Origin of the sequence: Caballeronia choica, from assembly GCF_001544535.1 — a bacterium.
Classification (GTDB): domain Bacteria; phylum Pseudomonadota; class Gammaproteobacteria; order Burkholderiales; family Burkholderiaceae; genus Caballeronia; species Caballeronia choica.
Genome location: NZ_FCON02000022.1, coordinates 1 through 57671, shown reverse-complemented (window position 1 = coordinate 57671; position 57671 = coordinate 1). Strand labels below are relative to the sequence as shown.

48 protein-coding genes and 4 pseudogenes (1 of these 52 running past the window's edge) are annotated in these 57671 nt (G+C 62.8%); 24 read left to right on the top strand and 28 right to left on the bottom strand.

Going from position 1 to position 57671, the window contains the following annotated elements; translation table 11 throughout:
- The 6 genes from AWB68_RS12805 to AWB68_RS12780 all read right to left on the bottom strand — a co-directional run.
- Positions 1-920, bottom strand: the 5' portion of a protein-coding gene (locus AWB68_RS12805) for a porin (RefSeq protein WP_160110006.1). Its footprint begins 154 nt before the window's first position; the window shows 920 of its 1074 coding nt (coding positions 1-920); the start codon lies at positions 918-920; the stop codon falls past the left edge of the window.
- A gap of 225 nt (positions 921-1145) precedes the next feature.
- Positions 1146-2456 carry a branched-chain amino acid ABC transporter permease gene (locus tag AWB68_RS12800; RefSeq protein ID WP_160110005.1) on the bottom strand — a complete coding sequence of 437 codons (1311 nt, stop codon included), beginning with the start codon at positions 2454-2456 and terminating at the stop codon, positions 1146-1148.
- A 33-nt stretch (positions 2457-2489) separates the two neighbouring features.
- Positions 2490-3437: a branched-chain amino acid ABC transporter permease gene (locus tag AWB68_RS12795; RefSeq protein WP_087644716.1), complete on the bottom strand. Its 948-nt coding sequence runs from the start codon at positions 3435-3437 to the stop codon at positions 2490-2492.
- A 46-nt stretch (positions 3438-3483) separates the two neighbouring features.
- Positions 3484-4737 carry a branched-chain amino acid ABC transporter substrate-binding protein gene (locus AWB68_RS12790; RefSeq protein WP_087644715.1) on the bottom strand — a complete coding sequence of 418 codons (1254 nt, stop codon included), beginning with the start codon at positions 4735-4737 and terminating at the stop codon, positions 3484-3486.
- Positions 4738-4796: 59 nt separating this feature from the next.
- The gene (locus tag AWB68_RS12785; RefSeq protein ID WP_087644744.1) at positions 4797-5528 is read right to left on the bottom strand and encodes an ABC transporter ATP-binding protein; all 732 of its coding nucleotides are present in this window, start codon (positions 5526-5528) and stop codon (positions 4797-4799) included.
- A gap of 55 nt (positions 5529-5583) precedes the next feature.
- On the bottom strand, positions 5584-6408 hold the full coding sequence (locus AWB68_RS12780; protein WP_087644714.1) for an ABC transporter ATP-binding protein: 825 nt from the start codon (positions 6406-6408) through the stop codon (positions 5584-5586).
- Between the two features lie 351 nt (positions 6409-6759).
- Here AWB68_RS12780 and AWB68_RS12775 point away from each other — a divergent pair, with 351 nt between their 5' ends.
- The 5 genes from AWB68_RS12775 (at position 6760) to AWB68_RS12755 (ending at position 13439) form a co-directional block, all read left to right on the top strand.
- Entirely contained in the window at positions 6760-7449 is a 690-nt protein-coding gene (locus tag AWB68_RS12775; RefSeq protein WP_160110004.1) for a TetR/AcrR family transcriptional regulator, read from the top strand.
- Positions 7450-7714: 265 nt separating this feature from the next.
- Positions 7715-9802: a 3-hydroxyacyl-CoA dehydrogenase NAD-binding domain-containing protein gene (locus AWB68_RS12770; RefSeq protein ID WP_087644743.1), complete on the top strand. Its 2088-nt coding sequence runs from the start codon at positions 7715-7717 to the stop codon at positions 9800-9802.
- A gap of 30 nt (positions 9803-9832) precedes the next feature.
- Positions 9833-10294, top strand: a complete 462-nt coding sequence (locus AWB68_RS12765; protein ID WP_087644712.1) for a MaoC family dehydratase — start codon at positions 9833-9835, stop codon at positions 10292-10294.
- 75 nt (positions 10295-10369) lie between these two features.
- Positions 10370-11506, top strand: coding sequence for a thiolase family protein (locus AWB68_RS12760; RefSeq protein ID WP_087644711.1), 1137 nt, complete (start codon positions 10370-10372; stop codon positions 11504-11506).
- Between the two features lie 61 nt (positions 11507-11567).
- On the top strand, positions 11568-13439 hold the full coding sequence (locus AWB68_RS12755; protein ID WP_160110003.1) for an AMP-binding protein: 1872 nt from the start codon (positions 11568-11570) through the stop codon (positions 13437-13439).
- Between the two features lie 101 nt (positions 13440-13540).
- Here the strand turns inward: AWB68_RS12755 and AWB68_RS12750 are convergent, their stop codons facing one another.
- From AWB68_RS12750 to AWB68_RS12740, 3 genes are read right to left on the bottom strand one after another with little or no spacing between them, the layout of a single operon-like run.
- A complete protein-coding gene (locus tag AWB68_RS12750) occupies positions 13541-14416 on the bottom strand; it encodes an SDR family oxidoreductase (protein WP_087644742.1) in 876 nt (291 codons plus the stop codon).
- A 41-nt stretch (positions 14417-14457) separates the two neighbouring features.
- Positions 14458-15771: a CaiB/BaiF CoA transferase family protein gene (locus tag AWB68_RS12745; protein ID WP_087644709.1), complete on the bottom strand. Its 1314-nt coding sequence runs from the start codon at positions 15769-15771 to the stop codon at positions 14458-14460.
- 45 nt (positions 15772-15816) lie between these two features.
- Complete coding sequence (locus AWB68_RS12740) at positions 15817-17628, bottom strand: acyl-CoA dehydrogenase C-terminal domain-containing protein (RefSeq protein WP_087644708.1); 1812 nt, start codon at positions 17626-17628, stop codon at positions 15817-15819.
- 196 nt (positions 17629-17824) lie between these two features.
- Here AWB68_RS12740 and AWB68_RS12735 point away from each other — a divergent pair, with 196 nt between their 5' ends.
- The 5 genes and pseudogenes from AWB68_RS12735 (at position 17825) to AWB68_RS12720 (ending at position 22352) form a co-directional block, all read left to right on the top strand.
- Complete coding sequence (locus AWB68_RS12735) at positions 17825-18997, top strand: iron-containing alcohol dehydrogenase (RefSeq protein WP_087644707.1); 1173 nt, start codon at positions 17825-17827, stop codon at positions 18995-18997.
- A gap of 69 nt (positions 18998-19066) precedes the next feature.
- Positions 19067-19984 carry an NmrA family NAD(P)-binding protein gene (locus AWB68_RS12730; protein ID WP_087644706.1) on the top strand — a complete coding sequence of 306 codons (918 nt, stop codon included), beginning with the start codon at positions 19067-19069 and terminating at the stop codon, positions 19982-19984.
- Positions 19985-20096: 112 nt separating this feature from the next.
- Positions 20097-20192 (top strand): annotated as a pseudogene (locus tag AWB68_RS51370) (hypothetical protein); the annotation flags it as partial.
- 156 nt (positions 20193-20348) lie between these two features.
- Positions 20349-21872, top strand: coding sequence for a CoA transferase (locus AWB68_RS12725; protein WP_235028301.1), 1524 nt, complete (start codon positions 20349-20351; stop codon positions 21870-21872).
- Between the two features lie 132 nt (positions 21873-22004).
- Entirely contained in the window at positions 22005-22352 is a 348-nt protein-coding gene (locus AWB68_RS12720) for a hypothetical protein (RefSeq protein ID WP_125482925.1), read from the top strand.
- A gap of 129 nt (positions 22353-22481) precedes the next feature.
- On the opposite strand, the gene AWB68_RS12715 is transcribed toward AWB68_RS12720, so the two are convergent.
- From AWB68_RS12715 to AWB68_RS12690, 7 genes and pseudogenes are all read right to left on the bottom strand, one after another.
- Positions 22482-23273 carry a hypothetical protein gene (locus tag AWB68_RS12715; protein ID WP_125482924.1) on the bottom strand — a complete coding sequence of 264 codons (792 nt, stop codon included), beginning with the start codon at positions 23271-23273 and terminating at the stop codon, positions 22482-22484.
- Positions 23270-24049: a creatininase gene (locus tag AWB68_RS12710; protein ID WP_087644702.1), complete on the bottom strand. Its 780-nt coding sequence runs from the start codon at positions 24047-24049 to the stop codon at positions 23270-23272. Before AWB68_RS12710 ends, AWB68_RS12715 begins: the two co-directional genes overlap by 4 nt.
- A gap of 36 nt (positions 24050-24085) precedes the next feature.
- Positions 24086-24994: an NAD-dependent epimerase/dehydratase family protein gene (locus tag AWB68_RS12705; RefSeq protein WP_087644701.1), complete on the bottom strand. Its 909-nt coding sequence runs from the start codon at positions 24992-24994 to the stop codon at positions 24086-24088.
- Between the two features lie 37 nt (positions 24995-25031).
- Positions 25032-25652: an IclR family transcriptional regulator gene (locus tag AWB68_RS12700; RefSeq protein WP_235028300.1), complete on the bottom strand. Its 621-nt coding sequence runs from the start codon at positions 25650-25652 to the stop codon at positions 25032-25034.
- A 48-nt stretch (positions 25653-25700) separates the two neighbouring features.
- Positions 25701-25904, bottom strand: a pseudogene (locus AWB68_RS51365) (helix-turn-helix domain-containing protein); the annotation flags it as partial.
- Entirely contained in the window at positions 25885-26622 is a 738-nt protein-coding gene (locus tag AWB68_RS12695; protein WP_087644699.1) for an SDR family NAD(P)-dependent oxidoreductase, read from the bottom strand. The gene AWB68_RS12695 and the pseudogene AWB68_RS51365, both read right to left, overlap by 20 nt.
- A gap of 10 nt (positions 26623-26632) precedes the next feature.
- Complete coding sequence (locus tag AWB68_RS12690; RefSeq protein WP_087644698.1) at positions 26633-28024, bottom strand: APC family permease; 1392 nt, start codon at positions 28022-28024, stop codon at positions 26633-26635.
- 219 nt (positions 28025-28243) lie between these two features.
- On the opposite strand from AWB68_RS12690, the gene AWB68_RS12685 reads away from it, so the two are divergent.
- Positions 28244-29020: an IclR family transcriptional regulator gene (locus AWB68_RS12685; RefSeq protein ID WP_160110002.1), complete on the top strand. Its 777-nt coding sequence runs from the start codon at positions 28244-28246 to the stop codon at positions 29018-29020.
- A 156-nt stretch (positions 29021-29176) separates the two neighbouring features.
- Positions 29177-30109 (top strand): polysaccharide deacetylase family protein, encoded by a 933-nt coding sequence (locus AWB68_RS12680; protein ID WP_087644741.1) that lies wholly within the window; start codon positions 29177-29179, stop codon positions 30107-30109.
- 86 nt (positions 30110-30195) lie between these two features.
- On the opposite strand, the gene AWB68_RS12675 is transcribed toward AWB68_RS12680, so the two are convergent.
- From AWB68_RS12675 to AWB68_RS12650, 6 genes are all read right to left on the bottom strand, one after another.
- Complete coding sequence (locus AWB68_RS12675; RefSeq protein ID WP_087644740.1) at positions 30196-32448, bottom strand: xanthine dehydrogenase family protein molybdopterin-binding subunit; 2253 nt, start codon at positions 32446-32448, stop codon at positions 30196-30198.
- 18 nt (positions 32449-32466) lie between these two features.
- Positions 32467-33783, bottom strand: a complete 1317-nt coding sequence (locus AWB68_RS12670; RefSeq protein ID WP_087644696.1) for an MFS transporter — start codon at positions 33781-33783, stop codon at positions 32467-32469.
- Between the two features lie 225 nt (positions 33784-34008).
- On the bottom strand, positions 34009-34653 hold the full coding sequence (locus tag AWB68_RS12665) for an N-carbamoylsarcosine amidohydrolase (RefSeq protein WP_087644695.1): 645 nt from the start codon (positions 34651-34653) through the stop codon (positions 34009-34011).
- A 16-nt stretch (positions 34654-34669) separates the two neighbouring features.
- A complete protein-coding gene (locus tag AWB68_RS12660) occupies positions 34670-35704 on the bottom strand; it encodes a 2,5-dihydroxypyridine 5,6-dioxygenase NicX family protein (protein ID WP_087644694.1) in 1035 nt (344 codons plus the stop codon).
- Between the two features lie 33 nt (positions 35705-35737).
- Positions 35738-36565, bottom strand: a complete 828-nt coding sequence (locus tag AWB68_RS12655) for an alpha/beta fold hydrolase (protein WP_087644693.1) — start codon at positions 36563-36565, stop codon at positions 35738-35740.
- Between the two features lie 29 nt (positions 36566-36594).
- On the bottom strand, positions 36595-37347 hold the full coding sequence (locus AWB68_RS12650; RefSeq protein ID WP_087644692.1) for a maleate cis-trans isomerase family protein: 753 nt from the start codon (positions 37345-37347) through the stop codon (positions 36595-36597).
- Between the two features lie 294 nt (positions 37348-37641).
- On the opposite strand from AWB68_RS12650, the gene AWB68_RS12645 reads away from it, so the two are divergent.
- From AWB68_RS12645 to AWB68_RS12630, 4 genes are all read left to right on the top strand, one after another.
- Positions 37642-38802: an FAD-dependent monooxygenase gene (locus AWB68_RS12645; protein ID WP_087644691.1), complete on the top strand. Its 1161-nt coding sequence runs from the start codon at positions 37642-37644 to the stop codon at positions 38800-38802.
- A gap of 60 nt (positions 38803-38862) precedes the next feature.
- Positions 38863-39381, top strand: a complete 519-nt coding sequence (locus tag AWB68_RS12640; protein ID WP_087644690.1) for a (2Fe-2S)-binding protein — start codon at positions 38863-38865, stop codon at positions 39379-39381.
- A gap of 40 nt (positions 39382-39421) precedes the next feature.
- Positions 39422-42157 carry a cytochrome c gene (locus AWB68_RS12635; RefSeq protein WP_235028299.1) on the top strand — a complete coding sequence of 912 codons (2736 nt, stop codon included), beginning with the start codon at positions 39422-39424 and terminating at the stop codon, positions 42155-42157.
- 75 nt (positions 42158-42232) lie between these two features.
- Entirely contained in the window at positions 42233-42712 is a 480-nt protein-coding gene (locus tag AWB68_RS12630) for a MarR family winged helix-turn-helix transcriptional regulator (RefSeq protein ID WP_087644689.1), read from the top strand.
- Between the two features lie 39 nt (positions 42713-42751).
- Here AWB68_RS12630 and AWB68_RS12625 read toward each other — a convergent pair whose 3' ends face one another.
- The 5 genes from AWB68_RS12625 to AWB68_RS12605 all read right to left on the bottom strand — a co-directional run bounded on the left by AWB68_RS12625 (position 42752) and on the right by AWB68_RS12605 (position 46461).
- Positions 42752-43213, bottom strand: coding sequence for a MarR family winged helix-turn-helix transcriptional regulator (locus AWB68_RS12625; RefSeq protein ID WP_087644688.1), 462 nt, complete (start codon positions 43211-43213; stop codon positions 42752-42754).
- Positions 43214-43439: 226 nt separating this feature from the next.
- Positions 43440-44270: an IclR family transcriptional regulator gene (locus tag AWB68_RS12620; RefSeq protein WP_200828683.1), complete on the bottom strand. Its 831-nt coding sequence runs from the start codon at positions 44268-44270 to the stop codon at positions 43440-43442.
- 66 nt (positions 44271-44336) lie between these two features.
- Positions 44337-45266 carry a DUF6282 family protein gene (locus tag AWB68_RS12615; RefSeq protein WP_087644687.1) on the bottom strand — a complete coding sequence of 310 codons (930 nt, stop codon included), beginning with the start codon at positions 45264-45266 and terminating at the stop codon, positions 44337-44339.
- A 39-nt stretch (positions 45267-45305) separates the two neighbouring features.
- Positions 45306-46064, bottom strand: a complete 759-nt coding sequence (locus tag AWB68_RS12610) for an HpcH/HpaI aldolase family protein (protein ID WP_087644686.1) — start codon at positions 46062-46064, stop codon at positions 45306-45308.
- A gap of 13 nt (positions 46065-46077) precedes the next feature.
- Positions 46078-46461 (bottom strand): cupin domain-containing protein, encoded by a 384-nt coding sequence (locus AWB68_RS12605; RefSeq protein ID WP_087644685.1) that lies wholly within the window; start codon positions 46459-46461, stop codon positions 46078-46080.
- A 328-nt stretch (positions 46462-46789) separates the two neighbouring features.
- Here AWB68_RS12605 and AWB68_RS12600 point away from each other — a divergent pair, with 328 nt between their 5' ends.
- The 6 genes from AWB68_RS12600 (at position 46790) to AWB68_RS12575 (ending at position 55269) form a co-directional block, all read left to right on the top strand.
- Positions 46790-48166 carry an MFS transporter gene (locus tag AWB68_RS12600; RefSeq protein ID WP_087644684.1) on the top strand — a complete coding sequence of 459 codons (1377 nt, stop codon included), beginning with the start codon at positions 46790-46792 and terminating at the stop codon, positions 48164-48166.
- Between the two features lie 54 nt (positions 48167-48220).
- Positions 48221-49252, top strand: coding sequence for a porin (locus AWB68_RS12595; protein WP_087644683.1), 1032 nt, complete (start codon positions 48221-48223; stop codon positions 49250-49252).
- A 770-nt stretch (positions 49253-50022) separates the two neighbouring features.
- Positions 50023-50832, top strand: a complete 810-nt coding sequence (locus AWB68_RS12590) for an acetoacetate decarboxylase family protein (protein WP_087644682.1) — start codon at positions 50023-50025, stop codon at positions 50830-50832.
- A 450-nt stretch (positions 50833-51282) separates the two neighbouring features.
- Entirely contained in the window at positions 51283-51741 is a 459-nt protein-coding gene (locus tag AWB68_RS12585) for a (2Fe-2S)-binding protein (protein WP_087644681.1), read from the top strand.
- A 1-nt stretch (position 51742) separates the two neighbouring features.
- On the top strand, positions 51743-53980 hold the full coding sequence (locus AWB68_RS12580) for a xanthine dehydrogenase family protein molybdopterin-binding subunit (protein WP_087644680.1): 2238 nt from the start codon (positions 51743-51745) through the stop codon (positions 53978-53980).
- An 11-nt stretch (positions 53981-53991) separates the two neighbouring features.
- A complete protein-coding gene (locus AWB68_RS12575) occupies positions 53992-55269 on the top strand; it encodes a c-type cytochrome (protein WP_235028298.1) in 1278 nt (425 codons plus the stop codon).
- A gap of 309 nt (positions 55270-55578) precedes the next feature.
- Here AWB68_RS12575 and AWB68_RS12570 read toward each other — a convergent pair whose 3' ends face one another.
- Positions 55579-56424 carry a class II aldolase/adducin family protein gene (locus tag AWB68_RS12570; protein ID WP_087644678.1) on the bottom strand — a complete coding sequence of 282 codons (846 nt, stop codon included), beginning with the start codon at positions 56422-56424 and terminating at the stop codon, positions 55579-55581.
- Positions 56425-56844: 420 nt separating this feature from the next.
- Between AWB68_RS12570 and AWB68_RS12565 the strand changes: the two are divergent.
- Positions 56845-57231 (top strand): annotated as a pseudogene (locus AWB68_RS12565) (IS6 family transposase); the annotation flags it as partial.
- Positions 57195-57563 (top strand): annotated as a pseudogene (locus AWB68_RS12560) (IS30 family transposase); the annotation flags it as partial. The pseudogenes AWB68_RS12565 and AWB68_RS12560, both read left to right, overlap by 37 nt.
- Between the last annotated feature and the right edge of the window lie 108 nt (positions 57564-57671).

Genomic DNA, 57671 nt, shown 5'->3' with positions numbered 1-57671 from the left:
CTGGCGCCAAGCTTGTACAGGCTGGCATCCCGGTCGTTCGTGACGCGGTCATCCTGGCGGATGTACGAGGCCGTCAGGACCCAGACCGGCGTGGGTGTATAGGCGAATTCAGCCGTGTAAAAGTTGTCGCTGGTGCCGCGTGCCGGATTCTTGAAGTTGGCGAAGTCGAGCAGGAACTTGAATGCGTTCCAGGCGTAGTTGGCGCCTACCGTGTAGGCGCGCGCGGTTGTCGAATCGGTTGCGCCGGTGATGTCGCGTCCGCTGAAGTAGGCCGCGCCACCGGTGAAGCCACCGATCTTGTAGCTTGCCCCCAATGAAATCACGCTCTTCTTCTGGAAGTCACCGGCCGCGCCGCCAAACGAATACATGGCCATGCCCTGAAATCCGGCGATTTCGGGGCTGATGTATTCGACTGAGTTGTCGACCCAGGAATACTGATAGCCTGTGTAGCCGGACAGGTTCTGATAGAGCAGGTTGTTCAGGGAGCCGAAGTTCGAATAGCCTTCGATGTCGAGGCGGCTCTGGATCCGCAGTATCGGCGAACGGTTCTTACCCACGAGGACGCTGCCGAGCGCATCGCTGTCGATGCCCACTGTCGCGCCACGATCGAACAGCACGGTGCCGGCGCTTGCGGGTTGGCCGCCATTGATGAACTGTCCGGTATTGAGGCGAAAGCCGCTTTCGAGTTCGAACAGCGCATGCAGTCCGCCGCCGAGATCCTCGCGCCCGAGGAGACCCCAGCGACTCGTTGCATCGATACCGCTCGCGACCGACCAAGCCGAGCCACCTCCGGCAGCCGCGTGCGTTTTGTAGAGGATGCCGCCGTCGACAATTCCATAAAGCGTCACGGAACTCTGCGCATGCGCGACGGACGATGCGCCCGCCGCCAGAGCCAGGGTTGCGAAGCAAAGGCTTTTCATTGGTGTCTCCAAGAACCGCTGTAGTTGTGGTTTGTCTCCGCTCGCGGATGCGACGAGCAGGCGTGGGAGCGGCGTCTTCGCTCCGTTCGAGAAATCAAAGGGTCGATCTGATAAACTAAGGAATACGAATAGATCGAGATGAAACCGTAACCTCACTGAACCCGATGCCTCTGGGACGGCCATCGAGCTTGATGTCCGTCCCCTGAAAGCGGCGACCTTTCGCCCTTACTGTCGAGCGGCGCGCGGGCTCCAGTAAAGCAGGCCGAGACCGGTTGCGAGCAGCACGGCCGCGCAGATCCACGCCGCCGGGCTGCGCGGGTCCGCCGCGTGAACGCCAGGCACGAAGACGAGCCGCACTGGCGCGCCCATGTTCGCGCCGAGCGACAGGATCATTTCGATCAGCAAGACGAATCCCGCACAAGCAGCGAGCGCGCCGAGCACGGCGGGCAGCGCACACCGGACGACGTAAGACGCGCCGCGTTGCCGATACGCTTTCAGCGCGCCGCGCAACAGATCGGCGAGGCCGACTGTCAGCCCGTAGCGCCAGGAGAGCGTCACCGCGACGAAGAATACGCCGAGGTACAGCGGCCAGGCATCGGTGAGCGTGGACAGGTGCGCGGTCGCGAGCGTGATGAGGACGGCGCCGATCGCCGGCCCGAAGAAGGTCGTGAATCCGCCTACGTAAGCGTGCAACATTCCTGCGGTGCTTTGAGCGAGGCTCAGGGTGTCGATCGTGACGACCTGAAAGCCCAACGCGTAGAGAGCGCCCGCGATGCCGGCGAATCCGGCCGACAACGCCAGTGCAAGTCCGCGAATCATGACCGGGTTGAAGCCGACGAACTCCATGCGCTCTGGATTGTCGCGCGTCGCATTCATCAGACGTCCGAGCGGCGTGAAGGTCAATGCATACATCGCGAGCGCGGCGCACCATGTCCACACGGCGATGAGCAGATACACGTTCACCGGCGATCCGAAGTCGATGCCCCAGCCGGCCGCGCGTGTCGGGTCGAGCCGGATACCTTCGTCGCCGCCCGAGAAGCCGGTCATGATCGTCGCAGCAGAAAAGCCAAGCTGGCCGACCGCGAGCGAGATCATCGCGAAGATCACCTTGCCACTGCGTACCGTGAAGAGCGCGACAAACGCGCCGACGGCGAGCGCCGCGATTCCGCCGACTATGGGCACAAGTACAAGCGGCGCGGCTTCGCCAAAATGGTTCAGGAAGTGTGCGGTCGTGTAAGCGCCGATTCCGAAGTAGAGCGCGTGTCCGAACGACAGCAGGCCAGTGCCGCCGAGCAGCATGTTGTAGGCGAGCGCGAACGTGAGCGCGATGCATATCTGCGTGAGCACCGAAACGCCGAACGTGCCCGGGAAGAGGAAGGGCAGCACGCACGCCACGGCGAGCGCGATGCCCCAGCACAGCGCGCGGCCTCTACGATTCGCGCGCGGAGGAAGATACGCGTCCCAGCTCGACCGTTCGGCTGATGAGGCCTCGCGCTGGGCAGAATTCAGGCGACGCGCGCCCCTGATGGTCGGCATGTCGAAGTCCATATGGATCCTGTCTGGAACCGGTTAATGACGTTGTCCCATCAAGCCGCGTGGCCGGATGGCCAGCACGACGATGACGATGGCAAAAGGAACGAGCGGTGCAAAGCGGCTCAGCGGTTGCGTGAGTGCGTCGCTGCTCGCGATGCCGTGCATCACGGACTCCAACGGGGCGAGGAGGTTGGCCCACGAGATTTGCGTCGATACCGCGAGCGTCTGCAGCACGCCGATCAGGAGCGACGACACGAAAGCGCCCGCCAGCGAGCCGAGCCCGCCGACCACGATGACGATCATCAGGATCGTCCCCAACTGATTGGCCATGCCGGGGTCCGTGCCGATCAGATTGCCCGACAGCGCGCCTGCGAGGCCGGCGAGTGCGGCACCCAGGGCAAAGACCGTCGTGCGCATCCGGGGCAGGTTGTGGCCGAGCGCGTTGACGATCTCGGGATGCGACAGCGAGGCTCGCACGGTCGTTCCGATGCGCGTGCGCCTGAGCAGCAGATACAAGCCGCCAAGCACGACGAGCGTCATCGCGAGCGTGAAAGCGCGGTAGGCGGAGTAGTCGATGCCATACAGCGAGAAGAGTGGAAAGTCGAGTGATCGCGGTACAGCGTACGCCACCGGTTGCTTGCCCCACAGCAGCGTGACGGCTTCGACGAGCACGATCTCGAGACCAAAGGTCAGCACGAGCGGCCCGAGAAGGCCGAAGCGGATCACACGGCGCACGAGCCAGCGCTCAACTATCCCTCCCAGCAACGCACAGCAGAGCGGCGCGGCGACGAGTCCCGACCAGTATCCGAGCCCGAGCAGTTGGGCGAAGGTGTACGCGAAATACGCGCCCAGCATGTAGAACGCGGGGTGGGCAAAGTTCAGGATGCCGAGCATGCTGAAGACGAGCGTCAGTCCGGCTGCCATCAGAAACAGCAGCATTCCGTAGCTGACGCCGTTGAATAAACCCAGGGCCAGAGATTGCATGGCGATCCGTCCTTTCGTTCGTTCTTTCGTGAAGTCCGCTGCGCGCTCAGGCGCCCGGCGGCCGTTTCATGTTGCAGCCGTCGACCGGCTCGCTCACCTGCGTCGCGGGCAAGGTCTTGACGAGCCTGAATCCCCACGGTGTGCCGTCCTGCTTGTATTTCGCGTCGGCGGTGAGCACGGACAGCGTCAGGGGCAACTGGGCCTGATGGTCGGCCGCGCGCATCGTCGCCTGGTAGTCGCCTATCGACACGGTGGTTCTCTCGATCGCCTTGGCGACCGCGAGCGGCTGGGTCGTCTTGGCGTCGCGAATACCGTCGGTCAGGAACAGGTAGCCGCGGTAGATGCGCATGCCTTCGAAGTCGCCGTAGCCGCCTGCGCGTGACTGATCCATCAACCGGTCGATCACCGGATTGTTCATGCTCATGATCGAATCCGAGGCCTGATACACCTTGCCGACGCTTTTTTCGCCGATGCTCGTCACCTGACCGTGTTGCGACGCGTAGGCCGTGTACCACGGCGCATTCAGGCCGATGTCGTTGCCCGCACGAATCAGCCGGCTCAGGTCCGTGCCGATGTTCGCCGTGATGATGGCGTCGGGATTGGTCGCCTTGATCTTTGCGACATACGGCGTGAAGTCCTGCACCCGGTTGGGCGGATGCAGCTCGCTGCCGACGATCTGGATATCGGGTCGGTACTGCTTGAGCTGGCGACGGATCGCAGCGTCCGCGCTTTGGCCCATCGAATAGTCCATGTTGATCAGGTACACGCGCTTGACTTTCGGGTCGAGCGACAGCACGGCCGCTTTCATCTTCATGCCGATGTGGCCGTCGGTGCGGAATTGCCAGAACGAGCAGTACTTGCCGGTCATCGCTTCGTCGAGCCCGGCCCAGTTGATCAGGATGATCTCCTTGCCCGGATTGCGCGCGTTGTACTTTTCGATCGCGTCGAGCAGCGTCATCGTCACGTTGGTGCCGATGCCTTGCATCACGAAATGCACGTCATTGCCCATTGCGCGATCGAGGCAGTTCTTGCCATCCTTCGGGCTGAACTTGTCGTCGCAGAATTCGAGCTCGACCTTCGAGCCGAGGATGCCGCCCGCGTCGTTGTCGCGCTTCACGATGAACTGCAGGTTCTTCGCCGACGATTCCATCGTGGGCGATTGCGGGCCCGACATCGGCTCGATCACCATGATCTTGATCGGTGCCGCCGCGTGCGCCACGCCGATCAATGCGGCCCCGGCGATGGCTAAAAGGCCGGCGCGCAAGCCGTTGCGCGCGGCTGCGCTCAGGTGCTTCATCATCTTCTGCTCCTCACTCACTGATATACAGCGTGCTGGTTGTCGCGATGGCGGGAGTCCGTCTAGACTTCGAGCCACTCCGCCCGTACTGCCTGGTTGTTTTCGAACTCGTCCACGGTGCCGTCGAACACGATCCGGCCATGCCCCATCACGTTGATCCGGTCGCACAGCCCAAGCGCGATAGTCAGCTTCTGCTCGACGAGCAGCACCGCCACGCCGCGCCGCGCGACTTCCTTCAACAACTGCGCAACCTGGTCGACCATCGAGAGGCTCAAGCCTTCCGTGGGTTCGTCGACGAGCAGCAATTCGGGCTGGCCCATCAACGCGCGGCAGATCGTCAGCATCTGCTGTTCGCCGCCGGACAACGCGCCGCCCGCGACGTTCGCGCGCCGCTTCAGGTTCGGAAACAGGTCGAAGAATTCGTCTTCCGTCCATGGTCTCGCGCGGGCGGGCGAGGTTGATGGCGTCTTCCGGCCGCTGGACTGCGGCAAGCCGACGGACAGGTTTTCGCGCACGGTCAGGTCGGGAAAGATCGCGCGATCCTCCGGCACGTAGCCGATTCCGGCGCGGGAGATCTCGTGCGTTTTCGCGCGCTCGAGCGGCACGCCGTTGAGGCTGACGATGCCCTTCGATGGCAGCAGCTTCATCACGGCCTTCAGGAATGTCGAGCGGCCCGAGCCGTTGCGCCCAAGCAGCCCGACGGTTTCGCCTGCATCGACGCGGATGCTCGCGCCTTGCAACACCTCGCTTTGCCCGTAGCCCGCGACGATTCCGGATGCGATGAAAAAGGGCATGCACTGTGTGCACGGCCTGGCATTGGCCTGGTGGATCGGCTGTGTGTTCATCTGTTCAGTGCCTCAGTGACGGCCCGGCGGCTTGAGCGGCGCCCGCAGGCGCGCCGAGATACGCTTCCTGCACTGCGCGGTTCGCGCGTACTTGCGCGGGCGTATCGCACGCGATGATTTCGCCGTACACGAGCACCGAGATCCGGTCGGCCAACTCGAACACCACGTCCATGTCGTGTTCGATGATGACCATCGTGCGCGAGCTGTCGGCCGCGCGCAGCCGCTGGAGCAACTCGATCACCTTGTGCGTTTCGTGCTTGTTCATGCCAGCGGTCGGTTCGTCGAAGAGCAGCACCTTCTGGCCGCCGGCGAGCGCGAGGGCGATCTCGAGCGCACGCTGGTCCGCATAGGAAAGCAGCGCGGCGGGCTCGCTGCGCTTGTCGAGCAGGCCGACCTCGTCGAGCACTTCGAGCGCGCGGATGTCGGCGGGACCGCCGCGGCGCAGAACGCGCAGGAACGACGGACCGTGGCCCGCCGCGCGCAATGCGCCGATCCGCGCGTTCTCGAACACGGTCATGCGGCCGAACAGGTTGGCCGTCTGGAAACTCCTGCCAAGTCCGCTGCGGCTGATGCGGTTCGCGCCGAAACGGGTCACATCCGTATCGTTCAGGTGGATGGTGCCGCTCGACACGAGGTAGCGGCCGCTCATCAGATGAAACAGCGTCGATTTGCCCGCGCCATTGGGGCCGATCAGCACGTGGCACTCGCCTCGGCGGATCGACCAGTCCACGCCCCGTATGACCTCCGTGGCGCCGAACGCCTTCTTCACTCCCTCCAGTCTGAGCGCCGACATCGGCTCACGGAAGGTTCCCGCATGCGTCTCTGTCATTTGGAAATCCTGGATACCTGGTCAACCGCCGAACATAAAGAGAGCCGCGCCATCGCAGCAACCGGTTGTCGCGATCTGATTTGCGTTTTCAATGTAACAGTGTCAAGTTTCACGAATGATAGGAGCCGGACCATGCGCTGGCAATCGGTTTCGAGTTGGGGATTTCCCTTGGTCGCCCGGAAGGCGCGACAGGGGGTCGACAAGCGGGATCTGCCTGTGGAAAGGCGGCTTTCTGAAGGGCAGGCCGACGGAGTAGAATAGTGCGAACGGATGCACGCGCCCGACTGCGAGAGTTCGCGCCGGCGTGACGTGCAGTGTCAGGTTCACTGTAAATTTTTCAATGAAAAGATTATGTCCAGTACAGCACTGACTGACATCGAGCCGAGCAAGAAAGTATCGTGGCACCACGGCAACCTGCGCGAGGAAATGCTGCAGCGCGGCCTCACGCTGCTGGAGTTGCGCGGTGCCGCTGATCTGTCGCTGCGTGAAGTCGCGCGTCTTGCGGGCGTTTCGCAAACGGCGCCGACGCACCATTTCGGGGACAAGGACGGCTTGCTCGCGGCGCTCGCCACTGAAGGCTTCCATGCGCTGATGAGCGACCGGCTGGGGGCGCTGAAGGACGGCATGACGAAAGAGCGGCGCCTGCGCGTGATCATGCGGGTCTACGTCGAGTTCGCGTTGAAGCGGCCGGAGTTGTTTCATCTGATGTTCGGCCCGCGCATCGCCGACAAATGCAAGCATCCGGCGTTGATGGAGGCGAGTTCCGGCTCGTTCCAGTTCCTGAGCAACACCATTGCCGAGTTCATGGCCGATCATTCGGACGGCAAACGCCCGCCGCGTTTCTCGGCGATCGCCGTGTGGTCCGGCATGCATGGGCTCGCAACGCTCCTGGCGGACCGCGACAGCGGCCTGTGCCAGGTGCCGGACAACATGATCGACGACGTCTGCACCGGCGTGATCAACTTGCTGCTGGGCGGCCTGAAGTCTCCGCACGTCGAGGCTGAAGCGCCTGCCACACGCGGTGGTTCGCGCAGGAAGTAACGCCTTCCTGCTTCCTCTCCAGCGCGGCGCGCGGCGGTCAAGATCGTCTCGCGCGCCGCGCTCGCGCCATCCTGCTTTCCGTTCTTTCCTCCTTTCTTCCGCTTCATCCAGGTGCGCGTGAGCTAACGCGCACGCACTGCGTCTTTCCACTGTTGACACTCAAACTTGACGCTGTCACAATCAAATCCAGCTTAACCCGGAATCACGCCGCGCCACGCCGCACGTGCGACGGCGCAATCGATTCGAACCAGGAGACGCGATGGTCATGGAGTCCGCATACGTGGTCAAAGACGGCATTGCCGTCGTGAGTTTCGACAATCCTCCCGTGAACAGCCTGTCCGCCGCACAACGCAAGGCACTCCACGAGCAGGTGCTGCACGCGGCGCAGCGGGACGACGTGCAGGCGATCGTCGTCACGGGCGGCGGGGGGCCGTTTTGCGGCGGCGCCGAGATTCGCGAGTTCAATACACCGGCGCAGAAGGCTTCGCCGACGATGCCCGAGCTGATCGAAGGATTGGACAAGGTCGACACACTGCTGATTGCCGCGATCGGCGGCTTTGCGTTCGGCGCCGGACTCGAACTCGCGATGGCGCTTCATTATCGTGTATTAGGTGCATATGCACAATTAGGGTTGCCCGAAGTCAAATTCGGTTTCCTGCCGGGCGCTGGCGGCACGCAGCGTCTGCCGCGGCTGATTCCGATGGAGCATGCGGCCCCGCTGATGCTGAGCGGCGCGCCACTCGGTGCGCAGTCGGCGTTCGACCATGGGCTCGTGGATATTCTTTCGCACGGCGACCTGCTCGAAGACACGCTTGACTTCGCACGCAAGCTGATCGCAGCCAAGGCGCCGCTGCGCCGCACGAGCGCGCTTAGCCCCCGGATGGAAAGCGCACCGGCCGACCTGTTCGCAACACTGCGCGCGGACATCGAGAAGCGTACGCCCGGTCACAAGGGCAAGCTGTCCATCGTCGACTGCTGCGAGGCCGCGGTCACGCTCCCGTTCGAAGCGGGTCGCGAATTCGAGCGCGCGCGCTTCCTCGAATTGCTGGCGACGCCGGAATCGAAGGCGTTGCGCTACAACTTCTTCGCCGAGCGCCAGGCGGCGAAGATCGCCGGCGTATCGAAGGATGCGCGGCCGCACGACATTCGCCGGGCGGCGGTGATCGGCGCGGGCACGATGGGCGCGGGCATCGCCATCTGCTTCATGAATGCGGGCATCCCCGTATCCCTCGTCGATACACAGCGCGAAGGGCTCGAGCGCGGCATGGCGACGATTCGGGGCGTCTATGACACGCAGGTCGAGAAAGGCCGTCTCACGCAAGAGGCGCGCGAGCGTGCGCTGCAACGGGTCACGCCTTCGCTCGATCTCGCGGCGGCGGTGTCCGATGCCGACATCGTGGTCGAAGCGGTGTTCGAACGGCTCGATTTGAAGCAGCAGATTTTTCGCGACCTGGAACGGCTTGCGCCCAAGGGCGCCATTCTCGCGACCAACACGTCGATGCTCGACATCGACCAGATCGCCGCGGTCACCGCTCGCGAGGCCGATGTGATCGGCATGCATTTCTTCTCGCCCGCGCACGTGATGCGCCTCGTCGAAGTGGTGCGCTGCGCGAAGACATCCGACGATGTGCTCGTCACGGTCATGCAGCTTGCCCGCAAGCTGCAGAAGACCGCGGTCCTCTCGCGTGTGTGCGATGGCTTCATCGGCAACCGGATGTTGCAGCGCTACCTTCAGCAGGCGCTCTTCCTGCTCGACGAAGGCTGCGGCATCGCGCAGATCGATACCGCGATGGAGAAATTCGGCATGGCGATGGGGCCTTTCGCGGTCGGCGACCTGAGCGGTCTCGACATCGGCTGGTCGATCCGCAAGCGCCGCTATGTCGAGCAGCCGGAGATGATCTATTCGCGCATCGCGGACCGCATCTGCGAAGCGGGGCGCCTCGGCCAGAAGACCGGCGAGGGGTGGTACCGCTATGAGCCCGGCAGCCGCAAGCGTCTTCAGGACCCGGAAGTCGACCGGATTCTGCATGCCCATCGCGAGGCAACGGGTGTCGCGCAGCGCGCAGTCAGCGACGAGGAGATCGTCGACCGGCTGATGCTCGCGCTCGCCAACGAAGGCGCGCGGATTCTCGACGAGTTGGTCGCGCAGCGCGCGTCTGACATCGACGTCGTCTATGCGACGGGCTACGGCTTTCCGGTCACGAAGGGCGGCCCGATGCACTACGCGAACACGCTCGGCCTCGACGAGGTGCTCGCGCGCATCCGCAAGTATCAGCAAGGCTACCAGGGCGGCCAGTGGCAGCCAAGCCCGTTCATCGTGAAGCTCGCCGGGCAGGGCGCGAGTTTCGAATAGCACGGCCTGCATCGACGCAAGGAGAGCGGCATGGCATGGCGATATCTGGAAGACCTGACAGTCGGCGAGACGTGGACGAGCGAGCCGGTGACGATCGAGGCCGCCGACGTGATCGGCTTCGGCAGCGAGTTCGACCCGCAGCCGTTTCACACGGACCCGGACGCGGCCCGAGCCGGCCCGTTCGGCGGTTTGATCGCGAGCGGCTGGCACCTGGCCTCGCTCGCGATGAGGTTGTGCGTGCACGCGCGCCTGTTCGGCGAGACGCCGATCGTGGGCGTCGGCGCGGACGAATTGCGCTGGTTGCAGCCCGTGAGGGCCGGCGACACGGTCCACGTGAAGCGCGAGCTCGTCGAGATTCAGACGTTTCCCGACAAGCCGAAGCGCGGCGTGGCGAAAGCGCGCATCGAGCTCGTCAACCAGCGCGGCGAAGTAGCGATGCGGCTCTATGGGCTGACCAGCATTCCGCGTCGCCCGGCCGACGGCGCCGGTTGAGATTTTCCTCGCATGAATCATGGATGAAAGGCGTGCGCACGCCGCGCACGCCTCTATCGAACCAAGGAGAAAAGCATGAATGAAGTCGTAGTGGCCGGGTTTGCGCGCTCGCCATTTCATCCGTCGCGCAAGGGTGCGCTGATCGACATCCGTCCCGACGATCTCGCGGCGCAGGTCGTCGCCGGTCTGCTCGAAAGAACGAAAGTCGATCCGAAGCTGATCGAAGACATCGTGCTCGGTTGCTCGTATCCGGAAGCGGAGCAGGGGCAGAACCTCGCGCGCATCGTCAGCTTTCGCGCGGGCATCGGCGAGCATGTGCCGGGCGTGACGATCAACCGCTTCTGCGGCTCGTCGATGTCGGCGATTCATTACGCGGCCGGCCAGATCGCGCTCGGCATGGGCGATGCGTTCATCTGCGGCGGCGTCGAATCGATGACGCGCGTGCCGCAGGGCGGCTTCAACAAGTTGCCGAATCCGACGCTCATGGAAGGCCATGCCGAGGTCTACACGCCGATGGGCATCACCGCGGAAAACGTTGCGCAACGATTCGGCGTGAGCCGCGCGGCACAGGAGGCGCTTGCGGTGGTGTCGCATGCGAAGGCGGCCGCCGCCCGCGCCGAAGGCCGGCTCGCCGCCGAAATCGTGCCGATCCGCACGAGCACGGGCGTCGTCGATGAAGACGGCTGCATCCGGCCTGGCACCAGCGCGGAAGCGCTTGGCGGGTTGAAGCCGTCGTTTCGCGAGGACGGCAGCGTGACGGCGGGCACGTCGTCGCCGCTGACCGATGGCGCGTCCGCGACGCTCATCTGCAGCGCCGCGTTTGCGCGCGAGCACGGGCTCGTGCCGCTTGCGCGAATCGTGTCGGCCGCGGTCGCGCCCGTCGCGCCGGAACTCATGGGCATCGGGCCGATTCCGGCGTCGAGGAAGGCGCTCGCGCGCGCGGGCATTGGCACAGGCGCCCTCGACGTGATCGAAATCAACGAGGCGTTCGCGAGCCAGGCAATTGCGTGCATCCGCGAGCTTGGGCTGGACGAGGCGCGCGTGAACCTCGACGGCGGCGGTCTTGCGATCGGCCATCCGCTGGGCGCAACCGGTGCTCGGCTGGTCGGCAAGGCGGCGGCGCTACTCCAGCGCACGGGCGGGCGTTATGCGCTCGCCACGCAGTGCATCGGCGGCGGCCAGGGTATTGCGACCGTGCTCGAAGCGATCTGATGCGCATCGGCGCAAACCGAACCATCATTTATTCGCGTACCGCAACGTAGCAGAGGGAACAATGACGTCACACGTAATGGAGACAATCGAACGGCCATTTCGCGAAGTCGGATTCCGCGAGCCGTCGCTGGAAATCGAGCGCCGCGGCGACGGGACGCTGATCCTGAAGTCGGGCACGCCGCTGCCGCCCACGCGTGCGTGCACGACCGACTGGCTCGAGCATTGGGCGGCCATCCGCCCTGCGAGCCCGATGCTCGTGCAGCGCAACGGCGAGGGCGCATGGGAGTCGGTGAGCGTCGGCGAGGTCTGGCGCACGGTGCGCGCGCTGGCGAGCGCTTTGCTTTCGCACGGTGCGAGCCAGAGCGCGCCGCTCGTGATCCTTTCCGAGAATTCGACTGCGCAGGCGCTGCTGACGTGGGGCGCGTTGTATGCGGGCGTGCCGGTCGCGCCTGTGTCGCCTGCCTATTCGCTCCTTGGCGGCAACTACGCGCGGCTCACCGATGCGGTGTCGCTCGTCAAGCCGCATCTGGTGTTCGTCGAGGATGCACAGCGTTTTGCGGGCGCGCTCGACGCGCTCGGCATTCCGCCCGAGCGGGTCATCGCGGCCAGGCACGCGGCGCCGGGCTCGTTGTCGTTCGAGGCGCTGGCGAGCACCGTGATCGACCCCGAGGTCGAAGCGCGCCATCGGCAACTGCCGGGCAGCTTGCCGGCCAAGTACATGTTCACCTCCGGTTCGACCGGCATGCCGAAGGCGGTCGTGCAGTCGCGCAGCAATCTCGTCGCGGCGCAGGAAATGGCCGCGCGCGTGTTCGCGAAAGACCCGGAGGACCAGCCCGTTTATCTCGAATGGCTGCCCTGGCATCATGTGATGGGCGGCAACATCGTGCTCAACCGGATTCTGCGCTTCGGGGCGACGCTCCATATCGATGAGGGCAAGCCGCTGCCGGGCCCTTTCGACCAAACCCTCAAGAACCTGAGCGAAGTCGCGCCGTCGCTCTATTTCAACGTGCCCGCCGGGCTCGCGATGCTGGTTGCCGCGCTCGAGCGCGACGAGCGTTTCGCGCAGCACTTTTTCTCGCGCCTGAAGTATGTGTACTACGGCGGCGCGGTGCTGTCGCGCGACCTTTACGACCGCTTTCAGCGGATCGCCGTGCGTACGACCGGCGAGCGTGTCGTGCTCACGTCGGTATTCGGCGCGACCGAAAGCTCCGGACCGGCGGTGACGCAATACTGGGCCGTCGACGACGTCGGCTGCATCGGACTGCCGGTTTCCGATGTCGAGCTGAAGCTGCTCGAAGACCCCGACCTCCCGGGCCGCTACGAAATGCGCATCAGGGGGCCGAACATCATCGAGCGCTATCTCGATGCCCCCGAAAAAACGGCCACAGCGTTCGATGAAGAGGGCTTTTACCTGCTCGGCGACGCGGTGCGCTTCGTCGACCCCGAGCGCCCGATCGCGGGGTTGCGCTCCGCAGGGCGGTTCGCCGAGGATTTCAAGCTCGCGAACGGCACGTGGGTACGCACGGCTGCGCTGCGCACTCGCCTGATCGACGCGTGCAGTCCGCTCGTCAAGGAAGCCGTGATCGCGTACGACGGCACGGATACGCTCGGCACGCTCGCATGGCCCGATGCCGGCGCATGCGCGAAGGCGTTGCCCGAGCTTGGCGCGTTGAGGCCCGCTGAGCTGGTGCGGCATCCCGCGCTGTTGGGGGAACTCGCGCGGCGCCTCGCGGCGGCGAACGCGGGGCAAAGGGGCGCGTCGATGCGTATCGAACGGCTGATGCTGCTCGAAGATCCGCCTTCGATGCAGCACTATGAGGTCACCGACAAGGGCAGCATCAATCAGCGCGCGGTGATCGAGCGGCGCCGCGCGGCCGTCGTCGATCTGTTTGCGGCGCCTTGCGTGCCGCATGTGGTGGTTTCATCGTCCTGACGCGCGGCAGCCGCGAAGAGAAAAGCCCACGTTTGAACGACGTGGGCTTTTTTTTAGGTCAGAGTGCGAAGCGAAAGCCCCGCACTCAGGGCACTCGACGCTCATACCGTACGCGCGAGCCGGTCCTTCTCATTCAGCTCGCGAATCGAATTGCGCGCGAGATCCCAGTCGCCGTCGGTCCAGTCCTTGAAGTGATAGAAGTTGCCGCCGGTGGCGAGCGAGTTCGCGCCGTCGATCGTCAGCGTCTGGCCCGTCAGCCACTCGCAGCCATCTGCCATCAGGAAGGTCGCGAGGTTCTGCAACTCTTCCATGCGTCCCGCGCGGCCCATCGGGCTGCTGCCCTCGGCGCGGCCCGCGTCGTCCCGGCCCGGGTAGAGGCGCTTGCTCATGCCCTCGGTCGGGAAGACGCCCGGCGCAATCGCGTTCAGGCGGATCTGGTGGCGGCCCCACTCGACGGCGAGCGATTTCGTCATCACGTTCACGCCTGCCTTGGACATCGCGGAAGGCACGACGAACGGCCCGCCGTTCATCACCCATGTCACGAGAATCGACACCACGCTGCCCGGCAGATTGCCCGCGATCCAGCGCTTGCCCACCGCCTGGGTGACGTAGAACGTGCCGTGCAGCACGATATTCGCGATCGCATCGAAACCGCGTGACGACAGGTCTTCCGTGCGGCTCACGAAGTTGCCCGCCGCGTTGTTGACGAGACCCGTGAGCGGACCTTCCTGCCAGATGTCGGCGATCATCTGGTCGACCGACTCGGCGTTGCGAATGTCGACCGAGACGCCCTTGACCGAACCGCCGAAACGGCCGGTCAGTTCGTCGGCGCATTCGCGCAGCACGCCTTCGCGGCGTCCGCAAATGTAGAGGTCCGCGCCGAGCTCCAGATAGCGCGCGGCGATTTCCTTGCCGAGCCCTGAGCCGCCGCCCGTGATCAGAATGCGCTTGCCCTTCAGCAGGTCGTTTTTGAACATGGTGAGTCCCTTCGTCTGGTAAATGGATGAGTGGTGCTGTTTCATGCGCCGGCTGTTGCGGCGGTCGTTGCGGAACCTGGGTGACGCGGCGCGCAGGCCGCGCCCTCGTCGAGCAGTCGCTTTACTTCGTCACGCGAATAGCCGGCCGAGAGCAACACCTCGACGCTGTGCTCGCCAAGGCGGGGCGCGGGCGATAGCGCTGGCAGCGGCGTGCCGGACCACGTGGTGGGATTGCCCAGCGTGCGCACGTGCCCCTCGGTCGGATGGATCTCCTCGCCGATAAAGCCCGTTGCGTTCAGATGCGGATCGTTCAGCAGGTCCTCGATCGAGTTGACCACCTGATACGGAATATCGGCTTCGTCAAGCAACGCTTGCCATTGCGCGGAACTCCGCGTGCGCATCACGCCGGCCACCCAGGCGTAGATCTCGCGAATGCGCCGCGAACGGTTGCGCTGGCTTGAAAAAAGCGGATCTTCGGTGAAAAGTTCGGGCTGGCCGATCGCGTTCAGGAACGTACGCCAGTGCTTGTCGTTGTAGATCAGCACGCACAAGTAGCCGTCGGCGGTCCGGTACGGCCGGCGATCCACAGACAGCAAGCGGTCGTATCCCGCTTCACCCACGCCCGCCTCGCCCGTGCTCGCGCGCTCGCCTGCTGCGCCTGCCGCGAACGTGCGGCCCGCCATGTGGTCGGCCAGCACGAAGTGCGCGACGCTTTCGAACATCGGCACCTCGACGTGCTGACCGCTGCCGCTGCGCTCGCGCGCAAAGAGCGCGGCACTGATCGAATAGGCGACATGCAGGCCCGTCACGCGGTCCGCGATCGAAACGGGTGCGTACATCGGGTCCTGGGTGCCAGCCTGCTGCATGAGCCACGGAAGGCCGACCGCGCCCTGGATCAGGTCGTCGTAGGCGGGACGCTCCGCATAGGGGCCGCGCGCGCTGTAGCCGCACGCGGTCACATACACGAGGCGCGGGTTGACGGCCGCGAGTGCTTCGTAGCCCAGTCCGAGCCGGTCCATCGCGGCGGGACGGATGTTCGAGAGCAGCACGTCGGCGTCCTTCGCGAGCATCAGCAGCGCCTCTCGCGCCGACGCCTTCTTCAGGTCGAGCACGACGCTCTTCTTGCCGCGGTTGTTGTGCATGAACACGTGGCCCATTTTCTCGTGCTCGACCCCGTGCGCGTCGACCCGCATCGAGCCTGCTTCGCGCACGTTGTCGCCTTCGGGCGCCTCGATCTTGATCACTTCGGCGCCGAGTCCCGCGAGCGTCAAGGTTGCGAGCGGCCCGAGCACGATGCTCGACAGATCCAGAATGCGCACGCCGGCAAGCGGACCGCGCGGGTTTTCAGCGGACATAGAGAGGTTCCTCCGGTAGGTGTGGCTGACGACCATGTGTATGTGTCAGAACTCTTCGGCACGCAGGGTCATCAGCGCCTGGGCGCCGCTCATCGCCGCCTCGAAGTGCGTTTCGGACGCGGGCAACAGGCGCTGGAAAAAGAACTCGGCCGCGCCGAGCTTGCCGTTGTAGAACGGGGCAAGCTGAGGGTGCTGCGCGCGGCCCGCGTGCGCGGCTTGAGCCATGCGCAGCCACAACTCGCCAAGCGCCACGAGGCCGAACAGGTTCAGGTAGTCGGTCGCCGCGCCGGCGACATCCAGCTCGTTGCCGTCGCGCCAGGCGCGCAATTGCGCCGTCGCGTCGCGCAGCCTCGCCGATGCCCGGCGTTGGGCGGCGGCCATCGACGCGAGACTCGCGACGCAAGCGGCACGCTCGGCGGTGTCCTCGACGGATGCGAGCCACGACTCGAACACGCGACCATCGTCCAGTCCGATCTTGCGCAGCACGAGATCCAGTGCCTGAATGCCGTTCGTGCCTTCGTAGAGCGGCACGATGCGTGCGTCGCGATAGAACTGCTCCATGCCGTTCTCGTGCACGTAGCCGTGGCCGCCGTGAAGCTGAATCCCGAGGTCGGTCACCTTCAATGCGCAGTCGCTGAGAAAGCTCTTCAGCACGGGCGTGAGCAAGGCGAGACGACTTTCCGCGTCTTCACCTTCGGGACTGCCCGCACGCGCCGCGCGTACGTCGAGCAGAAGCGCCGCGTCGAGATAGAACGCGCGCATGCCTTCGACCAGCGCTTTCATGGTAAGGAGCGAGCGGCGCACGTCCGGATGGTCGATGATCGGGTTGCGCCCGTCGGTGCCTGGCTGCGATGCAGCGCCGGGCGCATTGGGCGCGACGCCCTGGCGGCGCTCCTTCGCATAGGCGAGCGCATTCTGATAGCTGATTTCGGCGACGCCGACGCTCTGCACTGCAACCCCGACACGCGATGAATTCATCATCGTGAACATCGCGCGCAGCCCGCCGTGCGGCTTGCCGACAAGCCAGCCGCGCGCGCCGTCGAAATTGAGCACGGCTGTTGCCTGCGCGCGGATGCCCATCTTGTGTTCGATCGAGCCCGTGTTCACGTTGTTCTGCGTGCCGGCCGACGCACCGGGCAGATCCTCGGCGATGCGCTTCGGCACGACGAAGAGGCTCAGGCCGCGCGTGCCCGCCGGCGCATCGGGCAGCCGTGCCAGCACGAGATGCACGATGTTGTCAGTGAGATCGTGATCGCCGCTCGATATGAAGATTTTCGTGCCGGTGAGCCGATAGCTGCCGTCGTCTTCGGGCTCGGCGCGCGTGCGCAGCCGCGACAGGTCGGAACCGCTGTCGGGTTCGGTCAGGCACATGGTCCCCGTCCATGAGCCGTCGACGAGCTTGGGCAAATAGATGCGCTTGAGTTCTTCGCTGCCGTGCGCGAGGATCGCGCGATACGCGCCTTGCGACAGGCCCGGATACATGCCGAAGGACATCGAGCCGGATGCGACGAACTCGCGCACCATCAATGCGAGCGACGGCGGCAGACCCTGGCCGCCCCATTCGGGCGCGGAAGCGAGTGCAGGCCAGCCGCCCTCCCGATAAAGCGCATACGCTTGCCCGTACCCCTTGGGCGTGTGCATCGTGCCATCGGCCAAGCGGCAGCCTTCGGCGTCGCCCGGCAGGTTGATCGGCAACAGCACGTCCTGCACGAACGTGGCGGCGCCGTCGAGCACCGCCATCACGACGTCGAGCGTGGCCTCTTCGAAGCCGGGCAGGGCCGGCGTGTGCTGATCGTAGCCAAAGACATCTTCAAGCAGGAAGCGGAGTTCGCGGATGGGAGCATCGTAGCCGGGCATGTGTTTGACTCGCTGAAAAGAGGCTTTCCGTTCCGGCTCCACGGCGTGCGGTGAAGTTTCGAGCCGGGCGCACTTTAAACTTGACAGTGTTATGTTATCTGCGGATACTTGGCTACGCAAGAGGAGATGATCCTGCGACAAACCCGAATGCCCGGGCCAGGAAGGCGGGTCGATCAACCGAATGAGGAGAGACACTATGCGAAACCGGGGAACTCATCTTTTCCCGATGATGGATCGGGTTGTGTTTGGCCGGCCCGCAGCGGCCACGTTGGCGGCGGAGGCTGAAAGGCTGGGCGCGAAGCGTGTTTTTCTGATCGTCAGTCACACGCTGAATACGACCACGCCGGAGATCGGCAAGATCGCCGAAGCATTGGGCGAGCGCTATGCGGGCGTGTTCGACGGCGTCGCGCAGCACACCACGCGCGAAGGCGCGATGCACACCACGCGCGCTGCGCGCGAGGCGGGCGCGGACCTGATCGTCGCTATCGGCGGCGGTTCCGTAGTTGACATTGCTAAGATTACGACGCTTTGCCTGGAGCACGACATCACGGAGGAAGACGGCCTGGACGGCTTCGAGGTGCAGCTCGACGACAAAGGCCGGCGCAAGATCGCGAATTTCCGCGGTCCGTCGGTGCGAATGATTGCGGTGCCTTCGAGCCTGTCCGGCGGCGAGTACAACGCCGGATGCCTCGTCACCGATTCACGCCGCAAGCTCAAGCAGACCTTCTATCACGCGAAGATGATGCCGCTCGCGATCATCCTCGATCCGCACCTGCTGCGCCATGCGCCGGAGTCGCTGTTGCTGGGCTCGGGCACGCGCGCGATGGACCATGCCATCGAGGCGCTCTGTTCCACGCAGGGCAACCCGCTCGTGGATGCGGCCGTGCTGCGCGGCATCGGGCTGATGCGCGAATGGTTGCCGCGCGCACAGCGCGAGCGCGACAATGTCGAAGCGGCTACGCAGTGCCAGGTCGCTTCCTGGCTCTGCTCGTTCGGCCTGCAGGCGCGCGTGCCGATGGGCGCGAGCCATGCGATCGGCCACGTGCTGGGCGGCACCTGCGACGTGCCGCACTTCCTGTGCACGCCCGTGATGATGCCGGGCATTCTCGCGTACAACGAGCCGTTCACCGCCGACGCGCAAAAGGCGCTCGCCGCTGCGCTGGGTCAGCCCGGCATGCCCGCCTCCGAGGCGTTCCGGGCGTTTTGCAAATCGCTCGGCCTGCCGACCAGCCTGCGTGAGGTGGACGTCGGCGAGGACCAGTTCGACCTGATCGCGCGCAACACGATGACCGAGTTCTTCATCTTCAGCAATCCGCGCCCGGTTCATGAGCCGTCCGGCGTGCTGGAGATTCTGAAGCTGGCGGCGTAGGGCGCGAAAGCCGGTCATGGGCCGGCTGGTGTATTCGTCGGTGTATCCATTCAGAAGGAGTTACCCAAAATGGCTGAGCAAAGTCCCATTCTGGTCACCGGCGCCGCGGGCCGCGTAGGCGCGGTAGGGCGCACGGTGACGGAACTGCTGTTGAACGAGGGCAAGGCGGTGCGCGCCATGGTGCGCACGGAAGACGAACGCGCACAGGCGTTGCGTGACATGGGCGCGGAGGTCGTGGTCGGCAATCTGCTGGATCTCGATTCGATGCACAGGGCAATCGATGGCTGCGAGACGATGTACTTCGCGATGTCGGTGTCCGATGCCTATCTCGCCGCGACGATCAACGCGGCCGCAGTGGCGAAGCATCACGGCGTCAAGGCCTTCGTCAACATGTCGCAGATGACGCTCTCGCAGATGAGCATCACTGAAACCACCGCGAGCCCGCAGCACAAGCTGCACTGGCTCGCCGAACAGGCGTTGAACTGGTCGGGCCTGCCGGTCGTGCACGTGCGACCGACTGTGTTTCTCGAAGGCTTCTTCCTGATGTTCTCGTCGCCTTCGGTCAGGAAGGCGGATCAGATCAGGCTGCCGTTCGGCGACGGCAAGACTTCGCCGGTTGCGGCGCAGGACGTCGCGCGCGCCGTTGCCGCGCTGCTCGCCGATCCCGTGCCGCACATCGGCAAGATCTATCACCTTACCGGTCCGCAGTCCGAGAACATGCACTTCTACGCAGAGGAGTATTCGAAAGCGCTCGGCCGCGCGATCACCTATCAGGACATTCCCGTCGAACCGTGGCGGGAGAGCCTGATCGAACTCCGCTTGCCGATTCATCTGGTCAACCACCTTGCAACCATGGCCGATCTGCACCGCGCGGGGCGCTACGACCGGATGTCCGACGACGTGCTCACGCTGACGGGCCAGGCGCCGATCTCCGTCCAGGACTTCGTCAGGAAGAACGCGGCGGCATTCACCGCACCGGCCAAATAAGCCTGACTGCTTCGCCGGCGCCGTCGCGCAGGGGGAGTTGCCTGCGCGAAGGCGCCATTCGAGGGGCGCGCCAGCGGCCTGGTTCAACCACGCATCACGCCATTACGCCAGCATGAACATCGGAATACCGACTGAAACGAGCGCGCACGAGACACGCGTTGTCGCGACGCCGGAAACGGTCATGAAGTACGTGTCGCAGGGCCATGGAGTGAACGTGCAGCGCGGCGCCGGGGCGCTCGCGAGCTATCCGGACGATGCCTATGAAGCTGGTCTTCGGCGATGCAAAGAAGGTGATCGAAGAGATGGTGAAGGCGGCTGCATAGGCGCGCGCTTTTTCAATGCTCATTCTCACAGGCGGACCAGCATGACCTACATCGATTCAGCCGGCGCGGCCGCGCGGGCGACCACCGCATCGATCGAAACCGCGCTGCGCGAGCGCGTCGCAGCGGAGGTGCCGTTCGACCTTCATGAACATCTGGCGCGCACGCTGGCCGTGGTCGGCATCGACCCCGCGAGCGCCGGCGGCGCGATCACCTTCGAAGGCGCTGATCCGATCGTGCCAAGCGTGTTTCGTCTGGGCGCTGCGGCTGGCCTCGCGCTGATGACGAAGTCTGTCGCGATCGCCGCGTTATGGGCGAAGCGCACGGGAGAAGGGCAGGACCTTCACCTCGACATCAGACAGGCACCGCGCAGGCTCTGCCCGTTCTGGGAGCGCAAGTGGGAACTGCTGAACGGCCATGCGCCGCGCAATACGGCGGACCCGACCAATCCGTTCATGCGAGCGTTCTTCGAAACGCGCGACGGCCGCTGGATGATGCCGTTCAACCTTTATCCACGGCTCAGGTCATCCGCGCTGCGGCTCCTGCAGAGCACCGATGAGCCTGAAGCGGTCGCGGCGGCATTTCGCAAATGGGATGCGCGGGAACTCGAGGAAACAGGGTCCGCCGCCGGCGTGGTCATGCCTATGGTGCGCAGCGCGGAAGAGTTCATGCAGGAGAAGCAGTATGTCGATCACTTGTCGTCGATGCCGCTGGTCCAGGTCGAGAAAATCGGCGAGTCGGATCCGGAGCCATTCACCCCTGATCCCGTTGCGCCGCTCGACGGCGTGCGCGTGCTGGGGATGGCGCGGGTCATTGCCGGGGCCGCGATCGGACGCGCGCTTGCGTATCACGGCGCCGACGTGCTGAACGTCTGGCGGCCAGACGATTTCGAGGTGGACACGATGTACACGACGGCGAACGTCGGTGTGCGCTCGACGCTCATCGACGTCGGCGCGAGCGAGGGGAATGCGCAAATGAAGGCGCTATTGCGCGGTGCCGACATCTTCTATGCGAACCGGCGCCACGGCTTCCTCGACAAAGTCGGACTCACGGCCGAGGAAGCCGCGCAAGTGCGTCCCGGCATCATCCACGTGACGGTCAGCCTGCACGGCGAGACGGGCCCATGGGCGACGCGCGCCGGCTTCGACCAGACCGCGGGCGCGGTGACCGGCGTCACGACGCTGGAAGGCTCGCCCGACGCGCCCCAGTTGCCGCCCGTCATGGTGGTGAACGACAACATGGTCGCGTGGCTCGCGACGACGGGCGCACTCGCTGCCCTCATGCGGCGAGTTGACGAAGGCGGGAGTTATCGCGTGCATGTGTCGCTCTCGCGTGCGTCGTTGTGGCTGTATTCACTCGGGCTGTTCGACAAGACCTTCGCGCACGAGACGGCGGGTTCGAGCATCGCTCATGAAAACGCCAAACCCAGTCTGTTCGCTGCCGACACGCCCGCCGGACGGTATCAGGGCGTCACCGATCAGGTGCGCATGTCGCGCACGCCGGGCCACTACGCGACGGTGCTCGTGCCGCGCGGCTCGTCGCTGCCCGTCTGGATGCCGAGGCGCTAGTGCGGACGCCGTGGCGACGCGCCACGGCGCCTTGCGCGACGCGTCGAAGAAGTTGCCGGCTTGGTCGAGCCTATCCGGACCTTGTTTGACAGCCAGCCCTCGCGCTCAGGTTAGATACCGGTGAGGCTGCGGATGCCGGCAAATACCAGATCGATTGCCTGGTTGGTGAGTTGCTCGCGACTCACACAGAACCTCGATTCGCTACTGGCCGAGGTGCGGGCGTGGATTCTGACGTTCGACGATCTGGACGAATTGGCAGAGCATGACGCGAAGAATTCGGATCGTCTCGCCGGTGGTCGACTCTCCTGCGCGCGATCCTTGAATGCGGTACCGCGGCAGGGCGGTTTTGCCAAGGCATCGATCCGTTGGACTTCCATGTCAAGCATCGAAAATGCGCTCGTAACTGCCAAGAACCGTGCCAAGGCCGATGCCCGGAAAAAAGCGACGTCCTTGCGACTGCACGAACCGAGAGAACCTTAGCGATTGCCACAAGCAGACGTGCGGCGATTGTCTTTGCGTCCATGTCACACGCCCGGAAGGGTCGGAGGGTAATGAACAGGTGCCACCATCAGACACATTCTCTCTGGCAGCACCTGATTGTTGCCTCGATTAAGCCGCCTGCGCATTCTCGATCGCAAATTCTCCAGATCCCGCGATAAGGACCCAGCACCGTGCCGCATTGTTGGAGAGTTGCGCCGCTTTAATCTCTTCAGCTATGACATTAAGGTCAAACGCGACTTGCCCCTCCCTCCACGGAAGTGTGGACATCTGGATTGTACCGACGCCGTCCTTGATTTTTCCCAACGACGACTCGTAGTCGAGAAACGCCTCGAGTTCCTGACGTCCCGCGCATTCAGTTTGAATCTTTCGTCGAATACGCACGGCTGGCGATGTGCACATGGAACGGTTGCGCGAGTAGATGAAGTAGTCGCCGGCGACGCACAGGAATGATCTCCGTTGCTCGCCGTGTAGATCATCGCGCTGCAAGGCAAAGCTCCGCCCAATGCTATCTGGGAGCTTGTGCCACAGCTCGTAATAGTCCGTCTCGATTCCGATTTCTTCGACGTCGTTGCCGTTGAACATCATCTGACCGAAATCGTCGGTGTCCCGCAGGCGATAGTCGATTTGTCTAGACCATCTGCATACATCGTCTTCGACCGTCGTCGTACCGCAGAATGCCTCCTGCATCAATAGTGCATTTAGTTGCTTCTGACTGCACTCAGCCAGGCTCCTAACGCCCGAGAAATCGGGTCGATCAGCCGGAATCCGAATGTCGGCATGCCAAAAAGGCGTTTGCAGCCAGAAGACCCGCGTGGTGAAATCCCACGGCCCATTTCCTCTTCGAAGCTTCGATCGACTCCATACTCCAACATAGTTGGATGGCACTGAATGGGTCGTCACACGGCCTCCACGAACTCTTCTCGGATTGCGTTTGCGATGCGGTCAACGTACTCGTTGAAAAGCGCTTTTCCCTTCTCGACGCTTGCCCCTCGGGCAGGCGAAAGGACACCCGACTGCGGCACCCATGATTGCCTGGCGGGGTGGACATCGTACGGAGGAAATACCGCAGCTGGATCATCGACAAGCTCATCCATACGTACAAGCTCGGGAAAGACGTGAAGTCCCATCGATGTCTCAAGCACTGCCGCATGTTCGAGGGCGAATCCTGGGAAGCCGTTCGGGAAGCATTGGTCGAGCGTTGCTTGTGTGGTGAAATCCCAGTAGTCGAAGCGCATGATCTTCAAATCAGTGATCCCTTCGTAGCGAAGATCGCGCAGTGCCAGATCGATGCCTTCGATTGCAAAAAAAAGGTTCTCACAGTGTCCATTCATCAGCGCCAGTTGCTTCACGCCGTGGCGGCCGAGTTCCTTGATGATGTCCCGAACGACTAGGGTCAAGGTACCGCCGTCCAGACTCGTTGTTCCCGGAAAGTGATTTCCGCCACCCATTCGAGGTTGTGATTTATATCCGTATGCGATTGGGGCGGCGACGATGGCCGGAATTCGATCGGCGATCGCCTTGCAGATTGCAGTTGGCAACAGGTGATCGGTTCCCATCGGCAGATGATGTCCGTGTTGCTCTAACGCACCAACGGGGAGCAGAACCGTCGTGCCTCCCGCTTTGAGGCGGGACCGGTACTCGACCCACGTCATCTCCGCCATCATGTTCGTCTTCATGTCAGTTTGCCTCCAATACCTAGAGCTCAAGCCAGATCAGTACGCGTGGTTGCGAAGCCACTCGATGTAGTCAGCGATGCCTTCCTTGAGTTCACGGGACGCTTGATAGTCAAGTTCACGTGCAGCCGCATCGATGTTCCATGGCCCTTGCTTATCGAGGTGCCAGAAGCCTGGACCGATTTCAATGTCGGCCTCCGGAATAGAAATTTTCACGATGTCTGCCATTTGATTAAGCGACACGCGTGATCCGCCCGTAATGTTGAACACCGAGCCTTTGACCGCTTTCGCTTTGGAGGCAAGGATGGCAGCCCGCGCTACATCCTCGATGTGGATCAACTGGAATTGATGGTCGCCGCCTGTCGTCATTCGGAAGGGTTGGCCGCCGAGGACCGCTTTAATCATGTCACGAGTCACTTGCGGCATTTTGTTGCCTGGCCCGTAGACCTCCGATACACGGATCGAAACGACTTCCATCTGGTAAAGGTCGTTGTACACCTTGCCGAACATCTCGGTAGCGACTTTTGTGACGCCATACGGTGTCGTTGGCGAGAGCTTTGACTCCTCCGTGACCTCGCCGTCGATATGACCGTAGACAGTTTCCGATGAGAAGTTCACAAGCCGTTTGACGCCGGCGAGGCGCATCGCCTCCAAAAGATGCACTGTGCCATCGATGTTCGCAGCAACGGTGGTCAGCGGCAATTCAATCGAGAGGTCGGGGTGAGACATTGCAGCAGTATGAATAACCGACGTGACACCGAATTGCTGGATTGTTCTGACAATGCGGGGGATGTCATATAGCTCTCCCTGCACCGCCGTGACCAAGTCGTCGTCGAGTTCCACGTAATCGCGGTTGAAGGATACGACCCGTTGACCCGCTTGGGCCAGCTGTTTGACGATGTTACGACCCACATAACCCAGACCACCTGTGACAAGTGTGGTGCTCATTGTTGTCTCCTGTTGTTAAAGCTTTCCTGTTTCCGCGTCATTGCGATTCCAATACTTCTCTGCGGACTACCGTTTTTCCTGACACGGTGGGAACCAGCTGTCGGAATCCTAGCGCTGCGGACACTTGTTGGGCGTGATGCATGACCAATAAGCCGAGCCGCTCAGGCGTAGGATGAAGAACCCGTGCCGTTGGACCCGGCACGCTGATTGCCGCAATTGACACTCCGTTGCGGCTCCGGATCGGAGCTGCAATGCAGCTAGACCCTTCCGCAAGCTCGTCGTGCTCCACCGCATAGCCACATGTCACCACTTGGCGGACCGCCGCTTCGAACTCACATTTCTCGATGAGAGTGTGCTTCGCATGCTTAGTGAGCGGCTCAGCCGAGAAGAGGACGCCAAGCGGCGCGTTGTCGACTTGGTAAGCAAGGATCGCTTTAGCGGATGCGGACGTGTACGCTGGAAAGGTCGAGCCTAACCCGGGTATCATCCGCAGCGCTTTGGTTCCCTCAACCTGGTCGACATATACGACGTTCTTTCCTTCAAAAACAACAAGGTTGCTGGTCTCTCCGCTTTCGGCCGTAATCGACTCCAGATGCGGTCGAACGATCTGTCTGAGGCGCATGGAGCGTTGAGTCGCGCTGCATGAGAAGTGGATCATTCGATGGCCAATAACATACTGCTTCGTTCCGACTCCTCGGGCTACATATCCTCTCTCAACGAGCGTAGCCAGGAGTCGGTGCGTCGTGCTTGGCGAGAGGCCCGTCATCCGTGAGATCTCCCCCAAGCACGCCACGCCATCGGGCGCCTCTGCAAGGACATCCAGGATTGTCAGACCCCGAAGCAACGAATTAACATTTGAAGTCACATGAAATCCCAATTGGCCATTGGTCTTAGATCGCTGTCCCGCCATTGGGGCTGATCACTTGGCCGACCATGAAGCTTCCGTCGGGGCCCGCCAGGAACTCGATCGCGGCTGCAATTTCGTCGGGCTGCCCAAAGCGCTTGAGAGGGATCTGTTCTCGCGTCTCATCATTGAATTCGACGGTGTCGTGGATGAGCATGTGTGTCTCGACAGGACCGGGTGCGACACAGTTCACCAGGACGTTCGAGGATGCAACCTCCTTTGCCACGGCTTTTGTCAGCGCGATAACGGCACCCTTGGACGCGCAATACGACGCGTAAGTCGCGAAGCCGATCAGGCCGAGCTCCGATGCGACGTTGACGATACGGCCGCTTCGGCGCTTGAGCATGCCAGGCAGAACCGCGCGGATCGTGGCAAAGGTACCGCCCAGATTGACCGCCATCATTCGCTCGAATCGCTCCCACGTTTCAGCAACGGTGGGAACCGAGTGCAAGATGCCTGCGTTATTGACGAGTACATCAACCTGACCGTACTTGTGCTCGGCCTCTGCAACAAACGCCTCCATCTTCAGGTGGTCCGAAACGTCTGCTTGAAAGAGCAGCGTGTCACCGCCATTCGCCTTTGCGAGCGCAGTGATCTCTGTCAAGGATTCGCAGGTTTCATGGTAGTTAAGCGCCAGGAGTGCACCTTTCCTGGCGAAACGCTTGGCAGTCGCAAACCCGATCCCACGTGCGGCTCCCGTGATTACTACGACGCTCTTGCTCATGTTTTCCCCCTCACCATTTCTTCGACAGTTGCCAGCAGAGCAGCCCGACCACAATCACGACCAGCTCGCCGGCCAAATACTGCATGCCCTGCGAATAGAGTGCAAAACCTGTGAAGCCGATAACCACCAAGGGAGGAAGCGGCCACAGCGCCATCTTGAAGGGTCGATCGACGTTTGGCTGGGAAATGCGCGCCCAGAACGCTGCGAGCCCGATGCAGAAATAGACAGCTGCGATCATCGTGCCGCCGAAGTTGACGAGCCAGTCGAGATAGCTAAAGAACGAAAGTACGCAAGCCGGGACGGCAAGAGCAAGCGTCGCCCAAGCGGGTACAGAGTGCTTGTTAAGGCTGGCCAGTCGTCGGTTGATGGCCTGCGGCCATGCGCCATCCCGGCCCGTCGCGTATAGACCGCGTCCGAAATACATCATCAGCGACAATGCCGCATTAAACAACGCAACCGTCACGCCAATGTCCACGACATATTTGGCCCACGGTCCCATCGCGCTTTCAACCGCATACAACACGGGAGAAGGTGCCTTCAGGAATGCGACAAGATCGGGTGCAGCGACCATCGCGGCAACGAGCGGGACGATGATGGTGATCGACGCGATGATTGCCGACCATACGACGGCCTTTCCAATGTTCTTCCTGCCGCCGTGCAGCTCCTCTGCAAAACCGAGTGCCGCGTCGTAACCGTTGATGATATTGAATGCCGGAGCGAGTGACGCAAAGATCGCCACCATGCCTACTGCGACAGTTCCGTTGCTTGCGGCGTTGAGCATCACGGGGTGCAAAATTAACTCCCCTATCGGTTGATGCGCGTGGGTAAAGCCCGCAACCGTCACGATCCCCAATACCGTAAGCTCGACGAAGACCATAATGCCTGTCAACCATGCGCCAACTTCCACTGCCGTCATCGCGATGAACGCGGCCAGCGCAATGGACATGCATGCGATCGCTGCATCCGGAATTGGAAGCGTCGGATAAAGGTCACGCAGGAATTGCGCGATTCCAATCCCGATCGATGCCGGGATGATCACGCCTTGCAGCAAGTAATTGAACTTCGTCACCCATGAGAAAGGCGCGGGTAGCGTTTCCCGAACCAACGTGTACATTCCGCCCGCGGACGGGTACATCGACGCCAATTCGCCGAGACACATGGCAATGAGGACGACCACCCCCATCATCAGGATGTTGACGCCTGCGGCGAGCGTGCCGCCAGAGACAAACACGGCTCCTGAAAGCAGGAATACAGCCATGGTCGGAGAGACATCGGCCATGGCGAGTCCTACCACGTGTCCCGTGGATAGTCGCTCCCTGAACGATTTTTCTTCCGACGAAGAGTCCACTAGTACCGCCCTCATGTCGGACGCACCGACATCATCTGAAAGTTGCTGCTCCATGACTGTCTCCAAGAAATCGCCGGCGGTGTTTGTGTCCGGTCATGGCTAGTCTCGGCGTTGTCAAAATTGTCCACAAGACAGAAATTCCACTGCGCGGAAATCCCGCGATGTTTTTCCGGGCGTGGTTGCGGCTAAACTTCCATGTCGTAGAAGTCCGGATGAGGATCCCGACTATCGCCGCAAATGTCAGGCTGGCAAACCGTTTGGAGGCGGCACTTAATGAATACCAGTAACGTACAGTCCCTGGTGCGCGGTCTTGCCATTCTTGACATCCTCGCCGACGCGACTGACGGATGTGCAAGCCTGTCGGAGATCACGCGCCGCACCGGGCTTTCACCGAGTACTGCCCACCGACTGCTGGCGACTTTATCCGATCAAGGGTACGTCGATCGCGAGGGCTCCTCGAAGTCTTACGTTCTAGGCAACCGTCTGTTGCGCTTTTCAACTGTCATTTCCAAGCGCACCTCAGCTTTACGAGAGATCGCGCGTCCTCGGCTGGAGGCCATCACCCGGCAAACCGGAGAAACAAGTAATCTCGTCGTGCTTGACCGTACTGACACCGTCTACGTTGATCAGGTGGAGGGGACCCATAGGTTGCGAATGGTTCCGGGCATCGGGGCGACGTTCCCTGCATACACGTCCGCTTCGGCCAAGGCGATTCTGGCGTGGCAGCGGGATACGCGGGCAGTGAGCGCGATTTTTCAGAAAGGTCCTCTCCCGAAGATTGCTAGTCAGACGATCGTTGACGAGGCTTCATTTTTGTCGGAGTTGAGCGCCGTTTCTCAACGCGGTTACGCCGTCGAAAAGGACGAGCTGGAAGACGGAGTCAGTTGCCTCGCTGCGCCCGTTCGAGGAAGGGACGGCGTTGCTATTGCAGCCATCAGCGTCCCCGGACCGACGTCTCGGATACTAATCCCCGACCCAGACCGCATCGGCTGCCTTCTAATGGAACAAGCGCTTCTGGTCTCGAAAGCGTTGGGCTACCGTGCGCGGTAGGGAATGAAATGCGGACTGAACCGACCAGACCCGAGGCAGAAAATCATTTTGAATAATTCCACTCTGTGGAATTTCGGTATTGAAGCCGCCGTTCTGGCGAAGGACACTTCGCGGGTAAGCTAACCCGAAAACATAGTATTGAAGCCGGTGGAGAAGATGATTAAGAACCCGATAACCTGGCCTGGCAACGCCAAATGCGCTGCTTGTCTGACTTTCGACATGGACGCAGACAGCCTGATCCATCTAGCCCATCCGGAAGACGGACATCGACGAGTGTCTGGTCTCTCCATGCTCCAATATGGGCCTACCGTCGCGGTGCCTCGGATTGTAGAGACTTATAGGAATCTTGGAATCCAGCAAACGTTCTTTATCCCGGCCTGGTGCATCGAGCGTTATCCAGATGCCGTAGATTTGATTTCGCGATATGGTCACGAGATAGGACACCATGGATATCTTCATGAGAACCCGGTCTCCCAGTCGCGAGAAGAACAAGCCTACTGGTTAGGATTGGGCGTGGAGATCATAAAAAAGGCGACCGGCGTTGCTCCTCGCGGCTGGCGGGCGCCGCTATCAAATTTCTCGGATCATTCGCTGGATCTTCTTTTGTCGCATGGGTTTAAATACGACACGTCGCTCATGGGTGACGACATTCCTTACCTCATCGAAAGTCGCACAACGGGACAGCGACTTGTCGAAATACCTGTGCATTGGGGAATTGACGATTGGCCTCAGTATGTTCAGTCGTTCGATCTGGACTACATGATGCCCATTCGTTCACCAAAAAGCGGCTTTGAAACATTTGCTCAAGAGTTCGACGTAGCATACAAATATGGGGGCATCTGGACGCCGGTTCTTCATCCATTTGTCGTCGGGCGGCTTTCGCGCTGGGAGGTGTTTGCTCAGTTCCTGGAGGGCTTGATTGAACGAGGCGACGTTTGGTTCGCGCCGATGGAGCGTATCGCCGAATATGTCGAGACAGCGCACAGGGAACAACGTTACAACGCGCGAATCGATGTGATTCCGCAGTACACGGAGCCGATCCCGCGAGCCACGTTTGCGTCAAAGAACGGGCAGAGTTCCAAACATTAAACCCTCTGTTGCGCTTCACCTTGAAACCGCCCTATCGCAACGGTCCGGGATGCCGATACCTGCTCGTGATTTCGCTGCCAATCGTTTCACACGCGACTTGACTCGCAAGACAGACGACCCCGCACCGTCTCCGGCGTGAAAGGAGGCTCGTAGAAGCGCACTCCGGTGGCATCGAAGAGTGCGTTCGCGATCGCCGCCGGGCCCGGCACCGATGCCGACTCGCCCGACCCCATCGGTGGCTCGCCCTGGCGAGGCATGAGCACGACATCGACGGCGGGCAGTTCATCGAAAGTAATCAGCGGGTAGCTACCCCATTCACGCGATGCCACCATCCCGTCCGCCATCCGGACGCGCTCCTTGAGCACGCGGCTGAGCGTTTGCACCACGTTGCCGTGAATCTGGTGACGAACGCCATCGGGATTGACGATCGTTCCGGTATCCTGGCCGACCGTGATCCGTTCGATGCGTATCGCGCCGCTGAACCGGTCGACTTCGAGATCGACTACCCACGCCGACCACGCCGCGCCGAAGCCCGGAAAACGGCTGTGTACGTAGCGCGCATAAGCGATGCCACGGCCGCGAACAAAGCGCGCATGCGTCTGGTCCGCGTGACGCGGCGTCGTACGCGGCTGCCATCCGGCGCGTGCAGCCGTCGCCTGCAACAGTTCACGCGCCCTCTCGTCGGGAAGATGATGCAGCCGGTAGGCGAGCGGGTCCGCGCCCGCATGGGCCGCGAGTTCATCGAGGAACGCGTCGTGGGCGAACGAGTTCGGCATGGCCGACACGCCGCGCAGCCACGACGAACGCACGAGCGGCGCGAGGTCTTCGCAGGCGAACCGCGTGTGAGGGAACGCGTAGGGCGAGACAGCGGTGCGATCGCCCATCTCGAAGACGCGCGGCCCGGCGCTCATCGTGCCGGTCAGCAGCAGCGCGAGCAGCGGCGCATCGTTGGACGGATAACGCGTCGTGAACGCGTAGGAGAGCGGCTCGCCGCGCGCCGACACGCTGCCGGTCACCTCCATCACCTGCGCTGTGCCTTTCGGCTCCCACAGGTGTTCGTCCGCGCGCGAAAGCTGCACGCGCACCGGCGCCTTCATCGCACGCGAGAGCAGCAGCGCGTCGCCTGCGACGTCGTCCGCACAATTGCGGCCGTAGCAGCCGGCCGCTTCCATGCGCACGATCGCTATGTCCGCTTCGTCACGGCCCGCGAGGCGCGCGAGGTCATAGCGCAGGGTCTGCGGATTCTGCGTGCCGGCCCAGACGGTCACGCCATCGTCACGATAGTCGGCCAGCGCGCACGACGGCCCGATCGATCCGTGCATCTGGTACGGCCACGCATAACGCCTGGTGAACGTGGTTGCGCCTGGTTCGCGCGCGGCGGTGTCCACGTCGCCGCTTTCCTGCAGCAGGCGCCGCTTCGCGGGCAAGTCGGCGATCACGCGGGAAGGGTCGGTCAGGTCCGGCAAGCGCGGCAACTCACGCCAGCGCACGCGCAACGCCTTCGCTGCGCGGATCGCCTGTTCCTCCCGTTCGGCGACCACGCCGACAAAGTCGCCGATCACGACCACGCCGCGCACACCCGGCATGCGCTCGGCCGATGCGCGGTCGACGTCGATCAACGATCTCCCGACAAACGCACCGCAGTCGTGGCCAGCATACGGCGGCCGCACGACGCGCCCATGCAGCATCCCCGGCACGCGCATGTCGTGAACGAACGTGAGCATGCCGGTGGCCTTCGCCGGCAGATCGACGCGCGGTGCCGGGCGGCCCACGACACGATAGCGCGCAGGGTCCTTCACGATCACCCTATCGTCGAGCGGCAGTGACAGACGCCGCCCCGCGAGCAGTGTTCCGAATGCAAGCCGCGTACCGTCGGGCGCGATGACAGCGCCTTCGTCGGTTGAAAGCAGTGCAGCGTCGACGTCCATCCGCGCGGCCGCCAGTGCGACCAGCGCGTGCCGCGCCTGGGCCGCGGCGCAGCGCAATGGCACGGCTGATATCTGGATCGATGCGCTCGCGATGGTGGGTCCCTGGTTGGGCACCTCGCTCGTGTCGCCGAGGATCATCTGCACGCGCGCGGCGTCCACGTCGAGTTCCTCGGCGACGATCTGCGCAAGCGACGTGCGAATGCCCGTGCCGAGATCGACGTGCCCATTGAACGCGAGGATGCGCCCGTCGTCGAGCACCGCGACGAACACCTCCGGCGAGTCCTGTACATACGACGAGTCGCTCCCCGGCTGACCGGGAGCAGGCTTGGCCGGCGCAAGCGGCTGCCGGACGATCGTCAGGCAGCCATGGCGGGCCAGCAGTTCGCGTCGTGTGGGTGCCGGGCTCGACATGGCGGATTGCGCGAACACTCAGCGGTTCACGATGCGCTTGGGCATCGCGAGTACCAGGAGGCAACCGAAGAGCATGCACACGCCGAACGTGACGAGCCCCGCGGTCATGCTGTGCGTCCATTCCTTCATCCAGCCGATCAGGTACGTACTGGCGAATCCGCCAAGGTTCGCGATCGAGCAGGCGAACGCGATGCCCGCGGCGGCGGCCGTACCGCGCAGGAACGTGGAGGGCAAGGCCCACACCACGGGCATCGCGGCAGCGACGCCCGCGTTCGCGATCGACAACAGGATCACGGTTGCAGCCGTGTTGCCGCTAAAGAACGTACTCGCGATCAGGCCGAACGCGGTGCATGCGAACGGCACGACGATATGCCAGCGGCGCTCGCGAAGTCTGTCCGAGCTTGCGCCGTTGACGAGCATCATGACCACGGCGAGCGCGTTCGGAATGGCGGTAAGCAGGCCGATGGTCAGTGCGCTTTTCACGCCGGAGTCGTGGATGATGGTCGGCATCCAGAAGCTGATGGCATAGGTGCCGAGCAGCACGCACAGGTCGATCAGGCCAAGCGCCCATACTTTCGGGTCAGTGAACGCGTCGCGCAGGCGGTGGCTCTTGCCCCCATGCGATTCTCCCGCGAGATCGAGCTTCAGCCGCGCGCGTTCATCGTTGTCGAGGAACTTCGCGGTGTCGGCCGAATTCGGCAAGTAGAAGAACACCAGCACGCCGAGCACGATGGACGGCAACGCTTCGAGCCCGAACAGCCATTGCCAGCCCTGCAGACCGTGCATGCCGTCGAAGACGGTCACGATCCAGCCCGACAGCGGCCCGCCGACCAGGCTCGACAGCGGCAGCCCCATCATGAAGAGCGCGATGATCCGGCCGCGGCGGGCATCGGGAAACCAGTTCGTCAGGTACAGCAGCACGCCGGGCAGGAAGCCTGCTTCAGCGATTCCGAGCAGGAAGCGCAGCACATAGAATTGCCCTGGTGTCTTGACGAACATCGTGAGGCCGGAGAGCACGCCCCATGTCAGCATGATGCGGGCGATCCAGAACTTCGCGCCGACCTTTTGCAGGATCAGGTTGCTCGGCACCTCGAAGAGGATATAGCCGACAAAGAAAAGTCCCGCGCCGAGTCCATAGACCGCATCGCTGAACTTGAGCGCGTCGAGCATCTGTAGCTTCGCGATGCCGACGTTCACGCGGTCGAGATAGGCGGAGAAATAGCAAAGGCAGAAAAAGGGAATCAGCCGCCAGGTGAGTTTCCGGTAGAGGCTTCTTTCGGCTTCTGCGTCGGTTGGCAACGCGTGTCGCGTGCTGTTCAGTGATGGGGTCGACATGTCGTGTTCCTTCGGGAATCGGTGCGCGATAAGCGCCAAAGCGAGTGGGACGAACCTGTATTGCGACGTTGCCAAGGTATGAAGCCAAAATCGGAAATGCAATGCTTTTCAAATAAAAAAGCTTGTAAAATCAATCGCTTATAGTTTTTCTTATAGTCGTGATGAAGCGCCCCGCGACGGGCGTCCGAGGCTTTCGAGTCACGCTGACAGACGGATTCCAGGCGTTCAGGCGTGGCGCGCGCGAATGGTTTGCAACGCTTCTTCGAGCGTCATGACCGCCGCGTATTTCTGTTGCATGTCGAACAGGTTCGCATCATGCGGCGCGATCGCCCGGTCGCCGACGCAGTCCGAGACGACGAGCGGACGAAAACCGTGCGACATGGCATCGACCACGCTCGCGCGCACGCATCCGCTCGTGACCGCGCCGGCGACCAGAAGCGTCTGCACCGCGCGTTGCGAAAGCCACGGCGCGAGCTGCGTGCCGAAGAACGCAGAGGGCACCGTCTTGCGGACGACCAGCTCGCCGCGCTCGGGCGCGAGTTCGGGCACGATCGCGCTGTTCGGGTGGTCCTCGGTCAGCGTTGCCATGCCGGGCACCTTGATCGAGAACACGTTGTCGTCGCTGCCGTCGGCGGCGTAGACGATGCGACTGTGCGCGACCGGCCAGCCATTTCGGCGCGCCGCCGCGAGGAGGTGAACGGTGCGCGCGATGGCAGGCGCGATATTGCCGCCGCCGAAGGTGGACGGATCGGCGAAGCCGACCACGAAGTCGACGATCAACAGGCCGATGTTGCCCGCCACGGGCAGCGGCGTGCCGAAGCCCTGCGTCTTGTACACGCCAGACTCGGCGTGGTTATGAATAGCGCTCATTGAAATGTCTCCGGATTTATCGGTCCATGACCACGCCGTCGCGCACGACCGCGTCGCCATCGAGCATCACGTCGCAGTGGCGCAATGGAATGTCGATGTGGCAGGTCGTCGTTCGGCTGCCGCCTGCCTCGTTGTTCGGGCCGAGCGAAAACAGGAAATTACCTTCGAAGGCACGCGCGTCCATCCCGATGGTCGCTTCGCGGTCGTAGAGACCCAGGGTCGACCAGCGCGCGCGCGGCTGCAGGCCCCAGCCGATGTGCGAGATCGCATAGCCTTCGGGGTCGTTGAACGACGCCATGTAGTCGCGCAAGAGCGCAGCATCCACGCCGCCTTCGATGTGCGTCGCGTAGCCGTCTTCAACGGTCAGCGTGATCGGATCGGCGACGTACCGTTTCTGCGGCAGCAGGATGTCGCCCCGATCGATCACGATCTGGCCGCGTGCCTTGCCTTCGTTCGGGAACGTCAGCACGAAGCCGCTCGGCCAGTGGTCCCAGCGGCCGGGCTCATCGACAAAGCCGTACTCCGAAATCGCCGGAAACTCGCCAAGCGGACAGACGAGTTCGGTCCCGGCTTTCGACACTACCCGCATCTCCCGCGCGCTTTCGATGCGCTTCGCCGCCGCGCGCACCCGCGTGCGGTCCGCTTCGGTCGGCACGAGCCGCGCGAGCACCTCGGGCGGCTCGACCGCCAGCAGGATCTTCGTGCCGGTCTTGAGAATGTCGTGCTGCTCCGGCGAGAAGAGCAGCGTCATCAGGTCAAGCACCAGGTCGCTCGCCTTGAGCGCAGCAATGGCGGCCTGATTGCCGGTGAGCGGCGTGGTGCCGAGGTAGGCGAGCGAATCACGGCTCAGGGCTTTCTCGCCGTTGACGGGCAAGAGGTCGAGACGGTTGACGATCGCCTCCATCGACTGCGCGGCGATGAGCGCGGTCGAGAGCGTCTGGGGATGCGTCGACGCGCTCGTGAGGATGGTGACGGTCTGGCCTGCCTGCAGCTTCGACAACGTCAGCACCTGCTTCCACGCGGCGATCATTTCGTAATCGCTGATTGACATGTTGACTCCTGATGGGCGGTTGGGACGGGCGGCTCAGACGAGCTTCGCGCCCAGAAAATCGCCGAACGCCTCGTAGAACCCGGCTTCGTTGTCCCAAGGGATCATGTGGCCCGCACTCCGCACGCGCACATGCAGAAGTGCTGGTGCGAGTGCCTGCATCTCGCGGACGTCCGCATCGAGCACCACGTCACCGCGCTCGGCCGTGATCAGAAGCGATGGCACCGAAAGGCGCGGCAGGTCGGCGTGGATGTCGTCGGTGTGAAAGCCTTCGAACGACGCGCGCATCGCGCGTTCGTCGCAGGTGTGCAGCCATTGCGCGCGCAGCCGAAGTTGCTCCTCCGTCCACGTCGGGCAGAAAGCGCGCATGCCTTCCGCGTCGGTGCCGCGAGTCGCAAGGCGGATCGAATCGACGTACCACGGCAGCTTCGCGGGATATGCGCGGCGCCCAGGACCGGAGACCGGCGGATCGACGAGTACCGTGCTCACGAGGCCTCGCGGTGCATGGCGCGCGGCGCGGATCGCAATGCGCGCACCCATCGAGTGACCCACCAGCGCATAACGTTCGAGACCGAGCGTTTGCGCAAGCGCGATGACATCGGCGGCCTGGGCGTCGAGGCTGTAGTCGAGCGTCGCCGATGCTTCCGACAGTCCGCGCCCGCGCACATCCAGCACGTAGGTATCGAACTGGCGGCCAAACGTCTCGCCGACGAAGCCCCACGTCGCAGCGGGGCTCGTGATGCCGGGAATCACCACGACAGCCGGGCGTGTCGCGCGCGCACCGTTGTCCCCGCCGTAGCGCAGGTAATGCTGGCGAATGCCGTTGGCGTGGACGTTGGCGCCATAAAGAAACGTGGAGTTCATGGTGCAATCCTCGGGCGAGTCGGCCGACATCAGTACGCCCCCGAGAGAAGCGCGCCCGCGCCCGGCACGATGCGCTCGAGGTCGAGTTCGCGAAGCATCGCGTAGGTCGTCGCGATCGCGGCGGTGATGACAGGCTTGCCGGTCATCGCCTCGACCTGCGGGACGACCGCAAGGGAAGGCATCTGCACGCAAGCGGACAGCACGATCGCATCGACGTCCTGATACGGCAACGTCCTGACGATGGCGGGAAGACGGCGCGGATCGTGGCGTCCGACCTCGAGGTTGTCCGGGATCTCCAGCGCCTTATAGTCAACGACTTCGAAGCCTTCGCTGCGGATGTAGTCGACCACGAGTTCGGTCAACGGAAGCATGTAGGGGGCCACGACCACGACCCGCTTTGCCTTGATGACCTTCAGCGCATCGACGAGCGCGCCTGCGCTCGTGAGAACCGGCGCCGCGCCGCCGTTTTCGGCAGTGCGTTTCTGCAGGCGTTCCTGTGATACGCGGTGATAGCCGTGTCCCATCGCCATGATCGCGACCAGGCACGCGTAGCCCAGCACGTCCACGCGAGCATCGCTCAATTCGAGCGCGCAGCGGTCCGATTCCGCGTCCATTGCGGCGAGTTCCTCCTTCACCACTTTCTTCATGCGCATACGGCTCGAATGGAACGTGAAGCGCTCAGGGCGGATCGACTGCCGCGCCAGCAGCATGGCCGGGATTTCCGTTTCCATTGTCGTGTTCGAACTGGGCACGATCTGACCGATGCGAAAGCTCTTGTTCATCTCTTCGACTCCGTATGGTTTGGGCCGCCAGAGGCAGCTCGTTGCGTTCATTGAAGTCTAGTGTACACACTTTAAATTCACAAGTAATCGACAAAATAAATTGATGGTGCAGGACCGCATTTCATTGGTGAAAACCCTACATTACCGCACCATATATGGGTTCGCCGGCCGTTGTCGGTCGCGCCCAAGAATTTTCTTTACCGTTCAAATTCGAATGTGTACACTCAATTCAAGTTTTTCAAACCGGCTCGCCGGCCAGATCTCGGCGAGCGTTCGACACATGGAGAAGAGATCATGAGCAAACCCCGTATCGCGATCGTTGGAGCGGGACTCGGCGGAACAGCAGCGGCCGCATTGATGCAGCGCGCCGGCTATTCCGTCCGCGTGTATGAGCAGGCGCCCGCGTTTTCCCGTCTCGGTGCGGGGATACACCTCGGCCCGAATGTGATGAAGATCATGCTTCGCATCGGCTGCGAGAGCGCATTGAACACGATGGGATCGCATCCTGACTTCTGGTACAGCCGCGACTGGAAGAGCGGGGACGCCATCGCGCAGATTCCGCTTGGCGACTTCGCACTCAGGGAATACGGAGCGTCGTATCTGACCGTGCATCGCGGCGACTTCCATGCACTGATGACTTCGGCGCTCGAGCCCGATACGATCGCATTCAACAAGCACCTGAAGAGCGTCGAGGACACCGGCAGCGAGGTACGCCTCACCTTCACCGACGGCACCGTCGAGACGGCCGATATCGCGATCGGCGCGGATGGCGTGAATTCCAGGATTCGCGAACACCTGCTCGGAGCCGAGCCGCCGCGCTACACCGGCTACGTCGCGCATCGCGCCGTGTTTCCCGCTTCTCTGCTCGGCACCGATCCGTTCGATCTTTGCGTGAAGTGGTGGTCGGAAGACCGCCACATGATGGTGTATTACGTCACCGGCAAGCGCGACGAAATCTATTACGTGACGGGTGTGCCGCAGGCCGAGTGGCCGGCTGGTCAGTCGGTTGCGCCGAGTAGCCGGGACGAGATGCGCGAGGTGTTCGCGGGCTACCATCCGTCCGTCCAGAAACTGATCGACGCAACACCCGAAGTCACCAAGTGGCCGCTGCTCGAGCGCGATCCGCTGCCTTTGTGGAGCCGCGGGCGGCTCGTCCTGCTCGGCGACGCGTGTCACCCGATGAAGCCGCACATGGCGCAGGGTGCGGCCATGGCAATCGAGGACGCGGCGATGCTCACGCGCTGTCTCGGCGAAACCGGTGCCACCGATTACGCGAGTGCGTTCGCGCTGTATGAGGCAAACCGTGCGGAGCGGGCGTCCAAGGTCCAGTTGGTGTCGCATAACAATACGTGGCTGCGCTCGAACGAAGACCCGGCATGGGTATTCGCCTACGACGTGTTCAGCGAGCCGCTGAAGGCACCGAAGGCAAGGGAAGCGGTCGCTGTCGCCGCCTGAACATGATCGTGTGTCGGGCACGATGGCAAACATCGTGTCCGCTCTGACGGAGCATCGGGCATGAGCTTGCACGCAGCGTCTTCGGGATCGGCGTCGGATGTCGAGCCTCTGGTAATTACCGTGAACGGACGCACACTGGCCGTCGAAGCGACAAGGGACACGCCCTTGCTCTATGTGCTGCGCAACGACTTCGAACTGAACGGGCCGAAGTACGGTTGCGGGCTGGGCCAATGCGGCGCCTGTACGGTGCTGATGGACGGCGGCCCGACACGCTCTTGCGTCGTGCCGGTCGCCGCCGCGCTCGGGCGCGACACGCTGACGCTCGAAGGGCTCGGCACGCTCGACGCGCTGCATCCGGTCCAGCGCGCCTTCATCGACGAACAGGCCGCGCAGTGCGGGTACTGCTTGAACGGCATGATCATGAGCGCGAAGGCGCTGCTCGACCGCAATCCGGAACCGGATGACGCGGCGATCCGGCAAGCGTTGCGTTTCAATTTCTGCCGTTGCGGCACGCATCTGGAAATCGTCAATGCGGTTAAGCGCGCAGCGCACTACCTGAAAACAGAACCACCCCGCTAATGCAATGAACAACATGCGCGAAGCAGACTCGTGCGGGACCATGACCGTCGCTTCCGAAGACGGCATGCTGTACGCCTGCGTGCTCGCCGATTTCGATTCCGTGTGGCAGATTCACGCCTTGCGCGTGGCGGCCGAGCACGGCGTTCAGTGGATCGAGGTTGGGAAGACCGCAGCGTTTGTTGCGGACAGTGGGGCGCGCGCCCGCGATGCCGCGCTGCATGCATGTCGAACGATGCAAGATGACCCGGCGGGTAGCGAGCAGGGTGAGTTGTCCGCGCCCGTGCCGCACTCTGGATTGCAACATCGGGCGCATTACACATGGCCGCTGGTCGACGGCGCCTTCGTGTCGTGCGCGGCGCTCGCGCGTGACAATGGCGAGCGGATCGAGGTCTTCAGCGCCGCGTCCGACAAGGCGCGGCTGCTCGGCGCGCTCACGGACGCCACCGGGTTGCCGGTGACACGTTTTGCGCTTCATGGTCTCGAATCCGGTCCACGCGGCGCTCCGGGCGCCACGAGTGCGGCGCTGGCGGCAGTGGCGTTGATGCGGCAAGCCGGCCGCGCGGTTCGCGTGGACGGATTTCTAAGCCTCCGTGCCGGCGGCTCAGCGATGCTTTCGGTTGGCGCATCGCTCGACGTCGAAGGGCGTTTGCTGGATTGGCGCTATATTGCGGCCGCTGCCGATCCGTCTCACGCCAAGCCTTCCCGAGAAGGTCAAATCCCGTACGTGTCGCGACACACGGCATCGCTGATCGATGACGAAGGCGAGGCGATTCCGCGCGCCGCTCATGCATTCGCACGGGAGTCCTTCGTCGATGAAATCGCACGCGATAACCGTATCGACCCGATCGATTTCCGGCTCGATCATCTCGACCTGGTGGAAGACGCCGGAGCGCGGGAACTGATCGGCTCGCTCGTGCAGCGCGCCGGTTGGAACAGGGAGGCGCGCAAGACACCGGGGCACGGGGAACTTGCGCACGGCAGAGGTTTCGCTTTCGACAAGCGCGAAGAGGCAGCCGACGGAACCCGGACGCCCGAATATTCCGCGTGGATCGTCGATCTCGATGTGAATCGCCTGACGGGCGACGTGAACCTCCGGCGCGTGATCGCGGGTCGTGCGCAGGGGCGTCGCAGTCTCAATGCGATCATGGGCGTCCCGGCGCGGCAAATCGCGGCCGCCGCGTCGCGGCTGCTCGGTTTGCCCTTCGCCGCGGAGCCGACGCACGACGAAACGCCGGACTCTCGGGCGGTTTCGCATCGGCTTACTCCGGTTCCCGCACGTGCGGCCGCGAGCGCATCGCTTGAGCAAGCCGATGACCGGATGCATGATGCGCGAATCGACGCGTCGCCCGCTGCGGCGGCGATTGCCAACGCGTTGTATGACGCGACCGGTGTTCGTTTTCGCGCGCCGCCGTTTACGCCCGAGCGCGTGCGCGCGGCGCTCGGCGACTCAAAGGCACCCCGTCATGCCTTGCCGCAGCGGGTGCGCCGCTCGCTGCGCGCGGCCTTCGCGGCTGGCGGCCTTGGCAGTCTCATCGCGCTTGCCTGCACGGCGTGGCCGGTGCGTGCGCCGATTGCACCCATTGCGCCGATCGATCGGCCCGCGTCGTCCACGTGGTCGGAAGCGACCATTGCGCGTGGCCGCGAAGTCGCCGCGTTCGGCGATTGCGCCGTCTGCCACACTGCGCCCGGCGGCGCAACCAATGCAGGCGGACTCGCCCTGGAGACGCCGTTCGGTATCGTCTTTTCGACCAATCTGACACCTGACCCGAAGACCGGTATAGGCAACTGGTCGTTCGGCGCCTTCGACCGCGCGATGCGGCAAGGCATCTCGCGCGACGGTCATCACCTTTATCCGGCGTTCCCGTACACCGCGTTCACGAAACTGAGCGAGCCCGACATGACCGCGCTCTATGCGTACCTGATGTCGCAACCGGCCATCGAGTCCGCGCCACCGCAGACGCGCCTGCCGTTTCCGCTTGATCAGCGCGGGCTTGTGGCCGGCTGGAATGCGCTGTATCTGAAGCAGGGCGCGTTCGTCCCTGAACCGTCCCGTTCGGCACAATGGAATCGCGGAGCCTATCTCGTCGACGGAGCGGGGCATTGCAGTGCCTGCCATTCGCCGCGCAACGTACTCGGGGCGGAAAAGGGCGCAAGTTTCTATCTCACGGGCGGCAGCGCGGAAGGCTGGGTCGCACCGTCGCTCGTCGCGAATTCAAAGTCGCCGGTGCGCTGGACCGAAGACGCGCTCTTCGACTACCTGCGCACGGGTTTCTCGCGCGAACACGGCGTCGCTGCCGGACCGATGGCGCCGGTCGTCGCGGGCTTGTCTACGCTGCCCGAAGCGGATGTGCGCGCGATGGCGCATTACGTGGCGTCGCTCTCGCCGGTTACCGCGAAGACAGCGCCAACTGCCGTGCCGAAAACCGATGCAATCAGACTGCAGGGGCTCGAAAGCGGACGACGCATCTTCGAAGGCGCGTGCGCCGTGTGCCATACAGAAGCGGGGGGCGTCGGCAATTTCGGTGTGCGTCCGCTGCTCGCGATCAATACGAGCGTAAGCGAGGCGTCTCCGGAGAACCTGCTGCACGTGATCCTGCATGGCATCGATGCTCCGGCGACCAGTGAGCTGGGCTACATGCCGGGCTTCAGGGACTCATTGGACGATCGCCAGGTCGCGGACCTCGTCGCTTATATACGTGGGCGCTTTGCGCCGGGCGAAGCTTCGTGGAACGACCTCGCGCGAGCATCCGTGCAAATCCGCAATCAGGTGCACTGACGGGACCGTTCAACCTCACCCGCGAGGCGGCACGGATCATGACGCCATGCTGCCCACCCAACCCACAGACGTGACATGGATCATTCAAACACCTCGGCGGCTTTCCAGGAAGCCGGGCATGCCGCAACGGACTATGACGTCTCGGCGCAGGTCGGCCATCTTCTTCGCAAGGCATATCAGCGGCATCTTGCGATTTTCGGGCAGACGATTGGCGACCCGAAACTGACCTCCGTGCAGTTCGCCGTGCTGAGCGCGAGCCTGCGTCTCGGGCCTTCATCGATGAGCGACCTTGGCAAAGCGACCGCCATCGATGCCGCTACGGTACGCGGGATCATCGAACGGTTGAAGGCGCGCGAGTTGATTGAATTGAAGGCGAATCCGGACGACCGGAGGAAGAGTGCCGTCGTACTGACGGATCAGGGGCGGCGGCTTGTCGAGGACACGACCCCCGCCGCAGAGCGCGTGAGCGATCTGACGATGAGCGACCTGAACGACGTGGAACGCGTAGCGGTGCTGTTTCTCCTGCGGAAGCTGTGCGCCGCAGAGTCATCGTAAGGTTTGAACGGGGGCTGGAAGTTGAGCCCCATGCGCTGCTCAATCGCTCGGGGCGTCGATCATCTTGCGCAGCAGATAGACCATCGCGACCCGCTCCGCGGCGTTCAGCGGACCGTACGTCGCTTCGGTGATCTGATGCGCGAACGGCACGGTCCTCTCGACCAGCGCGTTACCCTCGGCGGTCGTCGTGACGGTCACCTTGCGACCATCATTCGCATCCCGGGCTACGGCGATCAGCTTGCGGGCCTGCAGTCTTTCGACGACGCCGCGTATGGTCGCCTGGTCAATCGCGGTGGCTTTGGCTATATCGTTCAGCGACGATGCCTGTTGCGCCTGAATCGCACACAGCGTGACGAACTGAGCAGCCGTGAGTTGGGAATCGGGAATGGCCTGCTGGAAGATGGAGACGTGACGTTGATACGCTCGCCGCAGCAAGTGGCCGACCTGATCGGTGAAATCATAGTCTGCAGGGCGTGTGGGGCGATCCGAAGTTCGGGCCATGTGGCGGTCTGAAGAGATTTCGACACGCGATTATAACGATGCGGCAGTCCGTGGAGGGGGCCCTTTGCCGCTGCCGGTCAAACCGACCCCTATCGAGCTGGCTGCATTCACGGCGCTTTTGCAAACCTATGGGCCGGCGGTGTTTAACCATTGTTGATTGATTCGGTGGTTCTGGAGTTTCATGGGCTACGATTTGCATCTTGAGCCGGCTAGCGACGACACGGCGTTACGTGTGCTTCAACACGCGTCCGTAGATGTCGTTGTTCAACCGGGAGCAAAGTTCCGCAGCCGCCGACTGCACGGCCTTGAGCAGCGCGGCCCCGGGCGGCGAGGGCACGTCGCGACTCGGACCGATCACGCCGATCGACCCGACCAGCACATCGTTCTCGCGGAAAATCGGCGCGGCCAGCACGTTCACGCCGTCGATCAGTTCGCCATCGGCGTCTTCGTACAGGCGCTCGCGAATCGCGGCGAGCCGCGCAAGAATCTGCGCGGGCTCGACGACCGACCGGTCCGTGAATCGCGGCAGCTTGCGCCGTAGCACGCGCTGCTGCGCGGCGTCATCCAGGTACGCAAGCACGAGCCTGCCCTGCGCCGAGCAATGCGTGGCGGGGCGGTTCCCCGGCTTGACGGAGATCACCACGCTGCGCGTGGATTCCACCGCCGACACCACCAGCGCCGAGTCGTGCGTCGCCACCGACAGCAACGCGGTCTGCCCGGTCGAGTCGCGCAGCCGCGTCAGATACGGATCGGCCATGGCTCGCAGGTCGAACTGCTCGGCGCTCGCGGTGCCATAGACCACCAGCTTGCTGCCGAGCCGGTATTTCTCGCTGACCGGGTCCTGCTCGACCACGCCGATCTGCTTCATCGACGCGAGATGCCGATACACGCGCGGTTTCGGCTCTTCGACGACCTGCGAGAGTTCGGTGACGCCAAGCGGCCGCCGCGCGAGCGCAAGTTCGTCGAGCAGCCGGAACACGATGCCGACGGATTCGAGGATCGCAGGGCCGGTGGATTCGGCTGCTGTGCCGATATCGGGATCGCGCCTTGTTGCCAATGTTCGTTTCCTCCTGGTGAGATGCGGGGCGACAGCTCGGCGCCCCGGTGCGGACGGCTGCCGATGTCAGATGCCCATCAACGTGGCGGCGTTGGTGGACGTCATTTTACGGACATCCGCCTCGCTATAGCCGAGTTCGAGCGCCGTTTCGATCACGTGACGAAAGCCGTTGGTGAAAGTCGGGTTGCCCTTCTGGCCGAGATCGGAGCCGAGGATCGTCAGATCGACGGTGCCCGCCTCGATCACGTCGTTCAGGAACTGCGGATCATAGAAGCGGAACTTCGAGCCGGGCACCCACATGCACATCGAATGCTCCATATACACGCCTTCACTTGCCAACTGTCGCATGTCGTCGAGGCTCGCATCCACGACATACGTCGGGTGATTGACGAGCAGCCGCTTCACGCCACGCTTGCGGGCCTCCTCGAAGAGTGGCCAGATTTCGCTGATGTGGAGATGGCCCGCGGACAGCACGATATCGGCATCGGCGATCAGATCGAGAATGGCCTTGACCTCCTCCTTCAGCTTACCATCGCCGTCGAGAACGGAGAGCGGGATCGGCGCGAGCATCTTCTGCGTGGTTTGCGGAAACTTCTCGTTGAAGTGCTCATCATGCTTGTGATGCGCGATGTGATTCGCGGACGAAAACGTTGGCATCCAGACGAGCCGAGCGCCGAGCTTGATGCCGTGCTCGACCGCATGCACATTGATGCCACCGACGGAGTTGTTGAGCGGCACGCCCGAGAGCATCAGCACGCCGAGATCGGAGAAATGCTTGTTCAGCAGTTCCGTCACGGGCGTGGCGGAATAGTAGTGATCCTTCAGCAGCACGGCGCGCAAGCCGGCATCCGATGCCTCGCGCATCGCCTCGATATGGTCGCAATAGCGTGCCATCACGGACGGGCCGCTATGGCAGTGCAGGTCAATCGAACCGCGCACGAGATGATCGACGCGGCTGGTTTCATGGGTAGCGGTGTCTTGCAGGACGGATGCCATGGATGTCTCCGGAAGGTTATGAATGTGGGTCGCGTGAACTCATCGCGCGGCGAAGGCGCCGGCGAACTCGCGCAGACCCGAGCGCAGGATCGACTGGTCCGATCCCACGATGAAGAAGCTGATGCCGCGGCGGGCGTAATGTGCGACCTGAGCGGCGTCGGCGAGGAAGATGCCGACCGGCACGCCGTGCGTACGTCCGGCCGCGACGGTCCGCTCGATGGCGTGATCGATGCGGGGATCGTCGAGGGACGCGGCCTGATACGAAACGGCGAGATCGGCCCGGCCGATGAAAAGACAATCGACACCTTCCACCGCGGCAATCTCGCCGACGCGCTCGACCGCCGCGCGGTCCTCGATCTGGCAGAGCACCGCGACGCCCGCATCGCTCGCCTCGATATGTCCATCCATCGACGAGCGTCCGTAGCCGCCCGCGCGCGGCGAATTGCTGAAGCCGCGCGTACCGTTGCGATAGCGGCTCGCCGCGACGATCGCCTGCGCGCCTTCAGGCGAGACGACATGCGGCGCCAGGATGCCGCTCGCGCCCAGATCGAGCGCGCTCAGCACGGTGGCCGGCGCCGTGTCCTGAAGTCGCACGATGCCCGGCACGCTGGCCGCGGCGCAGGCGAGCAGGCATCGGTCGAGAGCGTCAACTGAAAACGGCGCGTGCTCGGCGTCGAGCACGACGAAGTCGAGGCCGCTCGCGCCGGCGATCTCGATGATGTGATGCGCGGGCGTCTTGATGAAGGTGCCCGCGAGCGCATCGCCGCGGCGCAGGCGCAAGCGAAATTCGTGGTTCATGCCGTGCTCCCCGTCAGGCTCGCGCGTCTTCGAATTCGTCGCGCTGATAGTCGACCAGGTGCCGGTAGTCGTCGCGCAAGGGCGCGAATACGTCGAGGTTCAGCACGATTTCGTCGCCCACCGGCTCCGCGTAATGCACGACGTGCGGGGGAATCCGGATCATGCTGCCGGGGCCGCCTTCCACCACTTCATCGTTCAGATGAAAGCGCACGCGGCCCTGCACGATGATCACCAACTGCTCGAACGTATGGCGGTGCGGGTTGACCTGCATCCCGGGCGTAAGCCAGTTCATCACGCACATCACGTCGTCGCCGCGAAAGCCGACGCGCTCGACACCCCTCCGCACGGTTTCGCGGGTGAGTTCGTTCCAGTTGTGCAACTTGGCGAGAGTACTCATGAATTCCTCCATCGGATTGATAGGCCGCTTAGCCAGGGTGATGAAAATTGTTCTTTTCAACGATACGTCGTTTCTGTGTAAAGAACATCGTAGGAGCGCAATCGGCCGCTGTCAACTCCATTTTTTCCGTGGGAGCAAGAAATCGAGCGGGCCGGCCCGGTCTCCGAGAAAACCCCTAGTCGAGTTCATTTGACCAACAAACTTGCGGCGAATATATTTCGATCAACGACATCAGGTATCGATGAGCGATACAACATAAAACGCTCGATACCGTGATCACACGTTCCTGCAAACCAGCAAAATGGCCCCGGCGGCCCAAGGAGACACCATGCGATTTCTCGCTCGATCGAGCTTCGACGACCCTCGCGAAGACCGTATGTACAACCGGATCGCGATGCGGCTGCTGCCGTTCCTGCTGGTCGCCTACGTCGTTTCCTTCCTCGACAAGGTGAACGTCGGCTTTGCCAAGCTGCAGATGGCCACCGACATCGGTCTCACCGACCAGGCGTTCGGCTTCGCCGCGGGCATCTTCTTCATCGGCTACTGCATCTGCGAGATCCCAAGCAATCTGATGCTGCAGAAGGTCGGCGCGAAGTTTTGGATCGCGCGGATCATGGTCGTGTGGGGCGCGCTGTCGGTCGGCATGATGTTCGTGCGCACCGACACGGCGTTCTTCGTGATGCGGTTTCTGCTCGGCGTCGCGGAAGCGGGCTTTTATCCGGGCATCGTGCTGTACCTGACGTACTGGTTTCCCACGCGCCTGCGCTCGCAAGTGAACGCGATCTTCTTTCTCGGCATTGCGTTATCCGGCGTGATCGGCGGACCGTTGTCGGGGCTGATCATGTCGTCGCTCAGCGGCGCCGCCGGACTCGCCGGCTGGCAGTGGCTCTTTCTGATCGAAGGCGCGCCAGCGGTGGCGCTCGGCGTTGTCACCTACTTCTATCTGAGCAACGGCCCGCGCGATGCGAAGTGGCTGAGCGCGCAAGACCGCGCGGTGGTCGCGAAGCAGCTCGAAAGCGAGCATGCGAGCCAACTCGCGGCCGGGACTGGCCATTCATTCGGCGCGGCATTTCGCGACCCCAACATCTGGCTGCTCGCCTTCGCGAACTTCGCGCTGCTCGGCAGCACCTACGGCGTGTCCTTTTGGCTGCCGCAGATCGTGCGCAATCTCGGCGTGAAGAGCTATCTCGACACGGGCCTGATCGCGAGCATTCCGTTCGTGGCGGCGGCGATCGGGATGGTGCTCATCGGACGGCATTCGGATCGGCACGATGAGCGCCGCTGGCACGCCGCCGGCAGCGCGCTGATGTCCGCGTTCGGCCTCGTCGTAGCCGGCGTGTTCTCGGCGAGCCCGGTGATCTCGCTCGCCGGATTGTCGATCGCGATGACAGGCGCGCTTGCGGGCCTGGCGGTGATGTGGTCGCTACCTGGTGTGCTGCTGACGGGCACGGCGGCGGCAGCCGGCATCGCGCTAATGGCGACCGTCGGCAATCTCGGCGGATATGTGACGCCGTTCGTGATCGGCTGGCTCAAGCAGCACACGCAGCGACTCGAGTACGGTCTCTACGCGCTCGCGGCGGTGACCCTCGCGGGTGCATTCGCCATGCTGTGCCTGCCGAAACTGCGCTGCGCCGTGACCTCGGCGGCGCGTCCGCAGGCCGGCGTCGACATCATCGACGCCGCGCCCAATGGCCACGGCGCCTGAGCGCACTGGTCCTCGCGTTTCACAAGATTCAACCGGAATCCATCAGGAGACGAAGTGAAGAACTGCGTCAGACAAGTCGCGTCCATCGCCCTCGGGCTTGGCGCCTGCGCGGCAGGCAGCGCGCAGGCACAAAGTTCGGTGACGCTTTACGGCGTGATTGACACGTTTATCGAATCGACCAACGCCGGCAACGGCCTGACGACCCGAATGGGTTCGAGCGGCTTCTATGCGTCGCGCTTCGGCATGAAGGGCAGCGAGGATATTGGCGGTGGAAACCGCATCAACTTCACGCTGGAAAGCGGCATCAACACGAACAACGGCACGGCGGCCGATCCGACCGCGATTTTCAATCGGCAGGCGTGGGTCGGCCTGTCGGGCAACTGGGGCGAGTTCCGGATGGGACGCCAGAACACGCCGCAGTTTCTGCTGATCAGCCGCTTCGACGCGTTCGGCGGCGCGACGATGGCGTCCGGGCTCGACAACTTCGCGAGCTATACGTTTCGGGTGAGCAACGCGTTCAGCTACCAGACCCCGGTGATAGCGGGCCTCAAGGCGCAGGTTCTGTATGGTCTGAGCCAGAGCGCCGTGCCGCAAAATGGTCACGACAACATTCACGCCGGCGTGGAATACGCGAACGGACCGGTATTTCTCGCGGCCAACTACGAGAAGATGACGAATGCGGCCGCGACCGATGTTCAGCGCGACATGTTCGCCGGAGGCTCATACGACTTCGGATCGCTCAAGCTTTTCGCGGCCTATCATCATGCACAGGATTCGGCGAAGGTCTACGACAAGGATGTCTATTCGGTGTCGGCGCAGTATCGGTTCACGCCGGCCGATTTCGTTTCGGCGGGGTACGCGTATGCGAACGACCGCCTTCCGGCCGGCAATAATGCGGCCGAGATCAGCCTGATGGCACAGCACTTGTTGTCCAAGCGCACGCTGATCTATGCGACGCTCTCGCACATCAGCAATCACAACCAGGCTGCCTACACGATGCTCGGCGCGGCGACGCAAGGTGTTCAGCTTTCTCACCCGGGGTTCGATCCGACCGGCGCGCAAGTCGGCATACTGCACTTCTTTTAGCTCTCGACAGGAACTGTCATCGCTGGCCGTGATGGCTCGATGAGTTTAGGCGCTCATCGGGCCGAACTTGAACCGTAGGCGTCGCGAGCGTGTCTCCGCCGAGCCCGGGGATCAACCAGCGCTCGGTCGTGATGAGCGTGCGGCATTTCATCTGAGCTTGCCGCAACTCGTCCCACCGTATTCGATCTGTCCGCGCCAATGACGAGCGCGTTCTGACGACGCAGGTCGTGCCGACGATCCTGTGTTTGCTCGCCCCAGACTGCGGTCTCGATCGCAACGCGTCCGATGAAAGGCTATGTCGCGCTCGTAGTCGACGTGGCTCTTACTGCTTGTATGGCCGGCTGGACTATTGCAAGCCCGGGGTGGGCAAGATTGCGGAAGGCCATCGTCTTGTCATCCCTAATGCTTGTGTCCTCCGTAATCTACGTTGTCCCGTCGATGCCCCAATTCACGCGGCTCCGTCCCGAGAACCGCTCTTGCGGGCCGGGCCGGTTCGAGAGGAAGGCCAGGGTGCAGGTGATTACAGTTTTATGTAATAGGCGTTCGTCAAAGCGCGGACTATGCTCAGAAGAGCTATAGCAACGCGGGCCGTATGCCACGCCGTACGGCATGCAAGTAACACCACAGTTCACCGAATCCAGGCGCCGCAGCGTATGCGCGAGACGCGTGATGCCAGACCGTTCCGCGTCATGTGATGCATGGCGTTCGGAAGAAGCGCAAGAATTCCCTGTACAGCGATTTTGGGTAGCTCCAACTCAGGAAGAAACGAAATGCTTAAAGCCTTTTCAGTTCCTATTACTCCGCAAGGAAAGTCGGCGCTGGTGTCGCTGCCGCCGTGGCACTATTCCAGCGATTGTCTTGCCATCGAATATTGGGCCGAGCAGGGGGCGATCGCGGCGCTCCTCCCGCCCGGCCTGACGGTGGACGAGAAGTCAGGAGGGCGCGCGTTCTTCTGGTTCCTGGACTGGCAGTTTACTGGTTCCAATGACGAGTTGACCGACCCCGCGAGATATCAATATCGCGAGGCTTTCGTTTTGGTCGAGGCCGTCTTTGACGGTACTCCTGTCAACTACTGCCCCTACATCTTCGTCGACAACGACGCTGCCATCGCCCGCGGATGGGCGCAGGGATTTCCGAAAAAACTTGCCAGTGTCTATCAGACTCGCAGTTTCTCTGCTCCTGGCGCGGCGGCTGCACCGCTTGCCAAAGGAAGTCGCTTCGGTGCCAGCGTGTCCGCTCACGGGGAGCGGCTCGCGACCGCTCGTATCCAGATCGAAGAACCAATCGCTGATCCGACGACAGTTTTCAACCGACCGACAACGATGCGGCGCTACTTTCCCCAGCTTGCGGCCGACCGTCAGGACAAGCCCCCCGTCGACGAACTGACGATGTCGCTCACCGACAATCTCGCGATCGTGGATGTCTGGGCCGGATCGGCGGAGCTGAAGCTGCCCGAAGTTGACGGCGAGGACATGCACCTGATTGCTCCGCTGCGCGTTGGCCGGGGCTATCGGCTTGGTATGGCGTACTCGGTAACCGACTTACGCATTCTGAAGAACTACGTCGGATCATCGTCCTGATGGCCCGTGAGTCAGGAAGAGACCACGTCATATGAACTGCCGTCTTGCCGTCAATGAAAACGACCGCGAAACGTCAAGATGGGATTCATCGTGCAAAGACCCTGTTCCAGTTCACGGCGTGGATTCGGAGGGACACGTCGTCGTACGCAAGCATTACGCTGCGCCCGCAGTTTGGAATGCCGTCCAGTCCGCACGATGAAGTGTCCGACATATCGGAGACGTCTCGACCGGGTCACCTACTTGCACCGGAGCCGTTTCGAACAGCCAGCCCTGACATCCGCCCGTCGATAAAGCGAAAACGTGCGCCTTCTGGTACAACTGCCTGAGTTCCTCCCGCAGAAGTCTGGACCGCACGCCCACGCCTAAAGCGCATTGAGGCTTGCGAACTGTAAGCCTCCTGGCAAGGTTCGCGAAGCGGATAAAAGAACAACCCCACAACCGGAGTTGCACATGACAACAACGCTCAACGTCAACGGTGAAACCCACAACCTCGACGCGCCTCCGGACATGCCCTTGCTGTGGGTGCTCCGCGACCTGATCGGCTTGACGGGAACGAAGTTCGGCTGCGGAATCGCTCAGTGCGGCGCGTGCACGGTGCATCTCGACGGTGCCGCGGTCCGCTCGTGCGTGCTGCCAATCGCAGCAGTCGGCGATCGCAAGGTGACGACCATCGAAGCAGTCGGCAATACGGCCGCCGGGAAGAAAGTCCAGGACGCGTGGAAAGCGCTTGACGTCGTGCAGTGCGGCTATTGCCAGTCGGGCCAGGTGATGTCGGCGGCGTCGCTGATCTCAAGCAACCCAAACCCGAGCGACGCCGACATCAATGCGGCGATGGATGGCAACATCTGCCGCTGCGGCACTTACAACCGGATTCGCGCAGCGATCAAGCACGCTGTAAAGGGAGCGTGACATGTCGCGGGGATTACTCGACGCGCAAAAAGGCCACGCGTCCAAAGGGGGCTTGAGCCGCCGCACGTTTCTCAAGTTCGGCGTTACGGTCGGGGCAGCGGCAGGCGGCGGCTTGGTGCTCGGCTTCAGCATCTCGGCCGCTGGCCAAGGTCAAGGCGCCCAAAACGCCAAATCGGTGATCGGCGGCGATGCCAACGAAATGCCGCAGGGCGGCGTCTTCCAACCGAATGCATTCGTCCAGATCGACACGGCCGGCAAGGTCACGCTCGTGATCCCGAAGGTCGAGATGGGGCAGGGCGTGTATACGTCGATCCCCATGCTGATTGCGGAAGAACTCGAAGTACCGCTCGACAGCGTCGTGATCGATCATGCGCCGCCCAACGAGAAGCTCTTCATGGACCCGCTGCTCGGCGGCCAGTTGACCGGTGGCTCGACCTCGATCCGCTACGCATGGGAACCGATGCGCAAGGCCGGTGCGACCGCGCGCGTGCTGCTGATATCGGCGGCCGCGCAGCAGTGGCAAGTCGATCCGGCAAGCTGCCATGCCGAGCGCGGGCAGGTTGTGCACGCCGCCAGCAATCGCGCGATCGGCTACGGCAAGCTTGTCGATGCAGCCGCCCGGTTGCCCGTGCCGCAAGACGTGCGGCTCAAGGACCCAAAGGATTTCAAGCTGATCGGCACGACGGCGAAGCGCCTCGACTCGCCGGAGAAAGTCGACGGCACGGCGATGTTCGGTCTTGACGTGCGCCTTCCCGATATGAAGTACGCGGCGATCGTGAACTGCCCGGTGTTTGGTGGCACGCTCGCGAGCGTGGACGATATCAACGCGAAGAAGATCCCTGGCGTGCGCCAGATCGTCAAGGTCGATAACGCGGTGGCGGTCATAGGCGATCACACGTGGGCCGCGAAACGGGGCGCGGCTGCGCTTGTCATCAAGTGGAACGAAGGCAGGAGCGCGGGCGTGCAGATGCAGCACGTGATCGATGACCTCGCGAGCGCGTCGAAGCGCGAGGGCGCGGTCGCGCGCAAGGACGGCGATATCGGCAAGGGCTTCACCGACGCGAAGACGCGCGTCGACGCCGTCTACCAGCAGCCATTCCTCGCCCACGCGACAATGGAGCCGGTCAACTGCACGGTGCACGTGCGCGCCGATGGCTGCGACATCTGGGTGGGCACGCAGGTGCCTACGCGCGCCGTCGATACCGCCGTGAAAATCACGGGCCTTCCCGCGGACAAGATCACGGTCCATAACCATTTGCTCGGAGGCGGATTCGGCCGCCGTCTGGAGACGGATTTCATCGCGCAGGCGCTAAAGATCGGAAAACAGGTCGATGCGCCGGTCAAGGTCACCTTCACGCGCGAAGAAGACATTCAGCACGACATGTATCGCCCGTATTACTACGACGTCATCGCGGCCGGCCTCGATGCGAACGGCAAGCCGATTGCGTGGCAGCACCGGATTGTCGGCTCGTCCATCCTGGCGCGGTTCGCGCCGCCCGCGTTCAAGAACGGAGTCGACCCGGACGCCGTGGAAGTCGCGGCCCAACTTCCCTACGACTTGCCGAACCAGTTGGTCGACTACGTGCGGCAGGAACCGCGCGATATTCCGACTGCGTTCTGGCGCGGCGTCGGTCCGACACGTGGGACGTTCGTGGTGGAAAGCTTTATCGACGAACTCGCGGCGCAGGCCAAGGTCGACCCGGCCAAGTACCGCCGCGACCTGCTTGCCGGGACGCCCCGCGCGCGCAATGTGCTCGACGTCGCCATGCAGGCCGCCGGCTGGGGCAACGCGCTGCCGAAGGGACAGGGGCGCGGCGTATCGGTCATGCATGCGTTCGGCAGCTTCTTCTCGATCATCGCGGACGTTACCGTCGACAACGGCGAGGTCGCGGTGAACCGCGTAGTGTGCGCGGTCGATTGCGGCATGGTCGTCAATCCGAACACGATCGAGGCGCAGATACAAGGTGGCATCATCTTCGGCATCACGGCGGCACTCTATGGCGAAGTCACCATCAAGGACGGCCGCGTCGAACAAAGCAACTTCACCGATTACCGCATGCTGCGGCTGAGCCAGACACCGCCGATCGAGGTGCATATCGTCAAGAGCGCCGAAGCGCCGGGCGGGATCGGAGAGCCGGGCACGGCCGCGCTCGCGCCTGCGCTCACCAACGCGATCTATGCCGCGACGGGCAAGCGTCTCCGGCAACTGCCGGTAGGCCGTCAACTGCAAACCGCGTGAGGGGAACGATGATGACTGGAAGACTCGTTGCGGCAATCGGACTGACCTTGCCCCTTGCCTTGCCGATCAGCGCGCGCGCGGCGGCCGCCGACGATGCGCTCGTCGCACGCGGCGCATATCTCGCGAAGGTTGGCGATTGCGTCGCGTGCCATTCGGCGCCGAAGGGCAAGCCGTTCGCCGGCGGGCTGCCGATGACCACGCCGATGGGCAGGATCTACACCACCAACATTACGCCGGACCCGGATACGGGCATCGGAAAATGGAGCGAGGAGGACTTCGAGAAGGCGTTGCGTCAGGGCGTGGTGAAGGACGGGCACAACCTGTATCCGGCGATGCCGTATCCGTCCTACGCCAAGGTTCACGACGACGACGTCAAGGCGCTCTACGCGTACTTCATGAAAGGCGTCGCGCCGGTCAACCAGGCCAATCGCGAGTCCGACATTCCATTTCCGCTGAACATGCGCTGGCCGCTTAAGATCTGGAACGCCGTGTTCCTCGACAAAGGCGTGTATCAGGACAAGAGCGGCAGGGATGTCGCGTGGAATCGCGGCGCGTACATCGTCCAGGGTCTCGGCCATTGCGGCTCGTGCCACACCGCGCGCGGTATCGCCTTCCAGGAGAAAGCGCTCGACGAAACGGGCAGTGCCTATCTGACGGGTGGCGTGCTCGACGGCTGGTTCGCATCGAACCTGACCGGCGAGCATAACGTCGGACTCGGCCGATGGTCGGAAACGGATGTCACGCAATTCCTGAAGACGGGGGCGAACACGCATGCATCGGCGTTCGGTTCGATGACGGACGTGATCAACAACAGCACGCAGGCAATGAATGACGAGGACGTCGCTGCGATGTCACGCTACCTGAAGTCGCTGCCTGCCGCCGGCGGCACGAATGGGCCGCGATATGCCTACGATCCGAAGGCGACGAAGGTGTCTCTCACGCACCCCGCCAACGATGCCGGCGCGAAGGTCTATACGGCGTACTGCATGCATTGCCACGGCGTGGACGGCATGGGTTACGCGCCGTTGCTCGCGCCGCTCGCGGGCAATCCAAACGTGATGGAGAAGGACGCGTCGTCGCTGATCAACGTGACGCTGAATGGCACGCACGACCTCGTGGTCCAGGGCATTCCCGCTGCGTACCCGATGCCAAAGTATTCGCCGGTATTGAACGACCAGCAGATCGCCGACGTGCTCACGTTCATTCGTGCAGGATGGAACAACGGTGCGCCGGCGGTGATGGCATTGGATGTTGCGAAGTTGCGTAAGACGACTCAGGCCGCGAAGTAGTCGGTTGCTGCCAAAGTTCGATGGGGGCGTGCCGGTAGCCCCTGCCGATACCAAAGACAAACAACTCCGATACGGCGTCCTTTCGCACGGGGGCGCCTCTAAACGATACGTCAGTCATTTCGCTCGTTGCCACACTACTTTTGCTGCCCCATATCGCTGTCTCCTCGGGTCATCCACTCTTAGGAGCACGCCGGCACAATGAACCTTGCGGCGAGATTGGCGAGGCTTGATCCGGTAGTTCCTTCTCGCCATCGAGTTCGTCGCGCTCAATGGCTCAGCGAGGGCTTGCGTATGGGCGTGGCCACGGGCTCAGTCCAGCAGGTCCGGTTGTTCCTTGACGATGCGGGAGTAAAGGAGTTGGAACTGGAACCAGCCCGCCTGCGCGGAGCCGACAATCGAATGCGACTGGCGCGCGGCGACATCGGAAATCGCCTTCAGCGGTGCACCGGTACGGGCCGCTGCGGCTTCCGCCATCAATTGCACCTGGCATGAACGCTCCAATGTGATGAACCACCATGCGGCCTCGTCCACGGTCTTGCCCACTGTCAGCAAACCGTGGTTCTGCAGAATGGCCGCCTTGTTCGAACCCAGCGCATTGGCTATGCGTTGGCCTTCGTCTACCTCCACTGCCACGCCGCCGAATTCATCGTAGACGGCATGGTCGTTGTAGAAGGCGCAGACATCCTGGGTGATAGGGTCAAGCGGGCGGCCCAGTGTCGACCACGCCCTGCCGTAGGTACTGTGCGAATGCGCGGCTGCCATCGCGTCGGGACGGGCGTGGTGCACGCGCGAATGGATCGCAAAGGCCGCTGCGTTGACCGGGAGGTCTCCCTCCACGACGTTGCCATGATGGTCGCAACGAATCAGGTTGGACACGTTCACCTGACTGAAATGCACGCCGAACGGATTGACCCAGAAAGTGTCACTGAACTCCGGGTCGCGCATCGTGATGTGGCCCGCCGCACCTTCGTCGAAGCCGAACTTCGAGAACAGCCGGAACGCGGCCGCGAGGCGCTGCTTGCCGTGCAAACGCGCCTGCGCCGGGGAATCGAACACAGGTGGGCGAGAGACATGCTGGTATCGCGCCTTGAGTCCTTCGGGGAGACCCGTAGCCATATCAAAGTCGGGCGCAGCTTGCGTTTGCGGGGATGTCATGTTGATTTTCGCCTGTGTGGATATGCGAGTGAATGAATGGATATGCGAAGTCACTGTGCTGTACTTTCAGTCAGTGAAACCTCCATCCATTCGGCTTGATCGAATCCTACGATGGCGCATGATCGTCGATCTGTTAGATTTCTGACGATTCAGGGTTTTCCCATGCAGTTTCTGATTCGCCCGGTTCTGTTACCGATAGTCTCCTGACTAACCGTAACCGGTCGCTGGTGAAGCACCTCCGAGCGACCGGATCTGGACGACTGCACGCGTTCGGTCAGCTCGCCGATATCCGCCGCTCAAAGACACACGCGCTGCTCCAGCGGCAGCTTTGTGCATCATGGCTCAGTGGTGCAGCCGGCGGTTTTGTCGCAGTAAGCGTCGGTATCATGTGCTGTGACAATACGAACGATCGGACGCTTGATGAAGACTTTGAATCCAGCTGTGGCGCGGGTGCTCAAGCGTTTGCATTATCCGCTCGATGTGATCCTGACTTGCGTGCGCTGGTATGTGGCCTACCCGCTGAGCCTTCGACACCTTGAAGAGATGATGGCGGAGCGCGGTATCTCGGTTGACCATTCAACCGTGCACCGCTGGGCCATCAAGGTGTTGCCGGTTCTGGAGAAGGTGTTCCGCCGCCACAAGCGTGGCGTGGGCCGGAGTTGGCGAATGGACGAAACGTATATCAAGGTCCGAGGCCCGTGGAAGTATTTGTATCGCGCAGTCGACAAGGAGGGCAATACGGTCGATTTTCTACTGCGTGCCCACCGTGACAAGGCCGCGGCGCGGCGCTACTTCGAAAAGTCAATTCGATTGCCGAACCCTTGCGCCAGAGCTTCACCTATGACCAGGGCAAGGAACTCGCGCGCCATCAAGACCTCGCCGCCGCCACCGGCGTGAGCGTGTACTTCTGCGACCCGCACAGCCCGTGGCAACGCGGCACTTGCGAAAATACCAACGGATTGTTGCGCCAGTACCTGCCTAAAGGCACCGACCTTTCGGTCTACAGTCAGGACGAACTCGATGCTATCGCCGACAGTTTGAACAGCCGGCCGCGCGCCACTTACGCGTTCCATTCGCCATTCGAGGTCTTCGCTGCGACACTTGCCTCAGCGAGCCAACCTCAAGGCGCTAAACATTAAACCCCGTGTTGCACTTCAGTTTGAAACCGCCTGATAATAAACTTTGCAGACAAGGCCGTGCTGGGCATCGTGGCAGTGCCAATGATGAAGGACCTTAACTTGAGTCCG

Bases quoted from the DNA above. Each gene is read 5' to 3' on its own strand.
- AWB68_RS12800 (WP_160110005.1), bottom strand. From the start codon at position 2,456: ATGCCGACCATCAGGGGCGCGCGTCGCCTGAATTCTGCCCAGCGCGAG.
- AWB68_RS12795 (WP_087644716.1), bottom strand. From the start codon at position 3,437: ATGCAATCTCTGGCCCTGGGTTTATTCAACGGCGTCAGCTACGGAATG.
- AWB68_RS12790 (WP_087644715.1), bottom strand. From the start codon at position 4,737: ATGATGAAGCACCTGAGCGCAGCCGCGCGCAACGGCTTGCGCGCCGGC.
- AWB68_RS12785 (WP_087644744.1), bottom strand. From the start codon at position 5,528: ATGCCCTTTTTCATCGCATCCGGAATCGTCGCGGGCTACGGGCAAAGC.
- AWB68_RS12780 (WP_087644714.1), bottom strand. From the start codon at position 6,408: ATGACAGAGACGCATGCGGGAACCTTCCGTGAGCCGATGTCGGCGCTC.
- AWB68_RS12775 (WP_160110004.1), top strand. From the start codon at position 6,760: ATGTCCAGTACAGCACTGACTGACATCGAGCCGAGCAAGAAAGTATCG.
- AWB68_RS12770 (WP_087644743.1), top strand. From the start codon at position 7,715: ATGGAGTCCGCATACGTGGTCAAAGACGGCATTGCCGTCGTGAGTTTC.
- AWB68_RS12765 (WP_087644712.1), top strand. From the start codon at position 9,833: ATGGCATGGCGATATCTGGAAGACCTGACAGTCGGCGAGACGTGGACG.
- AWB68_RS12760 (WP_087644711.1), top strand. From the start codon at position 10,370: ATGAATGAAGTCGTAGTGGCCGGGTTTGCGCGCTCGCCATTTCATCCG.
- AWB68_RS12755 (WP_160110003.1), top strand. From the start codon at position 11,568: ATGACGTCACACGTAATGGAGACAATCGAACGGCCATTTCGCGAAGTC.
- AWB68_RS12750 (WP_087644742.1), bottom strand. From the start codon at position 14,416: ATGTTCAAAAACGACCTGCTGAAGGGCAAGCGCATTCTGATCACGGGC.
- AWB68_RS12745 (WP_087644709.1), bottom strand. From the start codon at position 15,771: ATGTCCGCTGAAAACCCGCGCGGTCCGCTTGCCGGCGTGCGCATTCTG.
- AWB68_RS12740 (WP_087644708.1), bottom strand. From the start codon at position 17,628: ATGCCCGGCTACGATGCTCCCATCCGCGAACTCCGCTTCCTGCTTGAA.
- AWB68_RS12735 (WP_087644707.1), top strand. From the start codon at position 17,825: ATGCGAAACCGGGGAACTCATCTTTTCCCGATGATGGATCGGGTTGTG.
- AWB68_RS12730 (WP_087644706.1), top strand. From the start codon at position 19,067: ATGGCTGAGCAAAGTCCCATTCTGGTCACCGGCGCCGCGGGCCGCGTA.
- AWB68_RS12725 (WP_235028301.1), top strand. From the start codon at position 20,349: ATGACCTACATCGATTCAGCCGGCGCGGCCGCGCGGGCGACCACCGCA.
- AWB68_RS12720 (WP_125482925.1), top strand. From the start codon at position 22,005: ATGCCGGCAAATACCAGATCGATTGCCTGGTTGGTGAGTTGCTCGCGA.
- AWB68_RS12710 (WP_087644702.1), bottom strand. From the start codon at position 24,049: ATGAAGACGAACATGATGGCGGAGATGACGTGGGTCGAGTACCGGTCC.
- AWB68_RS12705 (WP_087644701.1), bottom strand. From the start codon at position 24,994: ATGAGCACCACACTTGTCACAGGTGGTCTGGGTTATGTGGGTCGTAAC.
- AWB68_RS12700 (WP_235028300.1), bottom strand. From the start codon at position 25,652: ATGATCCACTTCTCATGCAGCGCGACTCAACGCTCCATGCGCCTCAGA.
- AWB68_RS12695 (WP_087644699.1), bottom strand. From the start codon at position 26,622: ATGAGCAAGAGCGTCGTAGTAATCACGGGAGCCGCACGTGGGATCGGG.
- AWB68_RS12690 (WP_087644698.1), bottom strand. From the start codon at position 28,024: ATGGAGCAGCAACTTTCAGATGATGTCGGTGCGTCCGACATGAGGGCG.
- AWB68_RS12685 (WP_160110002.1), top strand. From the start codon at position 28,244: ATGAATACCAGTAACGTACAGTCCCTGGTGCGCGGTCTTGCCATTCTT.
- AWB68_RS12680 (WP_087644741.1), top strand. From the start codon at position 29,177: ATGATTAAGAACCCGATAACCTGGCCTGGCAACGCCAAATGCGCTGCT.
- AWB68_RS12675 (WP_087644740.1), bottom strand. From the start codon at position 32,448: ATGTCGAGCCCGGCACCCACACGACGCGAACTGCTGGCCCGCCATGGC.
- AWB68_RS12670 (WP_087644696.1), bottom strand. From the start codon at position 33,783: ATGTCGACCCCATCACTGAACAGCACGCGACACGCGTTGCCAACCGAC.
- AWB68_RS12665 (WP_087644695.1), bottom strand. From the start codon at position 34,653: ATGAGCGCTATTCATAACCACGCCGAGTCTGGCGTGTACAAGACGCAG.
- AWB68_RS12660 (WP_087644694.1), bottom strand. From the start codon at position 35,704: ATGTCAATCAGCGATTACGAAATGATCGCCGCGTGGAAGCAGGTGCTG.
- AWB68_RS12655 (WP_087644693.1), bottom strand. From the start codon at position 36,565: ATGAACTCCACGTTTCTTTATGGCGCCAACGTCCACGCCAACGGCATT.
- AWB68_RS12650 (WP_087644692.1), bottom strand. From the start codon at position 37,347: ATGAACAAGAGCTTTCGCATCGGTCAGATCGTGCCCAGTTCGAACACG.
- AWB68_RS12645 (WP_087644691.1), top strand. From the start codon at position 37,642: ATGAGCAAACCCCGTATCGCGATCGTTGGAGCGGGACTCGGCGGAACA.
- AWB68_RS12640 (WP_087644690.1), top strand. From the start codon at position 38,863: ATGAGCTTGCACGCAGCGTCTTCGGGATCGGCGTCGGATGTCGAGCCT.
- AWB68_RS12635 (WP_235028299.1), top strand. From the start codon at position 39,422: ATGACCGTCGCTTCCGAAGACGGCATGCTGTACGCCTGCGTGCTCGCC.
- AWB68_RS12630 (WP_087644689.1), top strand. From the start codon at position 42,233: ATGGATCATTCAAACACCTCGGCGGCTTTCCAGGAAGCCGGGCATGCC.
- AWB68_RS12625 (WP_087644688.1), bottom strand. From the start codon at position 43,213: ATGGCCCGAACTTCGGATCGCCCCACACGCCCTGCAGACTATGATTTC.
- AWB68_RS12615 (WP_087644687.1), bottom strand. From the start codon at position 45,266: ATGGCATCCGTCCTGCAAGACACCGCTACCCATGAAACCAGCCGCGTC.
- AWB68_RS12610 (WP_087644686.1), bottom strand. From the start codon at position 46,064: ATGAACCACGAATTTCGCTTGCGCCTGCGCCGCGGCGATGCGCTCGCG.
- AWB68_RS12605 (WP_087644685.1), bottom strand. From the start codon at position 46,461: ATGAGTACTCTCGCCAAGTTGCACAACTGGAACGAACTCACCCGCGAA.
- AWB68_RS12600 (WP_087644684.1), top strand. From the start codon at position 46,790: ATGCGATTTCTCGCTCGATCGAGCTTCGACGACCCTCGCGAAGACCGT.
- AWB68_RS12590 (WP_087644682.1), top strand. From the start codon at position 50,023: ATGCTTAAAGCCTTTTCAGTTCCTATTACTCCGCAAGGAAAGTCGGCG.
- AWB68_RS12585 (WP_087644681.1), top strand. From the start codon at position 51,283: ATGACAACAACGCTCAACGTCAACGGTGAAACCCACAACCTCGACGCG.
- AWB68_RS12580 (WP_087644680.1), top strand. From the start codon at position 51,743: ATGTCGCGGGGATTACTCGACGCGCAAAAAGGCCACGCGTCCAAAGGG.
- AWB68_RS12575 (WP_235028298.1), top strand. From the start codon at position 53,992: ATGACTGGAAGACTCGTTGCGGCAATCGGACTGACCTTGCCCCTTGCC.
- AWB68_RS12570 (WP_087644678.1), bottom strand. From the start codon at position 56,424: ATGACATCCCCGCAAACGCAAGCTGCGCCCGACTTTGATATGGCTACG.